General features: G+C 37.3%; 65 protein-coding genes and 2 riboswitches (2 of these 67 cut by a window edge). Of the genes, 26 read left to right on the top strand and 39 right to left on the bottom strand.

All coding sequences use genetic code 11. From position 1 onward, the window contains the following. The 7 genes from MKY09_RS01225 to MKY09_RS01195 form a co-directional block, all read right to left on the bottom strand. On the bottom strand, positions 1 to 253 hold the 5' portion of the coding sequence (locus tag MKY09_RS01225) for a DUF4260 domain-containing protein (protein WP_342568190.1). 92 nt of this gene lie to the left of the window's left edge; 253 of the gene's 345 nt are visible here — the first part of the coding sequence; the start codon lies at positions 251 to 253; the stop codon falls past the left edge of the window. 49 nt (positions 254 to 302) lie between these two features. Next, the gene (gene lepB / locus MKY09_RS01220) at positions 303 to 770 is read right to left on the bottom strand and encodes a signal peptidase I (RefSeq protein ID WP_342567375.1); all 468 of its coding nucleotides are present in this window, start codon (positions 768 to 770) and stop codon (positions 303 to 305) included. Between the two features lie 224 nt (positions 771 to 994). Beyond that, positions 995 to 1,435 (bottom strand): hypothetical protein, encoded by a 441-nt coding sequence (locus tag MKY09_RS01215; RefSeq protein WP_251555122.1) that lies wholly within the window; start codon positions 1,433 to 1,435, stop codon positions 995 to 997. A gap of 24 nt (positions 1,436 to 1,459) precedes the next feature. Further along, on the bottom strand, positions 1,460 to 1,993 hold the full coding sequence (locus MKY09_RS01210) for a dihydrofolate reductase family protein (RefSeq protein WP_342567374.1): 534 nt from the start codon (positions 1,991 to 1,993) through the stop codon (positions 1,460 to 1,462). Between the two features lie 203 nt (positions 1,994 to 2,196). Then, a complete protein-coding gene (locus tag MKY09_RS01205) occupies positions 2,197 to 3,228 on the bottom strand; it encodes a ribonucleotide-diphosphate reductase subunit beta (RefSeq protein ID WP_251555124.1) in 1,032 nt (343 codons plus the stop codon). Then, the gene (locus MKY09_RS01200) at positions 3,170 to 3,643 is read right to left on the bottom strand and encodes a flavodoxin (RefSeq protein WP_251555133.1); all 474 of its coding nucleotides are present in this window, start codon (positions 3,641 to 3,643) and stop codon (positions 3,170 to 3,172) included. Before MKY09_RS01200 ends, MKY09_RS01205 begins: the two co-directional genes overlap by 59 nt. Next, a complete protein-coding gene (locus tag MKY09_RS01195; RefSeq protein WP_342568189.1) occupies positions 3,643 to 5,862 on the bottom strand; it encodes a ribonucleoside-diphosphate reductase subunit alpha in 2,220 nt (739 codons plus the stop codon). Before MKY09_RS01195 ends, MKY09_RS01200 begins: the two co-directional genes overlap by 1 nt. 163 nt (positions 5,863 to 6,025) lie before the next feature. Further along, positions 6,026 to 6,205, bottom strand: a riboswitch (cobalamin riboswitch). Between the two features lie 202 nt (positions 6,206 to 6,407). Here MKY09_RS01195 and MKY09_RS01190 point away from each other — a divergent pair. Further along, entirely contained in the window at positions 6,408 to 6,932 is a 525-nt protein-coding gene (locus MKY09_RS01190) for a DUF2569 family protein (protein ID WP_169360890.1), read from the top strand. A 24-nt stretch (positions 6,933 to 6,956) separates the two neighbouring features. Continuing rightward, on the top strand, positions 6,957 to 7,469 hold the full coding sequence (locus MKY09_RS01185) for a DUF2569 domain-containing protein (protein ID WP_169360889.1): 513 nt from the start codon (positions 6,957 to 6,959) through the stop codon (positions 7,467 to 7,469). A gap of 73 nt (positions 7,470 to 7,542) precedes the next feature. On the opposite strand, the gene nhaC is transcribed toward MKY09_RS01185, so the two are convergent. The 4 genes from nhaC to MKY09_RS01165 all read right to left on the bottom strand — a co-directional run bounded on the left by nhaC (position 7,543) and on the right by MKY09_RS01165 (position 11,894). Further along, positions 7,543 to 8,928, bottom strand: a complete 1,386-nt coding sequence (gene nhaC / locus MKY09_RS01180) for a Na+/H+ antiporter NhaC (protein ID WP_342567373.1) — start codon at positions 8,926 to 8,928, stop codon at positions 7,543 to 7,545. 438 nt (positions 8,929 to 9,366) lie between these two features. Continuing rightward, the gene (locus MKY09_RS01175; protein WP_169360884.1) at positions 9,367 to 10,194 is read right to left on the bottom strand and encodes an undecaprenyl-diphosphate phosphatase; all 828 of its coding nucleotides are present in this window, start codon (positions 10,192 to 10,194) and stop codon (positions 9,367 to 9,369) included. 9 nt (positions 10,195 to 10,203) lie between these two features. Further along, on the bottom strand, positions 10,204 to 10,806 hold the full coding sequence (locus MKY09_RS01170; RefSeq protein ID WP_169360883.1) for a DedA family protein: 603 nt from the start codon (positions 10,804 to 10,806) through the stop codon (positions 10,204 to 10,206). Positions 10,807 to 10,811: 5 nt separating this feature from the next. Beyond that, positions 10,812 to 11,894: a metallophosphoesterase gene (locus MKY09_RS01165; protein WP_169360882.1), complete on the bottom strand. Its 1,083-nt coding sequence runs from the start codon at positions 11,892 to 11,894 to the stop codon at positions 10,812 to 10,814. Positions 11,895 to 12,052: 158 nt separating this feature from the next. On the opposite strand from MKY09_RS01165, the gene MKY09_RS01160 reads away from it, so the two are divergent. The 6 genes from MKY09_RS01160 (at position 12,053) to MKY09_RS01135 (ending at position 15,879) form a co-directional block, all read left to right on the top strand. Then, positions 12,053 to 12,400, top strand: a complete 348-nt coding sequence (locus MKY09_RS01160; protein ID WP_251555141.1) for an ABC transporter permease — start codon at positions 12,053 to 12,055, stop codon at positions 12,398 to 12,400. 13 nt (positions 12,401 to 12,413) lie between these two features. Beyond that, positions 12,414 to 13,052: a PspA/IM30 family protein gene (locus MKY09_RS01155; RefSeq protein ID WP_251555144.1), complete on the top strand. Its 639-nt coding sequence runs from the start codon at positions 12,414 to 12,416 to the stop codon at positions 13,050 to 13,052. 99 nt (positions 13,053 to 13,151) lie between these two features. Then, positions 13,152 to 13,853 carry a cell wall-active antibiotics response protein LiaF gene (gene liaF / locus MKY09_RS01150; protein WP_251555167.1) on the top strand — a complete coding sequence of 234 codons (702 nt, stop codon included), beginning with the start codon at positions 13,152 to 13,154 and terminating at the stop codon, positions 13,851 to 13,853. Beyond that, positions 13,850 to 14,917 (top strand): sensor histidine kinase, encoded by a 1,068-nt coding sequence (locus MKY09_RS01145; RefSeq protein ID WP_251555169.1) that lies wholly within the window; start codon positions 13,850 to 13,852, stop codon positions 14,915 to 14,917. The genes liaF and MKY09_RS01145 overlap by 4 nt, the downstream gene beginning before the upstream one ends. Positions 14,918 to 14,922: 5 nt before the next feature. Further along, on the top strand, positions 14,923 to 15,564 hold the full coding sequence (locus MKY09_RS01140) for a response regulator transcription factor (RefSeq protein WP_169360877.1): 642 nt from the start codon (positions 14,923 to 14,925) through the stop codon (positions 15,562 to 15,564). Positions 15,565 to 15,624: 60 nt separating this feature from the next. Next, on the top strand, positions 15,625 to 15,879 hold the full coding sequence (locus tag MKY09_RS01135) for a hypothetical protein (RefSeq protein WP_169360876.1): 255 nt from the start codon (positions 15,625 to 15,627) through the stop codon (positions 15,877 to 15,879). 44 nt (positions 15,880 to 15,923) lie between these two features. Here the strand turns inward: MKY09_RS01135 and MKY09_RS01130 are convergent, their stop codons facing one another. Both MKY09_RS01130 and MKY09_RS01125 read right to left on the bottom strand, forming a co-directional pair. Further along, a complete protein-coding gene (locus tag MKY09_RS01130; protein WP_342567372.1) occupies positions 15,924 to 16,421 on the bottom strand; it encodes an AAA family ATPase in 498 nt (165 codons plus the stop codon). 3 nt (positions 16,422 to 16,424) lie between these two features. Then, positions 16,425 to 16,889 (bottom strand): DinB family protein, encoded by a 465-nt coding sequence (locus tag MKY09_RS01125; protein WP_298469752.1) that lies wholly within the window; start codon positions 16,887 to 16,889, stop codon positions 16,425 to 16,427. 106 nt (positions 16,890 to 16,995) lie between these two features. Between MKY09_RS01125 and MKY09_RS01120 the strand changes: the two genes are divergently transcribed. Beyond that, entirely contained in the window at positions 16,996 to 17,934 is a 939-nt protein-coding gene (locus MKY09_RS01120; protein WP_342568188.1) for a nuclease-related domain-containing protein, read from the top strand. Positions 17,935 to 18,528: 594 nt separating this feature from the next. Here MKY09_RS01120 and MKY09_RS01115 read toward each other — a convergent pair. The 6 genes from MKY09_RS01115 to MKY09_RS01090 form a co-directional block, all read right to left on the bottom strand. After that, positions 18,529 to 20,733 (bottom strand): MFS domain-containing histidine kinase, encoded by a 2,205-nt coding sequence (locus MKY09_RS01115; RefSeq protein WP_298469717.1) that lies wholly within the window; start codon positions 20,731 to 20,733, stop codon positions 18,529 to 18,531. A gap of 138 nt (positions 20,734 to 20,871) precedes the next feature. Continuing rightward, entirely contained in the window at positions 20,872 to 21,564 is a 693-nt protein-coding gene (locus tag MKY09_RS01110; protein WP_169359225.1) for a response regulator transcription factor, read from the bottom strand. Between the two features lie 239 nt (positions 21,565 to 21,803). Continuing rightward, the gene (locus tag MKY09_RS01105; protein ID WP_169359226.1) at positions 21,804 to 21,983 is read right to left on the bottom strand and encodes a hypothetical protein; all 180 of its coding nucleotides are present in this window, start codon (positions 21,981 to 21,983) and stop codon (positions 21,804 to 21,806) included. A 13-nt stretch (positions 21,984 to 21,996) separates the two neighbouring features. Then, positions 21,997 to 22,377 carry a YolD-like family protein gene (locus MKY09_RS01100; protein WP_169359227.1) on the bottom strand — a complete coding sequence of 127 codons (381 nt, stop codon included), beginning with the start codon at positions 22,375 to 22,377 and terminating at the stop codon, positions 21,997 to 21,999. Further along, positions 22,374 to 22,595 carry a transcriptional regulator gene (locus MKY09_RS01095; protein WP_169359228.1) on the bottom strand — a complete coding sequence of 74 codons (222 nt, stop codon included), beginning with the start codon at positions 22,593 to 22,595 and terminating at the stop codon, positions 22,374 to 22,376. Before MKY09_RS01095 ends, MKY09_RS01100 begins: the two co-directional genes overlap by 4 nt. 145 nt (positions 22,596 to 22,740) lie before the next feature. Continuing rightward, positions 22,741 to 23,640, bottom strand: a complete 900-nt coding sequence (locus MKY09_RS01090) for a S16 family serine protease (protein WP_342567371.1) — start codon at positions 23,638 to 23,640, stop codon at positions 22,741 to 22,743. 418 nt (positions 23,641 to 24,058) lie between these two features. Between MKY09_RS01090 and MKY09_RS01085 the strand changes: the two genes are divergently transcribed. Continuing rightward, positions 24,059 to 24,934: a BsuPI-related putative proteinase inhibitor gene (locus MKY09_RS01085; protein WP_342567370.1), complete on the top strand. Its 876-nt coding sequence runs from the start codon at positions 24,059 to 24,061 to the stop codon at positions 24,932 to 24,934. Positions 24,935 to 25,509: 575 nt separating this feature from the next. Here MKY09_RS01085 and aceB read toward each other — a convergent pair. Both aceB and aceA read right to left on the bottom strand, forming a co-directional pair. After that, entirely contained in the window at positions 25,510 to 27,105 is a 1,596-nt protein-coding gene (gene aceB, locus MKY09_RS01080) for a malate synthase A (protein ID WP_342567369.1), read from the bottom strand. A 27-nt stretch (positions 27,106 to 27,132) separates the two neighbouring features. Next, positions 27,133 to 28,416 carry an isocitrate lyase gene (aceA, locus tag MKY09_RS01075; protein ID WP_169359232.1) on the bottom strand — a complete coding sequence of 428 codons (1,284 nt, stop codon included), beginning with the start codon at positions 28,414 to 28,416 and terminating at the stop codon, positions 27,133 to 27,135. Positions 28,417 to 28,615: 199 nt separating this feature from the next. On the opposite strand from aceA, the gene MKY09_RS01070 reads away from it, so the two are divergent. The 3 genes from MKY09_RS01070 (at position 28,616) to MKY09_RS01060 (ending at position 29,963) form a co-directional block, all read left to right on the top strand. Next, the gene (locus MKY09_RS01070) at positions 28,616 to 29,272 is read left to right on the top strand and encodes a LytTR family DNA-binding domain-containing protein (protein ID WP_169359233.1); all 657 of its coding nucleotides are present in this window, start codon (positions 28,616 to 28,618) and stop codon (positions 29,270 to 29,272) included. Positions 29,273 to 29,416: 144 nt separating this feature from the next. Continuing rightward, the gene (locus MKY09_RS01065; RefSeq protein WP_342567368.1) at positions 29,417 to 29,773 is read left to right on the top strand and encodes a nuclear transport factor 2 family protein; all 357 of its coding nucleotides are present in this window, start codon (positions 29,417 to 29,419) and stop codon (positions 29,771 to 29,773) included. A gap of 19 nt (positions 29,774 to 29,792) precedes the next feature. Continuing rightward, positions 29,793 to 29,963: a hypothetical protein gene (locus MKY09_RS01060; RefSeq protein ID WP_298469496.1), complete on the top strand. Its 171-nt coding sequence runs from the start codon at positions 29,793 to 29,795 to the stop codon at positions 29,961 to 29,963. A 14-nt stretch (positions 29,964 to 29,977) separates the two neighbouring features. On the opposite strand, the gene MKY09_RS01055 is transcribed toward MKY09_RS01060, so the two are convergent. The 5 genes from MKY09_RS01055 to MKY09_RS01035 all read right to left on the bottom strand — a co-directional run bounded on the left by MKY09_RS01055 (position 29,978) and on the right by MKY09_RS01035 (position 34,201). Then, complete coding sequence (locus MKY09_RS01055; RefSeq protein ID WP_342567367.1) at positions 29,978 to 31,336, bottom strand: DUF4652 domain-containing protein; 1,359 nt, start codon at positions 31,334 to 31,336, stop codon at positions 29,978 to 29,980. Then, positions 31,329 to 31,853 (bottom strand): sigma-70 family RNA polymerase sigma factor, encoded by a 525-nt coding sequence (locus MKY09_RS01050; protein ID WP_342567366.1) that lies wholly within the window; start codon positions 31,851 to 31,853, stop codon positions 31,329 to 31,331. Before MKY09_RS01050 ends, MKY09_RS01055 begins: the two co-directional genes overlap by 8 nt. 111 nt (positions 31,854 to 31,964) lie before the next feature. Further along, a complete protein-coding gene (locus MKY09_RS01045; RefSeq protein ID WP_169359237.1) occupies positions 31,965 to 32,414 on the bottom strand; it encodes a PepSY domain-containing protein in 450 nt (149 codons plus the stop codon). 312 nt (positions 32,415 to 32,726) lie between these two features. Next, positions 32,727 to 33,293 carry a type II CAAX endopeptidase family protein gene (locus MKY09_RS01040; RefSeq protein ID WP_342567365.1) on the bottom strand — a complete coding sequence of 189 codons (567 nt, stop codon included), beginning with the start codon at positions 33,291 to 33,293 and terminating at the stop codon, positions 32,727 to 32,729. A gap of 20 nt (positions 33,294 to 33,313) precedes the next feature. Further along, positions 33,314 to 34,201, bottom strand: a complete 888-nt coding sequence (locus tag MKY09_RS01035; RefSeq protein WP_342567364.1) for an EamA family transporter — start codon at positions 34,199 to 34,201, stop codon at positions 33,314 to 33,316. A 90-nt stretch (positions 34,202 to 34,291) separates the two neighbouring features. On the opposite strand from MKY09_RS01035, the gene MKY09_RS01030 reads away from it, so the two are divergent. Next, positions 34,292 to 34,522, top strand: a complete 231-nt coding sequence (locus MKY09_RS01030; RefSeq protein WP_169359239.1) for an excisionase family DNA-binding protein — start codon at positions 34,292 to 34,294, stop codon at positions 34,520 to 34,522. Between the two features lie 65 nt (positions 34,523 to 34,587). On the opposite strand, the gene MKY09_RS01025 is transcribed toward MKY09_RS01030, so the two are convergent. Together MKY09_RS01025 and MKY09_RS01020 are read right to left on the bottom strand one after the other, a co-directional pair. Continuing rightward, positions 34,588 to 35,574, bottom strand: a complete 987-nt coding sequence (locus MKY09_RS01025; RefSeq protein WP_169359240.1) for a homoserine dehydrogenase — start codon at positions 35,572 to 35,574, stop codon at positions 34,588 to 34,590. A gap of 124 nt (positions 35,575 to 35,698) precedes the next feature. Further along, entirely contained in the window at positions 35,699 to 36,991 is a 1,293-nt protein-coding gene (locus MKY09_RS01020) for a PLP-dependent transferase (RefSeq protein WP_342567363.1), read from the bottom strand. 121 nt (positions 36,992 to 37,112) lie between these two features. Further along, positions 37,113 to 37,229: riboswitch (SAM riboswitch) on the bottom strand. 144 nt (positions 37,230 to 37,373) lie between these two features. Between MKY09_RS01020 and MKY09_RS01015 the strand changes: the two genes are divergently transcribed. Then, entirely contained in the window at positions 37,374 to 38,015 is a 642-nt protein-coding gene (locus tag MKY09_RS01015) for a glycerol-3-phosphate acyltransferase (RefSeq protein WP_169359242.1), read from the top strand. Between the two features lie 18 nt (positions 38,016 to 38,033). Continuing rightward, positions 38,034 to 38,621 (top strand): YdcF family protein, encoded by a 588-nt coding sequence (locus MKY09_RS01010; protein WP_251555227.1) that lies wholly within the window; start codon positions 38,034 to 38,036, stop codon positions 38,619 to 38,621. A 90-nt stretch (positions 38,622 to 38,711) separates the two neighbouring features. Here the strand turns inward: MKY09_RS01010 and MKY09_RS01005 are convergent, their stop codons facing one another. Beyond that, the gene (locus tag MKY09_RS01005; RefSeq protein ID WP_298469348.1) at positions 38,712 to 39,113 is read right to left on the bottom strand and encodes a hypothetical protein; all 402 of its coding nucleotides are present in this window, start codon (positions 39,111 to 39,113) and stop codon (positions 38,712 to 38,714) included. 116 nt (positions 39,114 to 39,229) lie between these two features. Beyond that, positions 39,230 to 39,985, bottom strand: coding sequence for a DUF2087 domain-containing protein (locus MKY09_RS01000; RefSeq protein WP_298469345.1), 756 nt, complete (start codon positions 39,983 to 39,985; stop codon positions 39,230 to 39,232). A gap of 147 nt (positions 39,986 to 40,132) precedes the next feature. Between MKY09_RS01000 and MKY09_RS00995 the strand changes: the two genes are divergently transcribed. The 3 genes from MKY09_RS00995 to pepT all read left to right on the top strand — a co-directional run bounded on the left by MKY09_RS00995 (position 40,133) and on the right by pepT (position 43,928). Beyond that, entirely contained in the window at positions 40,133 to 41,830 is a 1,698-nt protein-coding gene (locus tag MKY09_RS00995; RefSeq protein ID WP_342567362.1) for a M3 family oligoendopeptidase, read from the top strand. A gap of 184 nt (positions 41,831 to 42,014) precedes the next feature. After that, positions 42,015 to 42,668, top strand: a complete 654-nt coding sequence (locus tag MKY09_RS00990; protein WP_298469339.1) for a lysoplasmalogenase — start codon at positions 42,015 to 42,017, stop codon at positions 42,666 to 42,668. A 33-nt stretch (positions 42,669 to 42,701) separates the two neighbouring features. Then, positions 42,702 to 43,928: a peptidase T gene (gene pepT / locus MKY09_RS00985; protein ID WP_342567361.1), complete on the top strand. Its 1,227-nt coding sequence runs from the start codon at positions 42,702 to 42,704 to the stop codon at positions 43,926 to 43,928. Positions 43,929 to 43,998: 70 nt separating this feature from the next. Here the strand turns inward: pepT and MKY09_RS00980 are convergent, their stop codons facing one another. Together MKY09_RS00980 and MKY09_RS00975 are read right to left on the bottom strand one after the other, a co-directional pair. Then, positions 43,999 to 46,155, bottom strand: a complete 2,157-nt coding sequence (locus MKY09_RS00980; protein WP_342567360.1) for a YhgE/Pip domain-containing protein — start codon at positions 46,153 to 46,155, stop codon at positions 43,999 to 44,001. A 147-nt stretch (positions 46,156 to 46,302) separates the two neighbouring features. Then, positions 46,303 to 46,650, bottom strand: coding sequence for a DUF6054 family protein (locus MKY09_RS00975; RefSeq protein WP_169359251.1), 348 nt, complete (start codon positions 46,648 to 46,650; stop codon positions 46,303 to 46,305). Positions 46,651 to 47,576: 926 nt separating this feature from the next. On the opposite strand from MKY09_RS00975, the gene MKY09_RS00970 reads away from it, so the two are divergent. Both MKY09_RS00970 and MKY09_RS00965 read left to right on the top strand, forming a co-directional pair. Further along, positions 47,577 to 47,891, top strand: a complete 315-nt coding sequence (locus MKY09_RS00970; protein ID WP_169359253.1) for a DUF3243 domain-containing protein — start codon at positions 47,577 to 47,579, stop codon at positions 47,889 to 47,891. Further along, entirely contained in the window at positions 47,881 to 48,093 is a 213-nt protein-coding gene (locus tag MKY09_RS00965) for a hypothetical protein (protein ID WP_169359254.1), read from the top strand. The genes MKY09_RS00970 and MKY09_RS00965 overlap by 11 nt, the downstream gene beginning before the upstream one ends. Before the next feature lie 63 nt (positions 48,094 to 48,156). On the opposite strand, the gene MKY09_RS00960 is transcribed toward MKY09_RS00965, so the two are convergent. From MKY09_RS00960 to MKY09_RS00945, 4 genes are all read right to left on the bottom strand, one after another. Further along, a complete protein-coding gene (locus tag MKY09_RS00960; protein WP_169359255.1) occupies positions 48,157 to 48,711 on the bottom strand; it encodes a biotin transporter BioY in 555 nt (184 codons plus the stop codon). 144 nt (positions 48,712 to 48,855) lie between these two features. Next, entirely contained in the window at positions 48,856 to 49,248 is a 393-nt protein-coding gene (locus MKY09_RS00955) for a DUF1992 domain-containing protein (RefSeq protein ID WP_342567359.1), read from the bottom strand. Positions 49,249 to 49,254: 6 nt separating this feature from the next. Next, a complete protein-coding gene (locus tag MKY09_RS00950; RefSeq protein ID WP_342567358.1) occupies positions 49,255 to 49,701 on the bottom strand; it encodes a PH domain-containing protein in 447 nt (148 codons plus the stop codon). A gap of 11 nt (positions 49,702 to 49,712) precedes the next feature. Continuing rightward, positions 49,713 to 50,801 carry an AI-2E family transporter gene (locus tag MKY09_RS00945; protein WP_169359258.1) on the bottom strand — a complete coding sequence of 363 codons (1,089 nt, stop codon included), beginning with the start codon at positions 50,799 to 50,801 and terminating at the stop codon, positions 49,713 to 49,715. 137 nt (positions 50,802 to 50,938) lie between these two features. Between MKY09_RS00945 and MKY09_RS00940 the strand changes: the two genes are divergently transcribed. The 3 genes from MKY09_RS00940 to MKY09_RS00930 all read left to right on the top strand — a co-directional run bounded on the left by MKY09_RS00940 (position 50,939) and on the right by MKY09_RS00930 (position 52,910). Then, positions 50,939 to 51,382, top strand: a complete 444-nt coding sequence (locus MKY09_RS00940) for an NUDIX hydrolase (RefSeq protein WP_342567357.1) — start codon at positions 50,939 to 50,941, stop codon at positions 51,380 to 51,382. Positions 51,383 to 52,111: 729 nt separating this feature from the next. Beyond that, the gene (locus tag MKY09_RS00935; protein ID WP_342567356.1) at positions 52,112 to 52,291 is read left to right on the top strand and encodes a hypothetical protein; all 180 of its coding nucleotides are present in this window, start codon (positions 52,112 to 52,114) and stop codon (positions 52,289 to 52,291) included. Positions 52,292 to 52,412: 121 nt separating this feature from the next. Then, on the top strand, positions 52,413 to 52,910 hold the full coding sequence (locus tag MKY09_RS00930) for a hypothetical protein (protein WP_342567355.1): 498 nt from the start codon (positions 52,413 to 52,415) through the stop codon (positions 52,908 to 52,910). Between the two features lie 165 nt (positions 52,911 to 53,075). Here the strand turns inward: MKY09_RS00930 and MKY09_RS00925 are convergent, their stop codons facing one another. Continuing rightward, entirely contained in the window at positions 53,076 to 54,512 is a 1,437-nt protein-coding gene (locus MKY09_RS00925) for a DEAD/DEAH box helicase (protein WP_342567354.1), read from the bottom strand. 248 nt (positions 54,513 to 54,760) lie between these two features. Here MKY09_RS00925 and MKY09_RS00920 point away from each other — a divergent pair, with 248 nt between their 5' ends. Continuing rightward, entirely contained in the window at positions 54,761 to 54,982 is a 222-nt protein-coding gene (locus MKY09_RS00920; protein WP_169359263.1) for a DUF2187 family protein, read from the top strand. Here MKY09_RS00920 and recQ read toward each other — a convergent pair. Further along, the gene (recQ, locus tag MKY09_RS00915; protein ID WP_340886378.1) at positions 54,967 to 56,733 is read right to left on the bottom strand and encodes a DNA helicase RecQ; all 1,767 of its coding nucleotides are present in this window, start codon (positions 56,731 to 56,733) and stop codon (positions 54,967 to 54,969) included. The genes MKY09_RS00920 and recQ overlap by 16 nt on opposite strands. Positions 56,734 to 56,773: 40 nt before the next feature. Continuing rightward, positions 56,774 to 57,013 (bottom strand): hypothetical protein, encoded by a 240-nt coding sequence (locus MKY09_RS00910; protein WP_251555282.1) that lies wholly within the window; start codon positions 57,011 to 57,013, stop codon positions 56,774 to 56,776. 252 nt (positions 57,014 to 57,265) lie between these two features. Here MKY09_RS00910 and MKY09_RS00905 point away from each other — a divergent pair, with 252 nt between their 5' ends. Further along, positions 57,266 to 57,292, top strand: partial view of a class I SAM-dependent rRNA methyltransferase gene (locus MKY09_RS00905; protein ID WP_342560124.1) — the beginning only. The gene runs 1,167 nt beyond the window's last position; the window shows 27 of its 1,194 coding nt (coding positions 1–27); the start codon lies at positions 57,266 to 57,268; its stop codon lies beyond the right edge, outside the window.

The raw sequence follows: 57,292 nt of genomic DNA, 5'->3' as shown, positions 1-57,292 counted from the left end.
TAATAGAAATTATAAGCAAATAATCTTTTAAAAAGTAGAAGTAACCTAATGTTAAAAGTATAGGAAAAATAAAACTGTGACCAACATTATAAATGGTTGCACCAATTTTATTATTAATTGTATAACCGATCATCGTAATATCAGGAACGAATAATAGTAAAAAAAACAACCAGATTGGAAAGTCCAGCTGCATATAAATAAAAAAGGAAATCCCGAAAGCTAATCCGTTTTCGAGGCGAATTATATGATTGATCTTCACTTCAACACCCTTTCTAGACAGATTTCATTGAGTTTTACCCAAGCTATTTAATCTCTACCACTTTCCCCAAAATATCTTCTTTCGCTATTGGACCGACCGATCTGCTATCCTTACTTGTTAAAGGAACTAGGCTATCTCCAATTACAAAATACTCGTCATTCTTTAATTGAATACCATCTATAGGGATTTCTCCTTCCCATACGTCTGTATAGCTATATTCACTTTCTAATGGTTTGCTATCTATATAAATGGTACCATCTTGAATTTGGATTAATTCATTAGGCAAGCCTATTACTCTTTTAAAATGCTCATTTTCTTCGAGATTAAAAAGCACGATATCGTCACGATTAATTTCATTTTCTTTATAGTAACCCTTATCAACTAATACCTTTTGCTCGTCTTTTATAGTAGGCGACATAGATATTCCATCAAATTCATAAACGGTTTCTTTTGCACCTACACATCCAACTAAAAATGAAATGCAAAATACCATTAACATTATCTTCTTCATCCTCTTCCCACCTCATATACCTATTATTAACAGTTTATCTTTATAATTTTATCATAAAAATTCTTCGCTACCTGCTTTTGAGGGAGACAGAAATTAGACTGTTACTACTATTCCAAGGTGTTTATCTATCGTTTCAGTAGAATTTCTCTTTCACTCAACGACATTTATCACCCGTTCTCTACGATTAATCAAGGATAGTACAAGCATCAAGGGATTGGACAACGTTAATCCCAACAATTAAAAATAACCTCTCCATTAGTATTCGGACGCCAGTGCTTTACATTTTTTAATTCAACCTCTGATAAATCATGGGCGTTAGGATTAAACTGCTCATTTAAAAAACCTGCTTCTAAAACTGTATAATATGGACTCAGCTCAGTGAACAAATTATCATACTCTATAAATTGTAGCTGGAGTTCATTTTCATATAATACAATGGCCGCATATGGAAAATATTGATGCAGTAGAATCGACACCACTTTTTTATCTACCTCAATGTCCATACGAAAATAATTCAATGGGTAGCTAGGTGAAAAAAAACCAATTATTTTACCATTAATCTTTCTAGCAATTTCGTATCCTAACTTTTTAAATAGGTTTCCATCCATCTCATTCATTTCAATCATACTATTTGCTAAGCCTGTAATATTCATGGGGAGTCGCATTTCATTCACACCTTATACATGCATTTACTTTTTAACTTCATAATGTAGTTCTACAAACTGGTTGAAGGTTCTAGTTCCTTTCAATATAAGGTCTAACTGATAATCTCCTTTATTGAATAACGGAATTCCTTTTCCGATGATAGTTGGCGCTACTGTTAAAATAATTTCATCTACTAGCTTTTCTTTTAAAAATGATTGTAATAATTCGCCTCCGCCTACAAGCCATATATTACTTCCTTCTTGACTCTTCAGTTCGTTGGTTAAACCCACGACGTTTTTATTAGTAAATTTAACATCTTCGGTATCTTCCATAGTGGATCTTGTAAATACGTAACATTCTTTATTTTTATATGGGAATTCTCCTGATTCATGTTTTACTATCCAGTCATATGTTTTTTTACCCATTAAAACGGTATCTACCGTCTCATAAAACTCTGATATTCCATTATCACCCTCGCCCTCTACATTAAATAGCCAATCTAAAGAATCATCTTCCGTAGCTATATATCCGTCTAAGCTAGCCGCAATATATAATACTAAATCTCGTTTATTGTTCATCTTATCCCCCCTAAAATTAATTGACTTCATTACTTTCTATCATAACAATATTAATCCTTTAATATTCAACTGACTTAGGTGCATTGGATCCTTCCTATTTTAATGTATATAATAAAATACCATGAACACTTGGTCCATGGTATTTACCTAAGATTTTAAGCTAATAACTTACATTACTCTAACAGGTTTGTATTTCTTCTATATTATAGATCATCAAAACCGTTGTCGATTGCATTCACCTTTACATACTGTCGAGACTTTTGTTCGAAGAAATCTGTTTTAGTGCCGTCTATGTTGTCTGCGTATGCTCGAATCCATTTCATTGGATTTTCTACATACTCAGGATAAATCTCGTTTAGCCCAATTAGTCGTAGCATTTTATTGGCGCGGTATTTAATATAACCTTGCATATCTTCTATATCGATTCCATCGATATCATGTAGTACATAATTGGACCATTCTATTTCTAGTTGGACAGATTCTTTAAATTGCTCATAGACCCACCCTATAAATTCATCGTTATTTAGCTCTGGATTTTCAGCTAGCGTTGCTCTGAATAACTCTGATATAAACCGGCCATGCTCTAGCTCATCTCGGTTGATGTAGCTAATCATCGTAGAAGTACCTACCATTTTGTTATGACGAGCAAGATTATAAAAGAAGGCAAAGCCAGAATAGAAAAATAGCCCTTCCAATAATGTTGTATAAGTAAGCGTCTTTAATATGTTTTCCGTCGTTGGGTTCTCTACAAATTCATTGTAGTACTTGGCAATGTTTTGATTGCGCTTAATTAGCACTTCATCGGTTCTGCCAAAATCAAATGCCTTGTTTTGCTTATCCAGCGATACAATGGATGATAAAACATAGGAATAGCTTTCATTATGTACGGCTTCTTGCTGTGCAATGACCGCCATAATGGATTGTACCGATGGGTCTGTTGCATATAGGGAAAGCAATAAAGCTGTACGTGTTTGAGGTGCATCTAATGTCGCTAGCAGGCCAATGATTTTTAAGTACGCATCCTGCTCCGAATCACTCAAGCTACCAAATTGCTTTATGTCATTAGACATATTAACTTCATCTGCTTGCCAGTAATTTCCGAGTAGACGCTTATACATCTTATGCCAATGTGGATACGCAATATCATTCCAATTCAGTATACCGCTTGATTGCCCATTAAATATTCCTGTTGATTTGTTTGGATTTCTTGGTTCTAATGTTTTTGCCTTTTGCATGATTTAAAACTCCCTCTAGCCATTTAGTGACAATTTTCTCTTGACTTCCTCTTGGTGACTGTTCAATTTTTAAGCCTTGGAATGGACTGTTACAATAGCAAACTAATTTGTCCACCGCCCCGCAAAATAGCTCGTCTCCTCCAAATTGGGTATCCCCAGATCCGAATATATAACTGTTTTCTGGTCGATATCCTATTTCTCTTAAAAATTCCTTCATTTCATCTGGAATACTTCCCTGATCCCAAGTAAAAGTCCCTAGAAATACTAGGTCATATAGTTGTAAATCTGGTAGGACTCCGATACCAATACAATATATCTCTACCTGATACTCGGAATTCTCCAGCTGATTTTGTAAAAGCTCTGCTATTTCTTCCGTATTTCCGCTATAGCTCAAATAACATATAATTGCCTTCATCAGCTCGAACAGGACTCACATTCGATAAGTTCTATCGAGGTGGAACGTACGTAATAAGTCGTTTTTAGCCCACTTTTCCAAGCTTCTAAATGTAACGAAAGTAATTCCTTTGCCTTTATCGTGTTTTGTACATATAAATTTAAGGAGACCCCCTGGTCAATATGTCGCTGGCGTGCAGCGTTTTGCTTCACCGTCCAATGCTGATCAATGAAATAAGCAGACTTATAAAACCACGTAGTCTCTGAATTTAAATCTGGAACTGTAACAGGAATTTTATAATCCTTCTTCTCCTCTGCGTAAGTCTTTTGAAAAATTGGGTCAATACTAGCGGTACTTCCCGCCAAAATTGACGTAGATGAATTAGGAGCAACTGCCATTAAATAGCCATTTCGAAGGCCTACTTCTGCGACCTTCCTGCGAAGCTTATTCCATTCGTCTCCTTCATACTGACGCTTTTCAAAATAAGCACCCGTTTGCCATTCCGAACCTTCGAATAAAGGATAAGCACCCTTTTCCTTAGCAAGACTTGCGGATGCCTGAATAGTTAAAAAGGCAATTTTTTCATATAGTTTATCCGCAAGTTTAACCGCTTCCTCTGACTCCCAACGAATCTGCTTAAGTGCGAGTAAATGATGCCATCCGAATGTTCCAAGGCCAATACCTCGATACCTTGCATTTGTGCGCTCTGCCTGTGGTACAGGTATCATATTTAAATCGATGACATTATCTAGCATGCGTACTTGAATATTTATCAGTCTTTCTAATACATTTGCTGGTACTGCCTTCCCCAAGTTAATAGAGGATAAGTTACAAACAACAAAGTCCCCAGGTTTTCTACGAGTGACAATGACATCATCCTCTAACTGAATCGATTCAAACGTTGTTGCGCTCTGATTTTGAAAAATTTCTGTACAGAGGTTACTACTATAGACCATTCCCTCATGCTTATTTGGGTTGCTACGATTTACTTCATCTCGGTAAAACATATATGGTACCCCTGTCTCTAACTGAGAACGCATAATTCTTTTCATCAAGTCGATTGCTTGTACAGTTTCTCGCGATAGGCGTTGGTCATTCACACATTCCTCGTATTTTTCCCGGAATGATCCTTCTCCTCTTTTTTCATCATAGAAATCCTCCAAAGAATAACCCATTACCTGACGGACCTCATGCGGATCAAATAAATGCCATTCCTCCCTTGCATCTACCTTCTCCATAAATAAATCCGGCAAGCATATACCTGTGAAAATATCATGCGCTCGAAGGCGATCATCTCCATTGTTTAGGCGTAGATCTAAAAACGTAAAAATGTCCTTATGCCAAGCATCCAAATAAACAGCTACGGCCCCTTGTCGTTGTCCAAGCTGATCGACGCTGACTGCCGTATTATTCAACTGTTTAATCCAAGGGAGAACTCCACTAGATGCTCCCACGAATCCTCGTATAGAAGAGCCACGGCTACGCACCTTCCCCATGTATACACCGATACCCCCTCCAAATTTAGATAGAGTGGCTACGTCTGTATTACTGTCGTAAATACCTTGCAGACTATCATCTACCGTGTCAATAAAGCAGCTAGAGAGCTGTCCATGTGGCTTTCCAGCATTAGATAAAGTTGGAGTTGCAACCGTCATATATAAATTGCTCATTGCCCAATAAGCTTCTTTTATTTTTTCAAGACGGTTTTCTTTTTCGTCCTTCATAAGTGTCATAGCTATAACAAGCCAGCGCTCTTGTGGCAGCTCTACAATATCCTTATTAAAATCCTTCGCTACATAGCGATCTAAAAGGGTTTTTAAGGCTATGTAGGTAAATAGGGAATCTCTTTTGGCGACAAGGAGATTTCCTAGCTGCTCTAACTCCTCATTCGAATAGCTTTCCATAATAGAGGGATTATATATTCCCTTTTTAGAAAGGATCCGTACGTTCTCTGCAAATTTTGTATAGACGGCATCAGCAGTGGTACCTCTCCGTTCTGCTTGCTGCGAATATACTTCTGCTAAATAAATACGTGCTGCCACAAATGTCCAAAATGGCTCCTGTTCATCTAAAAAGCTCAATGCCTCTAGTGACATAGCCTTAGACCATGTCGATATCATACCTTCTGAATGTTTTTGTAGCCACTTGTGATGTGACTTAACTAAGGGTGCTAACTTTTCTTCCCCAAATTCTACTATTAATTGCTGTAATACCTGCTGTTTTTCTGTATTCGTAATTATTGCCAATTTAAATTCCTCCCTATTTTTTATATACAAAAAAGCGATGCCTCTAGCCTCTTAGGCTGAGTCATCGCTCATGATTTTAAAGTAGGAAACAACAAGACATATCGTTCGTTTTAAGATAGAGTCTCTCGCCCCCACCTCTCAACCCCCGAAGAAAGTGTTGCTTCATCGACAAAAAGGCAGGTCTACTGGCTCGTGCATCTTCCTCCCATTGGCCTTCCCACGAAACTTCGCAGTGGCATAATCAACAGTTGTCCGCACTTACAGTTGCGGGGACAGCTTCGGTCTTAAACCGAATTCCCTTTTAAACCATAATGGTACCTTTTCATCGTTTATATACTATATATTGTGTTTTGTTTACTTATATACCCTAACATATTGTGTTTAAACTTGTACATAGGTAAAAAGACTTTGTGTTAGGTCTTACATCTCATTTTCAGAATAACCCAATTATAAAATTGCGAATCCAATATTTTCTGTATATTATAATTATAGCGACCTATAAAATTGGTAAAATATCTTAAAATTAGGAGGTTATAAATATGATTACAAGCAATTCCACTAGGTTGACATCTAAGGACTTATTACCACACGGACCTGTTGGTATAGGGGGCTGGCTAATACTTCCACTTATCGGGCTAATTACCTCACCGTTTGTTATTATTGCCTATCTCATGATAGATGTTTTCCCTTTTTTGACGGCTGAAGGTTGGGAGAGTATAGCTAGTAAGAGTGGAGAATATTATCATCCTTTATTTGGACCATTTGTAATAACAGACCTCATCATTTGTATTGCTCAAATATCTACAGTAATAGTATTACTCATACTTTTCTTTAAAAAGAAAACGTTTTTCCCTAAGGTAATGATTACCTGCCTTACCATCATGCTAATAATAGATATTCTCATTGGCTATATAAATTTGCAAATCATAGAGAATGTGTTTGGATCTGATCCTTTAACATCCCAATACTATATGTTTAATGTAATACGGGCTATGATAAGTACCTCGATTTGGATTACTTATTTTAGTAAATCCAAGAGAGTAAAGAATACATTTGTAAAGTAAACATACGATAGGAGGTAGTTCTCAATGACTGTTACTAATGTATCTGTCCAACCACATAATGGACCCTCAGGAATCAATGGTTGGCTCATTCTGCCCTTGATTGGTCTGCTATATGCACCGTTTCACTATTTACTTAGATTTTTCAGCCACATAATAACCTACCTTACGAATAACATTTGGGTGACGATGATTGAATTAGATGTATCTAAAGGACAGCAAATCTTCATAAGTGTAACCATAGTAGTCTACTCCCTTATTTTACTTTTAACAATAGTCATCTCAACAATCCTTATTTTTCACTTTTTCAAGAAAAAAAGGTCATTACCAAAGCATATGATCCTTTATTATATTGCCACTGCTGCGTGTAAATTTGTTTTCGGCTTTGCATTTGTTTACATATCAAATCTATTATATGGAGTGAATCATGAGGAACGGTTTGAATTCGCTGCAGTGTCTATGATGTCATTTATTTTGACATTTATATGGGCGAATTATTTCAATGAATCTCAAAGAGTTCATAATACATTTATTCATTAAAAAACAAGTCAGCCCGTAACTACAGTAAATCCCCATTACTAAATAAAAGTAGTAATGGGGATTTACTGTAAAACTATTTTTCTTCGATATAAGTCAATGTTTTTCCAGTAAACCCAAATAATATAGTCAGGATCGGGCTAAGCAAGCAGAAAAATGCAAATGGTAGGTACTCGAGTGTTGTAACAGCTAATACATTCGTAATGAAAATCCCACATACACTCCATGGTACAAGGGGGTTTACAACCGTACCAGCATCTTCCATTACGCGTGCTAAGTTTTTATTGGCCAAGCCAACTTTTTTAAATTGTGCTTGGAATGCTTCTCCAGTCAATAAAATCGATAAGTACTGCTCTCCGATAAGTGTATTAACCCCAATTGCGGTAAATGCAGTTGCTGCAACAACAGAACTCACCTTCCTTAGCGAGCTTTCCACTTTCATCAGTAAGCTTTGCACGATCCCCAGCGTAAACAAAAGCCCACCCATACTTAGCGCAAGTAGAACAAGCCCAATCGTAAACATCATGCTATTAATGCCTCCCCTAGAAAGTAAGGAGTCAATCGCTTCCATACCCGTGCTAGAAGTAAAACCGTAAAATAGTATATTTAATACTTCCCCAAAACTAAAAGAGTGATGGAAATAGGAAATAAGTATAGCAACAACTGATGTGAAAGCCAGAGATAATATAGCAGGCACTTTCTTAATGGAAAGTATAACGAGTAAAACAAGAGGAATCAGTGTATACCAATGAATCATCCCTGTTTGGAGTAGTCCAGCTTGAAATTCATTTACTTGCTCGAGCTGTTGAAATTCTTTGTTTGGCGATAAAATCCCATATCCAATTAGCGAAATAATGAATGCTGGTATCGTTGTCCATCCCATATTTCGAATATGTTCAAATAAATCTACCTGAACGATAGCAGATGCGAGATTTGTAGTATCTGACAGTGGAGACATTTTATCTCCGAAAAAAGCTCCTGAAACAATTGCACCAGCTGTAATAGCCAAAGAAATATCCATAGCGCTAGCCATTCCAATAAATGCAACACCAATTGTAGCTATCGTTGTTAGGGAACTTCCTATAGATAAACCAACGATACAAGTAACTAGAAATACAATAGCATAAAAAAAGTGTGGCGTAATAAATTGAAAGCCTAAGTGAATAAGTGTTGGAATCGTCCCGCTCATCATTAAGCTACTAACTAATATACCAATAAAGAAAAAGATGAAAATTGCGCCAAGACCTGCTTTGGCACCATCTGTTAGTCCTTCTTCTAGTTTTTTGTAAGGTACTTTCTTCATAAGACCATAAGTTATGAGTAATAGAATTGCCAGTAAGATAGGCATATGAGGAACTGCATTAAATTTTATGATACAAAGCGCCATTATAGCGATAATCATAGTACTAAGTAGTGCTGCCTCCGAAAATGAGGGGGAGATCGTGGAACGAATACGAAACATTGTTAATCCTCCTAATAATAGTTTTTAGGAATGAAAAAAAACCTTCCAATCCCTATAGCTAGGGACGAAGGAAATCTCCGCGGTACCACCCTATTTGTCGAACATTGTGTATGTTCAACCACTTCATTAAAACCGAGTTTACTTGATTGTTGTAATTCATCTATCATGTTTACCTGAACTTTCACCAACCGTTCAGTCTCTTTTTGCTGGGTACATGCAGATTACTAGGACAATCACTCGTATAAATTTTACTTTCGCGATTCAACGCTTTCAATCGCTAAAGTTACTAGAATTTTAACATGTTTACCCGTACTGTCAAGATGTATTATTTTAAATGCATTATTAACGGGTATCTTTAATGAAAAAGACAGAAAACCATTAATTTTAACGTAGCCCAAAACAAAAGGATGACCCCTGTGAAAGAAGTCATCCTTTAACTTACAAAAATATAATAACCGCTAGTACTGCTGCTAAAACTATTCGATAAATAGCGAACGGTGTTAGTTTAACTTTATCAATTAGTTTCAAGAAGAAGCGAATCGATATTAAAGCAAATACAAATGCGCTGACAAAGCCTACTGCATAAAAGCCAAAATGATTCATCTCCACGTACTCCCAGTTTTTCAAAAGGGATAGAAAGCTTGCCCCTGCCATAATCGGCACAGCCATGATAAAAGTAAAATCTGCTGCAGTTTTATGATTCATCCCTAATATTACGCCACCAGAAATCGTTGAACCAGAACGAGAAAATCCTGGCCACAATGATAGACATTGTATAAGACCTACAAGAATAGCTTGCTTATATGTAATCTTGTCTAGTGTGTTCGTTTTTGGATGTTTAGGTCCAAGTTTATCAGCAACAATCATAAGGATCGCACCTAGCACTAATCCTATTAATACAGTCTCTGTTGTAAATAAATGCTCATCGATGTAATCCTCAAACAATACACCTAGCACACCAGCAGGTATAAGCCCAACAATTACATGAGTTAGCTTTAACTGTCCGCCTTTAGGCGCATCCTTTATTTTATATAAGCCTATTAAACTCAATAATCTTTTCCAAAAGACAACGACTACAGCGAGGATTGACCCAAGCTGAATAACAATTTTGAATGTATTAGCTGAGTATTCTCCTAAAAAGTCTTTTGTTTGCAGCCACATATCATCCACGATAATCATATGACCAGTTGATGAAACCGGAGCAAACTCCGTCATACCTTCTACAAAACCTAATATTAATGCTTTAAATAATTCTAGAATTTCCATAAGATCTCCTTAGTCACGTTTTTTAAAATACCATACTAAAAATGCAATCCCTACTATTGCTATAAGAACATACACTATGTTCGAGTAGATATCCATATACCCTACGATATCCTCCCAGTTTTCACCTACTGCAGAACCTACAGAAACTAAAACCGTGTTCCAAATAAGTGTACCTAGTGTAGTAAATAGAAGGAACAGCCAAAATTTCATATTTGACATCCCTGCTGGAATAGAAATAAGGCTTCTCACCAATGGAATTAGTCGACCAAAAAATACAGCCCAAACGCCATATTTGTCAAACCAGGCATCCGCCTTATGAATATCTTTTATAGTAAGTCTCAAGAATTTACCGTACTTGTTCACAATCTTTTCTAAACGCTCTACATCTAGTAATAGACCAATCCCATAAAGAATTGCCGCGCCAATTACCGACCCCGCAGTAGCTGCTAGAATAACACCTACCTTGGTCATCGAAGTTGTAGTTGTCATAAATCCTCCAAGCGTTAAAATAACCTCTGAAGGTATCGGCGGGAATACGTTCTCTAACAATATTAATAAAAATACGCCAAAATATCCAAACTGATTCATCCAGTCTGTAACCCATGCTTCCATTATACTTACACATCCTCTAACTTAATCTCTACCGACCATAACTCTGATTGACTACCTAGTCGAATCGGTGGTCCCCAAAATCCAAATCCGGAAGATACAATCGCATGCATATTTCCTTTTTTCCTATACCCGTAATCTAGTTCAAAAATTCTTTGGGTAAACATATGATTTGGCCACATTTGACCACGATGGGTATGACCCGACACGTGAAAGTCTACCTTCGCCCTCTCAGGGATGAGTAAATTAGACGGTGTATGATCCATTACAAACCATGGCAAATTGTTTTGTTTTGGTGCCAATTCGGATAGTTCTTTTCTGTTTCTATTCGTTAAGTCCTCACGTCCTGTCAAATAGAACGTGTCTGCCACCATGATTGTTTCATCTAATAGCATCTTTACATTGGAAGCTTCCATTTCCTCTACAAGTAATGGAATTTTCTTCCCATAGTATTCATGGTTTCCTAGCACCCCATAATTACCATACGTAGATTGAAGCTGCTTCATCACCTCGGACATGCCCTTTTTTACAAACCATATTGGGTCATCGTCCACTAAATCTCCAACTAGTAATACCAAATCTGGATTTTGTTCATTTGATTTTTTTACAAATCTTTGTAAATGCACTTTATTGGATAACAGACCAAGGTGAAAGTCAGATGCAACCACCACTTTCAACTTGTCCACTGCCGCTCCCTTTTTAGGTATGGTAATAGTAAGTTTTCGGACTACTGGCGAGAAGGCATTATATGTTCCGAGCAACATGATCAAAACAAAGATTAGCAAAACGATTCCACCAATCAGCTTTAAATACTCTGGGAAAATCCACACGAGTATACTTGCAATCGGGAATAAAAGAATTCCATACTGCATGATTATAAGCCAATAAGAACCTATTATACTAAAAGTTCTTAGTCTGTGGTCAAGTCTTGCAATAATAATTGCATAAGCAACTAAAAACCAAATCCCCATGAAAATCCCAAGATTAATTGAGAAGAAAGCTTCTAACCATGTCCACACACTCCAACCAAAATAAAAAACAATTGCGGAATAAATAAGGATCGCTAACGTTATAAAGCCAATTTTTTTCATTTGAGTTCTCCATTTTGTCTTTTCCCATTAGTATAGCAGATTTGCGTAATTTACTCCTTCTCAGCCTTAAGACCGAGGAGAAAATCATGTTTAAGCCCGTTTAGCAAAACATAAGGAGTTGGTAAGCTATAGATACAGACGAGAGGAGGAACAAATATATGAAAAAATTTGGTTTAGTTACACTTGGGATAATTGCAGGAATTGTAGCATTGGTGAATCTTGGTCCGTTATTAGGATTAGGAATATCCGCATTGTTCGTCATTGCAGGTGTACATTTCTACTTAAAAAGCGATTCAAGCCTACTAAAAATCTTTTGGGCAACAGTCGGTATTATCGGTTTATTGACAGCGATTTCTAATATACCAGGATTCGTTGGTATCTTATCAATCGTAGCTTTATACTTCATCTGGAAAACTTGGAATAAGGAAGAGCTTTCACTATCAATACAAAAAAAAGATGATCCATTCGTTAATTTTGAAACACAGTGGAACGAACTTAATAAATAAGGAGGAAACAAACATGACATCATTACTACAACGACTAAAGTATTCAGTTAAGGCTGATCTACATCAACTATTTGATAAAAAAGAAGAAAAGAATCCAATCGCTATGCTCAATCAATACATTCGAGAAGCCGAGAAGCAAACAGAGCAAACCGGTAAATGGTTAGAGCGCCAAGGGAAATTAAAGCAAGAGCTGGAAAAAGAATTGGCTGAGACATTACAGATGGCTGAAAAACGCAAAAACCAAGTAGAACTAGCTACTGCTTCAGGCGAAGAAGATTTAATTTCCTTTGCACAGGCAGAGGTTGATGCCTACAACGAACGTGCAACAACTTTACAGACTAGCATTCACCAAACGATGGAGGAGCTTTTCGGGTTAGAGCGCAAATATGAAGAGATGAAGCACAAAGTGAAGGATATGAAGGTCCGCCAACTGCAGCTCATGGGCAAAGAAAATGTTACACGTGCCCACCACCAAATGGATCAATTGTTAAAGCCTGAAGAAAAGCAGAAAGGATTCGGTAATTTTCAAGACATGGAACAATATATCGAACGCCTTGGACAAAAAATTGAAAAAGAGCATGAAATCACTTCCATGGAGCAACGTTTAGAACAATTAGAAAAAAATGAACAACCAAAGGCTGAAATTGTGTAATATATAGTAAAAGGTTGTCCATTTTATAGGACCAATGAGGGGAAGGCAAACGCCTTCTCCTTCTCATGCATTACTATGCGAAGAAGGGAGAATACAAGCATGAAAGAAAACCAAACAAACAAGCTAGCTTTTTTTCTTATTTGTTTTGTTTTTCTCATTTTTATAGAAGCTACTATATTTGGGAACGGCAATATTATATTAGTCCTTCTTGGCATAGGAATGATGTACTTTAGCTTACGGAAGCAATCGAAATATATGTTCTGGTTAGGCTTTATATTTCTGATTTTAGCTATCTTTTCTATGTGGAGCCTACGATTGTTTTTAGTAGCTATCCTTGTCTATTCCCTTTATAAGCTTTGGAAAAACGAACCTATTAGCCAAGTGATTAAACCGTTTGGCAAGGTATATGAAGAAACACCAAATAGTATTATTCAAAACAAGCTATTTTCATCACAATCAACGCCATTTCAAGCCTATGAGTGGCAGGATGTTCACGTGCAAAGCTTTTACGGAGACTATGTAATTGATGTTACGGAGACAGTGCTACCAAAAGGCACTTCCCTTATTTCCATTCGACAATCTTTAGGAAAGGTTACAATACATGTTCCATACGAGATTCCAGTCCGCATACATTACACTACCGTAATTGGTGAAGCACGAATTCTTTCCCGCGGAGTTCAGCGTCTATGGAACCAGACTGTCCTTGTAAAGGACGGTTACCTAGATGAGGTTTCTCATCCAGCAGAGCTACTCATAACTGTATCCACGTGGATTGGTGATGTTGAGGTGATTCGAAAATGAAAATACTTCTAGGGCAAGGAATCTCCCTCTTTTTCTATCTAGTTAGTATTATTGTGTTACTTTTATATGTTGTCTGGGGCTGGCCAAATGACGAAGCTTGGTGGTCATTGTTAAACCAGACATATGCACAAATACCTCTAGGCGTATGGATAATAATTGTGCTAGCTTTTATAAGCTTCGGATTTTCATTGAACACACTTCAAAAGGTACGCGGTCAAGAAAAGAAAATAGAAACGAGCTTACGACCATTACTTGCAGAAACGTTTGAAACGAGCAAGAAAAAATATACACAGACCAAAAGAATGCAGGCAACTGTTACTCAACTAGAACAGTTAATCCTGACCCAACGAAAAACATTACAGCGTATAACAAATGAAAAGGCTGAAACACAGGACAGAATTATTCAGGAAAGACTAGTCCAAGAAAGACAAAGATTGGCTAGAGAGCTCCATGATTCCGTATCCCAGCAGCTTTTTGCAGCGTCCATGCTTCTATCTACCATGGTAGAAATAGAAGAATCTAAAAATGGAGAAGTCCCAAAAACCTTAATGCAAACAGAAAAAATCGTACAGCAGGCTCAATTAGAAATGCGCGCGCTACTTCTCCACCTACGCCCTGCAGCTTTACACAATAAAACCTTAAAGGAAGGCTTAGAGGAGTTACTTCAGGAGCTTCAAGAGAAAGTGTTTTTTACCATACACTACCGATTAGAAGAGGTTTCCTTGTCTAAGGGCGCCGAGGATCATTTATTCCGAATCGCACAGGAAACCTTATCAAATACACTAAGACATGCTAAAGCAACTGAAGTAGACATTCTCTTCGTTGAAAGAGACAATCTCGCTATTTTCCGTGTCCAGGATAATGGTGTTGGGTTTGAAGTAGGAGAAGGTAAAAATGGCTCTTATGGAATTCAAAGTGTTCGAGAACGAGCCGTCGAGATTGGTGCTACATGCAAAGTCGTATCCGTTCCCTCTCAAGGAACAATTGTAGAAGTGAAGCTGCCTATTGAAAGACCAGTAGTCCAGCCTGTAAATATAGATATTAAAAAGGCCACGGAGGAGTGAATAGAATGATTCGCATTTTGCTAGCCGATGACCATGAGATGGTCCGTATCGGCGTTTCAGCTTACTTACAAGCTCAACCAGATATGGAGGTTGTAGCTGAGGCAGTAAATGGACTAGAGGCAGTCGAATTGGCTCTCAAGCATCGACCTGACATTATTTTAATGGATATGGTCATGCCTATTATGAACGGGGCAGAGGCTACTCGGGAAATTATTAAAAAATGGCCTGAAGCCAAAGTGATGGTAGTCACTAGCTTTATCGATGACGACAAGGTGTATCCTGCTTTGGAAGCAGGAGCGATCAGCTATCTCTTGAAAACGTCCAAAGCCTCACATATTGCTGATTCAATTCGTAAAACTTTAAATGGTAATGCTGTTTTAGAGCCAGAGGTCACTAACAAGATGATGTTACGCATGCGACAAGGATCTGGTCGTTCATTACATGAAGATTTGACTGATCGTGAACTAGAGGTACTTCTTCTCATAGCCGAAGGCAAAACAAATCAGGATATTGCCGATACTTTATTTATTGCGCTCAAAACAGCAAAAACCCATGTCAGCAACATTTTGTCCAAGCTGGAGGTAAATGATCGTACTCAAGCTGTCATTTATGCCTACGAACATAAGTTAGTCTCTACAAAAAAATAACCAAACCTCCTCGGCTATCATATGCTAATGAAAAGACAGCCAAAGGATGATAGACAACATATGACTCCCAATAACAACGACAAACCTAGTGAGCAACCTAACCTTGGCGCTACCGTGGACTTCTTGGGCTCTGTCGTCATCACATTAGGTTTCCTCATTGGTACTATTGGAGAAGGTATCACCCTCCAAGAATCCTTAGAAGAAAAGAAATCTGAAAAAAACTCTAAGAACAATCAGAAACTGCAGCTCTCTCAAATAGAAAAAAAATTAGACCAAGTGATTAAAGAGCTAGAAGCATTAAAGAAAAGGAGATGATCCTAACCATCTAAGGGTCATCTCTTTTTGATGTTTTAGCGTATTTAAAACAATGCTATTATTTTTCGGAAATCACTCGTTGATAGTAGCGCTACTTTCTTATCATACGTATTAAACTTCTTAAGAAATTCAGGTTTCATTTGTTTTTCAAAGTATCTCGTCCATTGAAACATTTTTAGAAATATAGAAAAGGTTGGCTGGTAGTTAGCCTTTTCCAATCCAAGTGCCTGACGAGTAAACCTCTTTATAATTCGCCAATGTCTTATAGCTACTGGTACATCTAGAAATAAAATATGATCGGCTGCCTCTAATGCGGAATCCGTCCACTGAATATGGACTCCTTCGATTATCCACTGTTCCAATCGAATTGCATCTTTTAGCAAATCGTCTCGTTTCTCTTCAGAATTTCTAATATCCCCCTCAGGGCGTCTGGTCCAAACAAAGTTATCCGTTTCAAAGTGAGGAATATTATAGTGATTCGCTAAATGTCGAGCAAGGGTCGTTTTCCCACTTCCTACTGATCCCACAATATATATTTTCATCTGTTACTCCATATTTGCTTGATTGATCGAATGAATGATTCCTGCATGAACGCCTTCATGCCAGACAATAAATTGCACAATTGCCTCTACAGTTTCCATGCTATGTAGATTCCCTATCTCTAACGTATCTATTAAATAATCTTGAAGATTTGGTGCTAAAAGTGCTAACACACGGTCTAACTGGTCTTTTAAACTAACTACTAGTTCTTCTTTTGAAGCGGGTATCTCCTGCCAATCATCCGGGCCTGTCCCTGGGGCAAAAAAAGGTATCCATTCAGGATGTACAATACTGTAAGTTGGAATAGCTTTTTGAACCAAAATTTCCATTTGTACATAAACGTGCCCAACATTCCAACGAACGGTGTTAGAGAATCCTTTAGGCTTTATATCCCATTCATCTTCTCGGCATTGTTTGATTCTGCCTAGTGTATAGATTCTTGCAAAGTTTAGCTGGTATAAAGATTCTATTGTTCTCCACCCCTTTTTAATTTGAGTATATCATTTATGGGAAAATTCTGTCTCCTGATACTTGTTTTCTATTTTAGTAGATGATATGTTTTAAGAAAAAGGAGAGATTACTATAGACCAACCCCGTGTCATTCCCAAGCCGATTGAAGTATACAAACGATTCATTCACCGACTACCTACTCAACATCCGTTCATACCTCATTTAGAAGACCGCATATACAATCTGGAAGCGGGTTATGCTGGTGAGAATTTTGTCGACAATTTTTTAAAGCAAATTGCCTTTTCTAAGCATTACGCTATTTTAAAGGATCTTCACCTTCCCATTTCCGACTCTGGTTATCTTCAATTAGATACGATAATCCTTACCCCGAAATACCTTGCCATTCTCGAAATCAAAAATATTCGAGGAAAAATCTCTTTCCAAAGAAATCCGGACCAACTTATACGTGAAGTCGACGGTGAAATCACTGCCTTTAAATGTCCAGAGCAGCAGATCATACGCCACGCACAAAAGCTAACACTCCTATTAAATTCCCTCAACCTTCAGCTTCCAGTGAAAAGCTTCATTGTCTTTGCTTCCACTAAAACTATTGTGGCACAACCTCCCAAGCGAGTAAGAGCAGTCATGGGCTGCGACATTGCAACTCATATCAATTCACTGAACGTTCTCCCGGACGTCCTACCCGTAAACAAGTTTAAACATCTTCTAAATTATTTCACAGTGAACGCCACCGGGTTTATACCAAAACCACTATCTCACATCTATCCCTTAAATTTGAAGGAGATAAAAAGAGGACTGCTATGCGCAAAATGCTTTCAATTTGTAGAAGGGAGCTGCTCCTCATTCGGTACCTTAAAAAAGACAATGCAACAGCAAGCATTAGAGGACTGGTTTTATCTGTATAAGGAAACGATCTCCAACAAAGAGTGCATGGAATTTTTAAATCTCAAAGACAAGCATGCTGCTTCCTACTTATTAAGGAACTCTAGATTATATCCCATCAATAATACGAAAAGTCGCTACTACGTCATCCAAAAGAAATAAAGATTCACGAACGGGTAGTAGTATGAGCGAAGATTAGGTAGACTGTTCAGAGGGTTTGACATAGCAAGTCACAGTTTTAAACCATTCCCGGCCTGAGTCTCCTCCTGGAGATGGATTACGACAATCCTTCGCTCGTTTACTACAATCCAGCTCTACTTTACGACAATCAACTAGTTTTTTACTACAATCAATGACAAAACACTATCCCTGACTATCGATTACGACAATCCGCGTCTCGTTTACTACAATCATGCTCTACTTTACGACAATCAACTAGTTTTTTACTACAATCAATGATCAAACACTATCCCTGGCTATGGATTACGACAATCACCTGCTCGTTTACTACAATCCAGCTCTACTTTACGACAATCAACTAGTTTTTTACTACAATCAATGGCCAAACACTATCCCCGACTATGGATTACAACAATGACCTGCTCGTTTACTACAATCAAGCTCTACTTTACGACAATCACTCTCTTTTTTACTACACTCCCTGCTCCAAGCTTACTCCCGAGTAAAATTTACTCCCATCCCATGCGTACACAACAAAAAACCCCTTCCACAAGGGAAGGGGTTTCGATTATCTTATTAGATTACTGGTATTTTGACAGTTACTTTAAACAGATCTCCGTCTACTTCGGTTACCAGGCTTCCCCCATGTAAGTCTACAATAGATTGAGCAATGGCAAGGCCTAGTCCAGAGCCTTCTGTGTGACGGGATGTGTCTGCACGCTTAAATCTCTCCGTAAGCTCTGCCACATCATCGCCCAGCTCATATTTCGCGATATTTTTAAACACAAATACTGCATGGTCATCTAATTGGTCTAAATTTACATAGACTCGTGTATTTGGTAGCGAATACTTTAACGTATTGATAATTAAATTATCTAGAACTCTCCACCACTTTTGCCCATCTACATAGGACATGATTGGCTTGGAGCCTATAGTCACTCGATAATCTAGTCCTGATTTATCAATATCCTCCTGGTGCTCTGCAACTGCCTGCTGCAACAGCTGAGTTAAATCTACTTTACGTTTGTCTAACTCAATATTTCCCGAGGCCATTTTAGATACCTCAAACAAATCTTCAATTAATGTTTTTAACCGTAATGATTTCTTATCTAAAATCGCTATATACGAAGCTCGCTCTTCCTCCGTAATATCGGGATTTTTCAAAAGATCAGTGTACGTAATGATGGAGGTCAGTGGTGTTCTTAAATCATGGCTTACATTAGTAATTAGCTCTGTTTTTAGACGCTCGCTTTTCACCTGCTCGATTTGAGAAGTTTGTACCCGCCCTCTTAACTCATTCACATTCGATGCAAGCTTAGCAATCGGTGATCTTCCCTTTACCTTAATTTCAGACCCATCATTGCCTCTAATCATTTCTTCCGTTTTTCCAATAATTCGATTCAAATAAGCCATTCTAGATAATAAAATAAATAGGACAGGAATGCCTATAAACAACGTGCAAGGAATCCATAAGATGATTAGTTCTGGAATACTTGCCATTAAGACCGTACCTACTCCCCAGAAAAATACTACAATTAGCATAATAATTGTTTGTACCCCAATGGAGCGATTTAGGAAAAAACCTTCCAATGATTTAATCCCATGAACTGTGAGACTGTTTTTCCAGTCTGCTGTACTTAACGATTCTTTTAGCCATGGAATTTGATAGAGAGTTGCTGCTGTTAATATAACCGCAATAATAAATCCACCGATTGGTATATCATATCCTCCATAATGGAAAACAGAGAGCATTGCTTCTTCAGTAAATAAAATTGCTAGGAATCCACTAACAAAAATTAATACTATCTGAACATCAATTGGCAAGCTTTCATATTTTGCTCTTCCTTTTTCAAAAATGAAAGATTTACGATTCTTTCTCCATTGAAACACAAACAATACTGCTGAAAGAATCCCTACTACAATGACACTATAAAAAATTAGCTGTCGTGTTTTAAAGTAATTGTACTCATACGATCTATTTCCACTAAGCATACTTGCTTCTGATATGGCAATGGTACCTTCAAAGCGAGTATATCGACTTCCAAGAGTGTCACTTAGATCCCTATAAGCGCCGTCGTAATAATCTTCATTAATTGCTGGTGAATACGTGTTAGGTTCCTTTAAATAGCCATTATCACTAGAGTACACTTTCTTAAACGCCATTTTCTTTCCGATTGTTCCGTTTGTAAATACCTCTCCGGTTTCTACATTTTTTAATTCGTAGTTAAAATCATCTTTCTCATTTAATAAATGGTTTTTTGCTTTAGCTACACTTTGGAAATAAGCATCCACTTCTTCTTCTTTTTCTTTTCGGATTTTATCCTCTACGTACTCGTCGCTTTCAAAATTCTTCTTAATATCGGCTATCTTAGCATCCCGTTCTGCTATGAGGCTAGCTCTAACCGTGTTTTCTACATCCTTCTCCTGTGCTGCATCACCCTCGGCAGATGTCTCCTCTGTAGTTGTAGAGTTTATTCTATCCTCGTAGTTACGCTCTATAGAATAGATTTGATCTTCCAAATTTCCATAACGATTACGATGCTCTTCAATTTCACTAGAGGTAACTACTATATTTTTCTTTACTGCTTCTATATCTGGGACAGCCAACGCTAACGGAACAAGTGCAGATTCGAACTCGTCTAATTCTTGTTGAAAGCTAGAGCTATCGAAATAGTTTTTCCCTATATACTCTCTACCTAAATTTGTAAGAGTAATGAACGCACCAACGGCTATCACTACCAACACACTCAATACAATTACTTTTCCTAGAGGGCGCTTCATCTCGCTCCTCCTTTCATTAATTCAACAATGTCTGTAAAGGTTCTGCTAATCTCCATGATTGGAATGAGCTGTGATGTACAATAAAATAAACATATTGCTCCGCAAAGAATAGCCCCTATTGAAAATAGAAAACTCCATTTACTTGTCGATTTTATAGCCAACTCCCCACACCACCTTTAGGTATCTCGGATTTTTAGGGTCTGCCTCAATTTTTTCGCGTATTTTACGGATATGAACAGCCACTATATTCTCCGCGTTGTAGGCTGGTTCATTCCATACTCGTTCATAAATATCATGAATAGAAAAAACTCGACCTGCATTGGTCATTAATAGTTCCGTTATTTTATATTCGATTGGAGTGAGCTTTACCGCTTCTCCTTCTACAGAAAGCTCCTTTGCCTCCTGATTTAAAATGAGACCATCCACTTCTATCACCGCTTGCCTGCCCTGATACGTCCCTAGCTTTGTGTATCTTCTGAGCTGTGACTTAACTCTGGCTACAAGTTCCATAGGATGAAATGGCTTCGTTACGTAATCATCTGCACCTACAGACAATCCGTGAATTTTATCTGAATCCTCTGCTTTAGCACTTAACATAATAATTGGTATATTTCTTTGCTCTCGAATTTTAAAAGTAGCAGAAATTCCATCCATTTGAGGCATCATGATATCTAATACAATGACATGAACCTCGTTTTCCTCTAGCAACTCCAGTGCCTCTATCCCATTTCCTGCCTTCAACACACGGTAGCCTTCATTTTTTAAATAGATTTCTATTCCATCTCGAATGTCTTGATCATCATCGGTCACTAGTACAGTAAACTCAGGCATCTCTTGCTACCTCCTCACGTTTGCTTTCTTATGATTCTTATTGTAACCTTCATTTCTTAACATTCCAGCAGTATAATTCTGAAGAAAATCTTAAGAAATTATTTGGTTTATTTATATATTGTTGCACTATAAGGTTTTTGTAAGCTTAACTAAATTATCGGCATAATAAAGTACATTCAAAATAAAATGAAAATTTTCTTTTCACTCCCTCTAATGAATCAAAAAATCCACCTACCTTTTTACAGGTTGGTGGATTCATTACATGTTTCTTCTATAGTAGTGCAAAGCTCTAGGTCAATGTCCTGGTAACTTATATCGCTAATCCGTTCTATATAAGAATTCACTACTTCACCAGAATATTTTTCAAATAATTCATTTACTAATTGATCTAGCTCTAATTGTTCCTTCGTTTTGCTCATGATTAGCAACTCCTTAGTCCATAATTGTTATATCTACAATTTCTTCTAGCTTAATAGGTATTAAATAAAATGGATCGTGAAGATGAATTGTCCTATGCTTTACATCTATTTCTTCAATGGTACCCCTGTTATAAATATAGTGACCATTTTTCCAGCGTTTGATCTTCGTATCACCTTTAGACGTATAGGCTAACTCAAGCGTCTCTGAGATCATGACATAATCGTATTCGGTTAATACTGGCTTAGGCTCTTTCTTTACCTCTTCATAATACTCACGAAGTAGTGAGACATGTTCTGGAAGCATCATAGATGTCCCCCATTTAATATTTCGACGAGGATCTAAAGGATATTTAGATTTTTTAATCCCTTCAAAAAATTTATCATGAATATTCATATAACCTCACGTTCCTTTTGGAGAACGGGAACAAATGCTAACACATTTTCTATTTTAAAGATCCTTTTCGTACCTCTTAAAAAGCAATAAGCCTGGAAGGAGTCCTTAGAGACACTTAGCACCTTAACTCGTCTCTTACTGATTTCCCCATTGTGTTTCATGTAAATCATTTCAGATAACTGATTGGCTTTCATTGACTTCAAAATTATTATGCGCACATTTGTTCCCTCCTATTACTTTTTATTATACGAACATTTGTTTGTTTTTACAACTTGAAATTTCAGGAAAATGAAATTTTAGTAAACAAAAAAACGCCACTATGGGCGTTCTAAATATTTCAAGTCACTCTGTTTAGTTATCCATCTACTTTTTATATTTTTCGTTCAAATCATTAATTACTTCAATGGCTTCGTCAACATGCTCGACATCAATAACTTCAATATTTAACTTTAACTCTCTTTGAAGGGTCTCTGCTTCTTTTGCATTTTCGCTCGGTATAATCATAAAAGGAAAATCATATTTTTTAACATTTTGTAGTTTTTCTCTCAAGCCTCCAACAGCTAAAACATTTCCCTCTGCATCAATGGCACCTGTAATAGCCAAACGTAGACCATTTTGTAATTCACCTTTTATAATGAGTTCAGTTAACAGCAAGCTTAGCCCTGCACTGTCTCCTATCCCTTTATCATGCTTGAAATATTCTGTAAGCCTTGCTTCTTCTTTACCAAAGTACAGTTTTAAGTTCTCTCTCATCTCTTCCTTCGGCGTTTTTTTAAGTTGTAGCCACTCAAATATTGTCCTGTTCTTATTTTCGTAAAGAATCTCATTCCTTACTTTATTAATTGTTATGACCTCTTGATCAGGGTACTTCCTTAAATACTCCTGAGCCTCCTGTTTGCTTTCCATGTTATCTAAAGCTTTGTAAGAAATAGCTACTATAAAGATTCCTGAACCTTCTACTGTCTGTCTTGGTTCTACATATAAGTTTGCTACGTATGTTTTTGTAACGAACCCTAGAAGCGGAAGCTCATAACAAAATAGAAGCAATAGGATCGCTAGAGAAATAGTAAGTTGTTGTTTGGTCTTCTGTTTTCTTCGAAATATGAAGATAGAGATAGTTAGCATAAATAAACTAAGGAGCAGTAAAACTAAAAACGAGATACCATCTATAGCGTCTCGAAGGAATACACCTAGTACTAGAAGATAAAAAACGATTGTTATAATGATGGGGATGACATTTAGTGATTGAGCCTTATCTTTCAATATAGTAGTTCAGCTCCTTTTTAAAAGACAATACTAGTCAAGATAAAGATATCTTTGTTAAGTTATGCATGAGATTATGAAATAATGTAGGTAGTGATATTTCGAAAATATGATAGAAGTATATTCACAATATAATGACTCAATTCATAAATTTGATTTGCAATGACAGGTAATGTCATACTGCTCAACCCAAGAAAAATCTGCCAGAGTGGAAATAAATCCCGTTTATTATTGAGGGAAATACTTACTTCAATAAGGCATCACACAATTTGTGAATCCAGTATATAGTAAAAATTAAGGTGATATAACATTTTTTAGTTCCAGTATAATCCACTTAAAGGAACTTATCTATTACTTTTCCATAAATCTGAAACTTTCTCAGATAAAAACTGTCTAATACCTTAAAGGAGTGAACAAAATGAAAAAAATGTTTTGGAGTATGTTAACTATTTTTACAATCTTATTCCTTGCTAGCTGCGGAACTAATAATGATAATGACCCAACAACAGGCAGTGAAGAGCAAGAAAAAGAAGCAAAGGTCTCTACCCAATTAAATGTTGATGCTAATGGAGAAGCAATGCTCCTTATTAAAAACCCTGCGGATAATGAAATGACACTAACCTTTCCAAGCGGACAGGAGGTAGAGTATCAGCTACTAGATCAAGACAAAAATGTCGTGTATACGTATTCTGCCAATAAAAACTTTACACAAGCAATTCAGGAAAAGAAACTAAAGCCTAATGAAGAGATTTCCGTTAAGCTTGATTTGGAAAATGAACTAGCAGAAGTACCTGCCGGAAAGTACAAACTGGTTGTTTGGTCTATGGCATCTGAATTGAGCGATCAAAAGGTTGAATCTGATTATGAATGGGCTGGAACTGAACAAGCAGAAGAGAGTGCACCTCCTGCCGGTGAAAATGATAAAATTACTTTATACAAAGAAGATGCTAATGCAGAATTTGTAGAGCCTTACGAGGTGGAAATTGATCCATCTGGAGATAAAGTGAAGCAAATATTTGAAGAAATTGACGCAACAAATGTAGGATTACTAGAATATCGTTTTGAGAATGACGAGAAAAAACTAGTTTTAGTAATGGATAAGGCTACTGAAAATGTTCAAGGAACTGCTGGAGAATACCTATTTTTAGGCAAAGTCCTCCATTCTTACTTTGAAAACTACCCTAAATTAGAAGAAATTGATTTTGTTAAAGAAGATGGTACACCTGTTGAACTATCACATATGGGAGCTGTATCCACCTTCACACGCGATGAGCAATATACAAAACCGAATTAAAAATAATACGCTTTGTTAAAGTTATTGGTTGATTTTGACTAACAATTCTTTTTTTATAGTGACTGTAAACATAAACAAAGGAATTTCAAATGGCTATTAAGAACATAAATAGATGATGAAATTGGGGTTGGTGACAGTTTTTAGCTTTGTTTATGCGAGTAAATTTATTAGCGCTTTATCGATGCTAAAGCTGTTCCCATTTATTGATTGGAGCGCCAGACGGCGACTCCTACGGGATGAGTGAGACAGATAAGACATCACAACCACGCGCGTAAGCGATGGGGGATGGCTTATCGCTCACTCCGAGGAAAGCGTCCGGCTGGGGCGGAAATCAATTCTACTCTCTGATTTAAGATTTCTTTGCATCATAAATCAACCCTACCCTTTAACATAGCCAAATAATAAAAGAGCTTGGATAGCCTCCAAGCTCTTTTTCTAGTTTATTCACTTCTATCATTCAGACAACGTTCACATTCAAATAATGGAGATTCGACTTGCTCTTGGATGACGCATCCACATTCGCGACAAATCTTTGGATTTTTTTCACTCGTTGGCTTATTCATTCCAATCACCTCCTATAATTTTGCATAGCCTGGAATAGTTAAAAATTCAATGAAGTTATCCTCTTTCACTAATGTCAAAAACAGCTCTGCTGCTTCCATATATCTACCGGTCAAATAGATGTCATTACCGAAGTCAGCTTTTAACTTTCCAAGCTCCTCAGTTAGTACCTGCTCTACAAGTGGCATTGTAATTTTTCGCCCGTCCTCTAGCTTTCCTTCTGGATGTCGAACCCATTGCCATACTTGTGTACGAGAAATTTCTGCAGTCGCTGCATCCTCCATCAGGTTGTTAATAGGTGCAGCCCCGTTGCCTCGTAGCCATGAAGCAATGTATTGAACTCCAACGCTACAGTTTAGACGGAGTCCTTCTTCGGTGATTGTTCCAGTTGGTACTTCGAGTAGGTTGTCTGCAGTTACCTGAACGTCCTCTCGTTTACGGTGGATTTGGTTAGGCGTTGGCATATACTCGTCGAATTGCTCCCAAGCAACTGGTACAAGTCCAGGGTGTGCTATCCAAGTACCATCGTGTCCATCCGAAGCTTCTCTTCTTTTGTCTTCTCGAACCTTTGCAAATGCCGCCTCGTTTGCTTCCTCATCATTCTTAATAGGAATTTGAGCTGCCATTCCCCCGATAGCTGAAGCATTACGTTTATGACAGGTTTGAATACAAAGCTGTGTATACGCTCTCATAAATGGTGACGTCATGGTCACTTGGCCACGGTCAGGTAAAATAACCTCTGGTTGGTTGCGAAGACGTTTGATATAGCTAAAAATATAATCCCAGCGTCCACAATTTAAGCCTGCAGAATGATCTTTTAATTCGTATAAAATCTCATCCATTTCAAATGCAGCCATGATTGTTTCTATAAGCACCGTGGCTTTAATCGTTCCTTGTGGAATCCCTAGCTTCTCCTGCGCAAAGATAAAGATATCATTCCACATTCTTGCCTCTAGATGACTTTCTAGCTTTGGCAGATAAAAATATGGTCCTGTTCCGCGCCCGATCGCCTCTTTCGCGTTATGGAAAAAATATAATCCAAAGTCAAAGAAGCTACCAGAAATCGGCTTACCATCTATATGAATATTCTTCTCCATCAGATGGAGGCCACGAGGACGAACTAATAACACTGCTGTTTCATCCTTTAAGTGATAGCTTTTACCAGTTTCAGGCTGCGTATAAGAAATCGTCTTTCTTACTGCGTCTCTCATATTGATCTGGCCTTCAATCATATTCTCCCATGTAGGAGATGTTGCATCCTCGAAGCAGGCCATGAATGCTTTTGCTCCAGAATTTAGGGCATTGATCACCATTTTTCGATTGACTGGTCCTGTAATCTCTACTCTTCTATCCTGTAGATCCTCAGGGAGCGGAGCTATTGTCCAATCCCCTTCTCGAATATGTTTTGTTTCTGTAAGAAAATCTAATTTTTCTCCATTGTCTAGCCTTTCCTGGCGGTCTCGCCGAGCAATGAGTAACTCCTTTCGTCGGTCATCAAATGTCTGATGAAGAGAAGCAACGAATTCCAAAGCTTCCGGTGTTAGAATCTCATGCATTCCTTCCACGTCTTTACCAACAATTTCAATCTTTTTTTCAGTTGTTTGTTCCATTCCTTTACCCTCCCATTTCTTCAATGATCAAGCAAATTGTGCTGTTTCAGTTGAACCTTTCATGGCAGTCGTAGAGGAAGTACCACCGGAAACGACTTGAGAAACCTCATCAAAGTATCCAGTACCAACCTCACGCTGATGTTTGGTAGCAGTATACCCCTTTGATTCGTTCGCAAACTCTGCCTGCTGCAATTTGGAGTATGCAGCCATCCCTTTCGTTTTGTACTCATGAGCAAGCTCAAACATACTGTGGTTCAATGAATGGAATCCAGCAAGTGTAACGAATTGGAACTTGTAGCCCATCTTACCTAGCTCTACTTGGTACTTAGCAATCGTCTCTTCATCTAAGTTTGCCTTCCAGTTAAACGATGGAGAACAGTTGTATGCAAGCATTTTATCTGGATATTGAGCATGAATTGCATCCGCAAATTGCTTTGCTTCCTCTAGGCTCGGGTGGGAGGTTTCGCACCATACTAGATCTGCATATGGAGCATAAGCCAATCCACGAGCGATTGCTTGTTCTATACCAGCCTTCGTACGATAGAAGCCTTCTGGAGTTCTTTCTCCTGTAATAAATTCATGGTCACGAGGGTCAATATCGCTTGTCACCATATCTGCAGCGTCTGCATCTGTACGTGCGATTAAAACAGTAGGAACACCAGATACGTCAGCTGCTAAACGAGCTGCCACTAGGTTACGGATAGCATTTTGTGTTGGAAGAAGTACTTTACCTCCAAGATGTCCGCACTTCTTTTCTGATGCCAGCTGGTCTTCTAAGTGAACGCCAGCTGCTCCTGCTTCAATCATTCCTTTTATTAGCTCAAATACGTTCAGTGGGCCACCAAAACCCGCTTCAGCATCTGCGACAATTGGTGCGAACCAGTCAAACTCATCCTCACGACCTTCAGCCTGGTCAATTTGGTCTGCTCGCTGAAGCGCTTGGTTTATACGCTTCACTACTGCTGGAACGCTGTTTGCCGGGTAAAGACTTTGGTCTGGATACATTTGACCGGAAAGGTTAGCATCAGCTGCTACCTGCCAGCCACTCAAGTAAATCGCTTGTAGTCCTGCTTTTACCTGCTGTACTGCCTGGTTTCCAGTTAAAGCTCCTAAAGCATTTATAAAATCTTCTTTATGAAGGGAATTCCATAGACGTTCTGCTCCCTTGCGCGCTAATGTATGCTCGATTTGTAGTGATCCACGTAGCTTAATAACCTCTTCTGGAGTGTAAGGACGTTCTATTCCCTTCCAACGGTTATCCTCTTCCCATTGCTTTCTAAGCTCTTCTACTTGCTGTTGTCTTTTTGTCATTAATGAACACACCTCTCTACAATTTTTTGATAATTAAAAATATGTCTTTTTTACTGTATCATAACAGCACCTTTTCTTGTAATCTAATATATAACAGAATGGTTTATTCTGTATCGGTTTTTGGATAAGATACTTTTTTTCAAGGACGAAAAAGAAATAAGGCAGACGAATGGTAAAAAAAGAACTTGGAGGTGTATGAATGGAAATAACGAAAGACCAATTAAAGAGATATAGCAATCTTTTAGAAGAATGGATTCCTAAAGAGGCTTCCATTGCCATTGCCGTTAAAGACCAGTACATCTATTATTATGCCGGCGAGCATGACCTACAATTGCAGGAAGGACAGAAGGTACAGCCAGGAAGCATTGCTGATTTAGTTTTTAAAAATGGCTGTCGAACAGAAGCTGTATTAGACGATAATTTGTTTCAAATTCCTTACTACGGAGTAGGCTATCCTATCGAGATTAATGGCGAAAATGCTGTATTAGTTGTTATACTCCCACCCAAGCATGCTGTTACAAAGCAATCCCTGGTTCGATTTCTTACAGGAAAAAAAGAAGAAGAGTGGAAGCCTGTACCTATTGAAAAAATAGAATACCTGGAAAGCTTGCAAAAAAAGATTTGGTTTTATGCAGAGGGTGAGGCTTATAAAACGACTATCCCTTTAAAGGAACTTCAAAGAAAATTGCCTGATGATTTCATAAGAATACATCGTTCTTATATCGTTAATATCTCATTTATCGATCGAATCATTCGAGACTTTTCCTCCAATTTATTAGTTGTATTGACCGATGATACGGAATTACCGATTAGCCAATCTTATATGGCTGAGGTGAGGGCTGTTTTAGGATTTTAAAAGAAGAGGTCATAAGCCTCTATCAATAGACATAAATAAAAGAGCTACCATTTTAGGGAAGCTCTTTTTAGGTTGCCAAATACCATTTGTTTTCTACAAACAACTTCTTTATTATAAAAATAAGTAAACTGTCGGAGGATAATCATGGAAATTCTAAATACGTATATAGCAGCCACGAACACGCATGACTTTGAACAGGTCCGTAAAGTATTGCACAACAATGCCGTTTACTTTTTCTCCGATCAAACCTGTACTACTCATCAAGAGATACAGAATTACTTTGAAAACGCTTGGACGGTTGTAAAAGATGAAAACTATGAGGCTCGGAATGTCCATTGGCTCCATCAAGATGAAGACTCAGCGACATGTATCTATACCTATTTTTATGAAGGGTACGTGAATGGTGAGTATGTTAATGGAGAAGGCAGAGCTACAAATGTATTCGTAAAGAATGAAGGAGATTGGAAACTCATTCATGAGCATTTAAGTGACAAATTATAATAAGAAAGGAGAAATTTGATTGATGAACACGTTTATTGCAATTATCCCTTTAATTCTTTTCTTTGCATTCTGGTGTTTTGTTATTTGGTTTATCATTACATTAGTACTTTCGAATAAAGAGCGTAATGAATTATTAAGAGAGATTTCTAGAAAGCTCGATAACCTCCCCCATTCTAACAAGGCAGAATAAAAAAGAGAGGGTAATTAATCCCTCTCTCCAGGCTTTGGTAATGGTAGTGTATTTTCTTCCACATGGCTTTCTGAGCCTTCCATTGCATCTGTATCATATACATGTAATTGATATGTGAAAGTATCATCGTTGTTCACCTTTATAGACATAACTTCTTCTTTGTTAGTTAAATCTGTAATAATTGGCTTCATTTCATTCCTCTCTATGTCTAACACATACAGCTTGCCACCAGCAGTTACCATCCCGTAGGCATAGCCGATTATAACAAATAGTCGACTTTCATCAATCCAAGCCACTTCTTTCGGTGTGTATTGCCTGTAAGGTTCTTCCTCTAGTAATTTAAAGATAAATGAATCCTTTGCATTCATGTTTTCGATAACTAAAGTACCGATGCCCTCTTCTCCAGCCTGTTCTCCACGTCCTTCTATTGTGGCACGATATGTACCATTGGGTGAAGGAATCCATGGAGAATGGAAACTTGGTTTGTAATTGGATACTTTAGTTTTCTCAAATGTTTCGGGAGTTACTTTATCTCTAACATCTTTAGACTCTGTTGCATACGTATATTCTTTTATTTCCTCTGTTACTCCAATAATATAATCGCCTTTTTCTTCATCCCAGTATTCAGATACCCCTTTTATATATCCATATCCAGGAGCATAATAGCTTCTAGCTCGATACGCATCCGCACTTGTCTCTACAACCATCACATTGTTCAAGGTACCTAAAGGAGTTGCAATCTCTTCTTCTAAGGAAACAATAACCCCTTCACCAAGGGTACCTCCATACCCATATGGATCTCCCACTTCAAATGGAGCTTCTAGTATCAGCTCTATGGTAGGCAAGGACTCTAACTCTTTGAATGTCATATTCGTTGGCGAGACGCCCTCCAGCATTTCTCTGTAAACGAGCACTACCTTATTGTCCTTAATCCGATAAATGTTTTCGAACGCTGCCCCTGTATTACTCACTATTTGCTGAACATAATCTACGTTGAGCCAAGTTGTTTCAATAGTAGAACCGCTATCCTCATAACCACCATCAAAAGTAGACTTGCTATTGGCCGGAAAATATTCTTTTAATAGCAATGTAAGATCTTCTTCATGATTTGGTTCTTCCAAGGGAGGGACCACAGTGGTTGGCGGTTCCTCTGCAGGTTGGAACGGCTTTTCTTGGAGAAGGTTTGGGACTAGTAGGAAGCAAGCAACAGCTATCAAACCTATAAAAGCTGCTATAGCTGTATAGCTAGCCAAACGCTCCGACTTTCTTTTTATGTGGGTCCCTTTTTTCTTTTGAATCTGCTCCTTCACTCTATCACCACGTTCGGAGGTGTTCCCTATTTTCAACAGCAGCTGTTGTTTAATATCATTCATTTACAAGCACCTCCCATTCCCCATCCTTTAGTTTTTCCTTCAATAGTGACCTAGCTTTTCTGAGCCTTGTCTTTACGGTACTATCTGAAATGATTAACAGCTGAGAAATCTCCAGGACTGATAACTCTTCAAAATAATAGTGTATGATCACTTCACGATATTTCAATGGGAGCTCTAGCACTGCTTCTGCCAGTTCTAATTTTTCATCACTTTCTATCATGACATTTCGAGACCTTTTAGTTGGTGATTTAAATGAATTAGTTAATGTATGAGTTCGATATCGCCAGCTCTTCAAATAATCCTTACATCTGTTAATGGTTATTCGTGCAAGGTATGTCTTCAAAGATGCTCGTTCTTCAAACTGCTCGAATTTCTGATAGAAGGTCAAAAAAACCTCTTGAACAATATCCTCTGCTGCAGGCCACTCCTTTACATATAAGTAAGCAAGCTTAAGCAGATAATCCATATTCTCCTGCATTACCTGCTGAAACCTCTGTTCTTCTAAATAACTGTCCAAATTCTATCCCCCTTCCTATTCCTTTTAATAATAGACGAGGCACCTGTACTGCACGTTTTAAAAACAGACATATTAATAAAAGCTGCTTCGACTCTTGCTCGAAACAGCGTGTTAATTTAAAAACAGTATTTCCTTTGTATATGGGTTAAAGATTACAACAATTTCATTGGAATCCTGAATAACATTCATACGATAATTCTCTTTACCTGTCTCCGCTTGAGGTATAGTAGTTAGAAAACTATCTTGGACCTCTACGTCATACTCCCTCGCTACTATTTGCTTTGCTTCTTCATACGTATAATTAGGCTTAACTATTTCATACATCAAAGTAATACAAACAATACCTAATAAGCACAATCCTGTCGTTTTAAAGAATTTTTCTCTTTCATCCATCCAAATAATATAAATTTGAACATACGATAATAAAATTAACGGAATGTAAATGGATAAAAAGTGTAGAGTTGGATCAATCCTTAAATATTTGCTGGAATCATAAAAGAAGTAAAGAAAGAAAGCAATGGACGCTATAAAATAAATAATAGACACAATTATTTCCTTCATCTTTTCAACTCCTCTTCCAGATTTCTATTTAGCAGAATTAGCATTACTTTTTTATATTATTCAACAAGTTGTTCTCTTTTACCTTTCAACCAAATTTGGAAAGCTTCACAAGAAAAGCGCAAGCGCCTGTCACTGCCCCGACAGGCAAATGGGAAAATGCGAGGAGGCAGTTCCTCAGCCACCGTAGTATTTTTCCATTTGACCCCGAGGGGCAAGGCGGTGGAGCTAGACATCAATTTATCCACAGGTTCAGAATTTTTAATTTCCTAAACTAAAATAAAAACAGCCTCTAAAAGAGACTGTCTTTCTAAATTATGCCTTTAGCGTAATCTTATTAAATTTAAACAATAAGGTCATACTAACATTCAATATAAAATGGACAATAATAGGCACCAATAAATTATCTGTATAAAAATAACACCAGCCAAAAACTAGGCTCGGAACTGTGATATTAAGGAGCATCAACGGTTTTTTATAGTACTGGACGTGAAATGCCAAAAATAAAAAAGAAGTTAGTAAAATGGCGAGCCATCGATGATCGACGATTATAAATAAAACATTTTGTATAATTCCTCGAAAAAGTAATTCTTCAAAAAGAGCAGCCAGCAACATAAACGAGATAATTTCTAAAACTGAACTATCTTGATAACTTTTATTCATTTCATCTATGTACTTTTCCGGGGTTAGATAAGTCAGTAGGACTCCGAATAGAGTTAAACTAATCGAAGCCAAGATGATGACCAATATTATTTTTGAAGCTTCGTTAAAGGCTAAGACAGCGCCATATGCCAAATAGCCTTCTAGTAGCATAAAAAAGAGAATAGCACTACAAAATAAATTTAAGCCGATATAAGCTGGAATCATACTCTTTAAATTCATTTTATTTATTTGTCCTTTCCTCACTTGAGCTTGTTTGGTTTGGTTGCTTTACTACCCAAAGTTAAAATGACGATACTTCCAAGCAACAAACCAATTCCTATCCACGATGTAAACCCTAAAATTTCTCCCACTACCACTACACCAAGCAGTGCAGCTGTAGTTGGCTCTGCTAGCGATAGTGTCAATGCAGAGGATGCTGGTATCTTCCGAAGACCCCACCCATACAAAACATATGCCACACTCGTTGTAGCCAAGCCTAAATAGACGATGATTCCCACGTTACCTGGATCAGCTAGCCAGCTTATGTCATAGATAAAGAAAAATGGCGTTAACAGCAACGCACTTAGTGAGAATGTCACTGCCACTACAGGGATGGCTTCTTCTTTTTGTAAAAGGGACTTGCTCGTAAGCGTATAAAAAGCAAATATAAGCCCGGCAACTAGTGAATATAAAATACCTACCGGATCGATTGTTACTTCACCCTTCGTCAAAAATAAAAACAGACAGCCAACAATTGCTAGCCCAGTAGAGAGCCCCCACACTTTTGTAGGTTTCATTTTTAAGAAAATCCATTCAACCACGCCAGAAAAAACAGGCGCGCTTCCGATAGCAACTACACTGGCAATGGCAACACCGGTTAATCGAACGGATGAAAAAAACAAAAGCTGAAACAAGGATATGCAAATAGCAGCATATAATGTCTGTTTCCAAGGCCAAGTATGAAGCTTTATTTTTTTTAGTAAAATCATAATGATTAATAGGGGAATGCCTCCGGTTGCCGATCGTCCAGCGCTAATAATAAAGGGATGGGCATTATCTGGTAAAAATGTTTGAGCCGTTCCTGTCGTTCCCCAAAGCATCGCTCCCAGTAATACGAATATGTATGGTATAACAGCCACTCTTTTCATCCTTTCTACTACAACTATTTTCTATGTGAGGACATTGAGTTACCTCCTTGTCTCCATTATACTAATAAATACGTAGGAGGGATTTGTACCATGTACATGACAGTAGAAGAAACAGCTGACTTCTTGTCGATGCCACTTGAACAAGTCAAAAGGTATATCGCCGATAAAAAGATACGTGCTGTCTTTGACGGAGAGCAGTATGTTGTCAATAGTGCACAGTTCGAAACCCATTTAGAGCAAGTGGAAGAATTAAAACGTCAAATTGATGAGTGGCGCAATACTCCAATTCCAGAGGACATTGATGTAAAGGACGAGGACTAGCCAATCCAATTTATGCATATCAAACAAAAAGGACTTTTTCCGAAGGGAAATTGTCCTTTTTGATTTTATATTGTAATAAAAAAGCCTGCTCTCTTACCGATAATCTCTGCGTAGTCCTCAACCATCACGCTAGCAGTAGGATACATCCCCGCTCCAGGACCTACTAGTGTAAGTGTCCCAATATAGTTAGTATCAAGAGAAACAGCATTATTTACTCCTTCGATTGCATACAACGGATGATCTGCTCCTACCAGCTGAGGCCCTACTGATGCATATAACTCTCCATTTTCATCCTGTTCAATTTCTGCTACATGACGATAACGAAGACCTTTGTCCTTAGCTTCACGTACATCCTCTAATGTAATTTCATCGATTCCTACTACACGTACATCGTCCCAATCTGGCTGTTTTCCAAATGCCAATGCGCTTAAGATCATTAGCTTGCGAAATGCATCCTGACCAGATATATCGTTGTAAGGATCAGCCTCTGCATATCCAAGCAGCTGTGCTTCTTTTAAGGCACTCTCAAATGGCGAATCCTCTATACGCATTTGCGTCAAAATATAGTTGGATGTTCCATTCAATATTCCTTGAATTTTCTTTACAGAGTTCACTTGAAGCAGGTTTTTTAGAGTCTTGATAATTGGCACCCCACCAGCTGTAGTAGCCTCATAGCCTACAAATACACCTCGTGATTTTGCGCGCTCCTGTAAGGGAATACTATATTTAGAGAACATGACTTTATTTGCAGTAATCACGTGACAACCTTTGTCAATCGCTCTGCATAAATAGCTATATGCGGGCTCTTCGTTGACAATTGCCTCAAAAACTACCTGGAGTCCAGGAATATTCTCAATATCCTCAAAGTCGTCTGTTACCAAAACTCCTGGAGTTTCAGGTCTTTCTTTTGCTAAATTATTTATCAGGATTGCACAAATCTCAATATCCAACCCTAATGATTTTTTTAAGTCTTCTCTTTTTTCATTTACGATGTGATAAATCCCTTGGCCGACTGTTCCAAACCCTAAAATCGCTGCTTTTATTTTTGCCATGCTGTCTCCTCCAAAATGAATCTGTACAATTGAATATAAATAATCGCACTTGTGTAATATTTCAATAAATTTATTGACTATTTTACATATTGTAGACTATTTTTATTCATTATACAATAGGATTCTATCTAGAGAGGACATTTGTTTTTCTCAAAAGTACTTTTTCGAGTGCATTTTGTAAGTCTTCAACTGCCTCCAAGCCAACAGACAAGCGGATTAGATCCTCTGTAACACCTGATTTTACTAAATCCTCGGGAGTAAGCTGTTGGTGAGTAGTAGAAGCTGGGTGGATAATTAAGGATTTTGCGTCTCCTACATTAGCAACATGAGACCAAATTTCAATATTATCAATAATTTGTCTACCTGCTTCTCTGCCTCCCTTCACTCCAAATGTCAGAATAGAACCGAAGCCATTTTTTAAATACTTTTTAGCCAGCTCGTGCGTTGGATGGTTTTCAAGCCCTAAGTAGTTAACCCATGACACTTCCTCATTTGCATTTAAGTACTCTGCAATCTTCTGTGCATTTTCGTTATGTTTTGGCACTCTTAAGTGAAGTGTTTCTAGTCCTTGAAGAAAGGAAAATGCTGCCTCTGGGCTAAGAGTAGGACCAAAATCCCGAAGCAACTGAACTCTTAGCTTAATTGCAAATGCCACATTTGGTACGTCGATTCCATAACGTAGCCCATGATAAGTAACATCAGGCTCTGTAAATCCCGGAAATTTATCGGAGTTCCAATTGAAATTCCCTCCATCTACTACTACACCACCAATTGTTGTCCCATGTCCTCCAATCCACTTCGTTGCAGAATGTATAACAATGTTAGCTCCATACTCTATAGGATTTGAACCAAAAGGTGTAGCAAATGTGTTATCTACTAATAATGGAACTCCTACTTCATTGGAAATTTTTGAAACAGCTTCTACGTCTAGAACATTTAAGCTTGGATTTCCAATGATTTCTGCAAAGAAGCCTTTCGTTTTCTCTGTAACAGCTTTACGGAAATTTTCTGGGTCAGAGGAATCTACGAATTTTACTGTAATCCCATAACGTGGGAGTGTATGTGCAAATAGATTAAAAGTTCCTCCGTATAAATTTTCAGCAGCTATAATTTCATCTCCAGCTCCAGCAATGTTCAAAATAGAAAATGCTATAGCTGCTGCTCCTGAGGAAAGTGCTACTGCTGCTGTTCCTCCTTCCAGTAATGCAATTCTTTGTTCAAAAACATCTACTGTTGGGTTTGTGATTCTGGAATAGATATTACCAGTCTCTTTCAAGGCAAATAGATTTTGTGCATGCTCTGTGCTTTGAAATACATATGAGGTTGTTTTGTAAATAGGTACTGCTCTAGATCCTGTCACTGGATCAGGCGTTTGTCCACCGTGTAATAGAAGTGTTTCTTTTTGAAGATTAGTCATTTGAATTCCTCCGATTTAGTAGATTAGATGGATGCTGGAGGCCAGAGAGGATTATAGAACTGACAACTATAAAAACCCCTCTTCAATTAAGAAGAGGGGTCAAATTGATGACATGTTCCTCCTCTTATCTTCCAAATTCTATTAAAGAATTTGTAGGATTTAGCACCTTTCCAAGTTATAGAACTTGGTGGTTGCCGGACTTCTTAGGGCCTATTCCCTCAGTCACTCTTGATAAGAGTATTTGATTAGTATTCCATCTTGTTACACAGTATAAGTCTCCATATATTTAGATGTCAAGTCATTTTATAAAAATTCTGAAACTTCTTCTTTTTTTAATCGTTTAATATAATAGATAGAATAATTTTATAAGGGGTGTCATAGAATGGTTGTTTGGATTGTTAGCATTCTCCTAACTGGCTACATTATTGGTTCGCTACATGGATCTAAACTCGCTCAATGGATGAGTGGAGTTAATATAAAAAAAGAAGGTCTAAATAATTCCGGAGCATCCAATGCTACTGTCGTACTTGGCTGGAAGTATGGTGTTTTAGTGGGAGTCATAGATATATTAAAGGGTGCCATTATGATTATTGGCGTACGTGTACTTTCTGAGCAGTGGAGCTTGTTTAGTTCATCAGAGCTGGATCTACTTCTTTATCTAGCTGGTGCCGCGGTTATTTTAGGACACAACTTTCCAGTTTTCACAAAATTTAAAGGTGGGAAAGGCACAGCCTCCATTATCGGGGTTTTACTTGCATTACATTGGCCGGTCGGACTGGCTGGATTGCTTATATTAATCTGCGTTACACTTTTAACAGATTATTTGTTGATTGGGGTTTTGTTTTTTTACCTCATATTTTTAGGAGCCTCTGTCTGGACAGCAGATGGAACAGGGCCAATCTTAATAGCAGGCTTCCTATTTTTAATGGCTTCCTTCTTACACATAGAGAATGTCCAACGATTAATACGGAACGAAGAAACAAAAATTTCCTCTGTTATAAAGAAAAAGAAGCCTTCGGTTTAAAGGAAAAGAGTGAGTTAAATGAGCAAAAAAAAGAGGTGGATTGTGGTCATTCCATTCATAATAATCGCATCGAGCGGATTAGGTATGTGGATGCTTACAAGTAAATGGCTCGAGGATGGGTTAAAGCCTAAGGCCGACGGTTCCAATGAGTATGCCATTGTGTTAGGGGCCAAGGTCAAAAAAGGGCACATCCCTTCTCTAGCACTTCTTTATCGTTTGGAAGCAGCACTAGATTATGCTGAAAAATACCCATCTGTAAAACTTGTTGTTACTGGAGGACAGGGACAAGATGAGGATATAGAAGAAGCTATAGTCATGAAGAACTATCTCGTAGAGAATGGAATTATGGAGAGTCGAATTATAGTAGAAGATCAATCTACCTCTACGTATGAAAACCTTTTATACTCTCAACAGCTTCTCCCTGACAGCGTTACCTCTGTCACAATTATTACGAGTGATTTCCATTTACAGCGAGCAAAAATTATAGCTGAGGGAATAGGATGGGACGCAGACGTGGTAGCAGCTAGGACACCACAAATTTCAGAGGCAAAACTACGTTTGCGCGAAAGAGCGGCCTTGCTAAAAACCTTTGTCTCCGGAGAATAACAAGGGAGGGATAAAAAAAGAAGAGTAGCTTTGCTACCCCCTTCTTTCTCCCTCCCCCAGCTCGCTCATTTGCGAATTATAGGAAAGTTATTAACCCTCGACCAGTGCATAATATTTCAGAAGTTTACCTTCTAATTCAACGAGTAAAATAGGGCCTTCTTTTTCTATAGTAGAAAAAATATTTGAACCCACAGGGAGCTTATTCGACATTTCATCTTCAAAGTCTGTGTCTGAATCATTTCTTATTTTTATTTCCCCTACTTGCTCGCCTTTTGTTAAAGTTAGTTCCTCAACCCAGTCAATTTTAGTCTTATAAATCACACCATCGAGTTGAAAAATATCGGCTTCAGGGTCTAATGTTAAAACCTCTTCCGCATCAGGATTTTTAGTTTCATGAACTTCTATTTTTTCTGTGTTCAATGAATTAGAACATCCAACAGCAGTTAATAAAACGAAAATGATCAAACCCCAAAATAATGCAAGTTGTCTCACGTTATCCCCTCCTTACATTGTTAGACGGACAAGGGTGGAATAAGTTACCTTTCAATACTTTTATATATGGTCTTTATACTTTTCTAATTATGAATTGGATTCAATTCCCTTCTTCCTCATCCTTTTAACCAATAAGCACTACCATCATCTTCTCTATCTAAAAACCCGTACTCTACTAAATAGCGTCTGAGGGTTACATAGTCATCGTATATGCTTTTTAGAATTTCATTTATTTCTTTCTCGCTATACTGCTTTTCCTTGTCAAATTGCTTAATAATTACTCGTAGTGTTGCAAGCTTTTGTTTTTCCTTTTTCGGAAACTTAATCATCCGACCACTTATTCCCTCTGGGAAGAATTTTTTCTCTACTTCTGCTTGTTCATCAGCTGTTATATTATAACGATCGTCTACCATCGTAGCGTTTTTATGAATTGGCAGGAAATTAGGGGCATGTCTGTCCTTTTCCTTCAACAGCTCCATCATTGTCAAAAATATCTTTGCTTGGCGTTCCTTTTCCTTCAAGACAAATCGATGATTTCGAATAGTCGAGGCACTCCCTATCTCTAACTCCTTTTGAATTTCTAAGTCACTTCTCCCTTCATAAAACAGTTGCAATAAGCTATTTTGATGGTCCGTCAAGCCAGTTAGCTTTTTGTTTAAGCCAATTAAATGATCAAATACAGAGTTATGTTGTTTCTCTATATGAAGCTTCATAAATCGCTCCGATTCATACAAAACATTATTTTCAGGATATATTAAGCCCTTTTCAACTTTCTCCCCACATAATAAACATTGATAGCATTCCTTTTCCTCCACATACCCTTTTTTCATCTCTTCCATAGATGCGTCCAAAAAGTTTTCAATTACTCTCATAACAAACATAACTCCTTTTCGTTTGTAAATATACAAACATTTTATATTAATATCTATTTTAAATCAAATTAAATAATACTGTTGCAATTTTTCTGAAAATAATAAACAATTAAAAGGAAGGATTACAAGAAAATAGGGGGAAATACATTGGTTACATTCAAAGAATACGAATACAAAAGACCAGATTTGCAAGAAATGAAGACAGCTTTTCATAGTTTATTAGATAAAATGAAGGAAGCTACTTCTGTAGAGGAGCAAAATTCAATAATTGAAGAGATTAACTCGATTCGCAACAACTTCTCTACTCAAGCAAACCTTGTTTATATCCGAGCTTCTATCGATACAAACGATGAATTTTATCAAAAGGAACGCGATTTTTTAGATGAAATCAGTCCCGAGGTAGATGAGCTTGTCACAGAATACTACAAGGTTCTTGTAGCTTCCCCATACCGCAATGAGCTAGAAAAAAAGTGGGGCAACCAATTATTTGATTTGGCAGACTTTCAGATTAAAGGATTCTCTTCAGAGTTGATCGGCTTAATGCAAAAGGAAAACAAACTAACCTCTGACTACTCTAAGCTTGTTGCATCTGCAGAAGTAGAGTTCGAGGGAGAAAAATATACACTAGCACAGCTTGGAAAGTTTACAGAGTCTACAGACCGCGAAATAAGAAAGAAAGCTAGAGAAGCTTCTATTGGGTTTTTCCAAGAAAATGAAGCCAAATTTGATGACATCTATGACCAACTTGTTAAGCTACGTCATGAGATGGCAACTACTCTTGGCTACAAAAACTTTGTAGAGCTTGGTTATATTCGGATGAACAGAATCGACTATAATGCGGAGATGGTAAAAAAATTCCGTGACCAGGTTCGTGATTATATAGTTCCTCTTGCCAATAAGCTACACGAAAGACAGGCTAAACGCATTGGTGTAGAGAAGCTTAAATTTTATGATGAACCACTTAACTTTTTAACTGGAAATGCAACTCCACAAGGTTCTCCTCAATGGATTATCGACAATGGAAAGAAAATGTATGAGGAGCTTTCTCCAGAAACAGCGGAATTCTTCCAGTTTATGATTGACCGGGACCTAATGGATTTAGAAGCTAAAAAAGGAAAAGAAGCTGGAGGATATTGTACATTTATCGATGACTATGAATCTCCTTATATTTTCTCTAATTTCAATGGAACATCTGGAGATATTGATGTGTTAACTCATGAAGCAGGTCATGCTTTTCAGGTTTATACAAGTAGAAATATCGGGATACCGGAATATATCTGGCCAACGTTTGAATCCTGCGAGATCCACTCGATGAGTATGGAATTTTTCACTTGGCCATGGATGGAGCTTTTCTTCAAGGACCAAACAGAGAAATATAAATTTGCCCATCTAAGTAGTGGTCTTCTGTTCCTTCCTTACGGCGTGGCAGTAGACGAATTCCAGCACATTGTATATGAAAATCCAGAAATGACACCAGCAGAAAGAAAAGCAGCATGGAGAAAAATTGAGCAAGCGTACCTCCCTCATCGTGATTATGATGGAAACAGTTATTATGAGGCTGGTGGCTTCTGGCAGCGCCAAGGACATATATATGCAAGTCCTTTCTATTACATCGATTATACGTTGGCACAGATTTGTGCATTCCAATTTTGGAAGCGTTCAAGAGAGGATCGTGACTCTGCATGGAAGGATTACTTACACCTTTGTAAACTTGGGGGCTCTATGTCCTTCACTAAGCTTGTAAAAGAAGCTAACCTCATTTCTCCTTTTGAGGAAGGATGCGTCGAGTCTGTCATAGGTACAATTGAGGATTACTTAAACAGCGTAGATGATGCGGCTCTTTAAAAAGGCAAGCTGAGTTACGCTAACTATACAAACATTTATAGAGGATGGTCGTGATTTTCGTCACGGCCATCCTCATTTTGGGTATTAGCCTTTTTGTGTTTGTTAGAATCTTTTAGATAATGCGCTCATACAATAGCAGGTAATTCATAGAAGATAACGAATGTAAGTATAAAGGGGTGTTATTATGTCAAGTAAAATATTAGCAATTACAATTGCGATTATGGGAATTATTTATATATTTTTGATACCTCATGATCCGGTTGGTATTAAAATAATGTTCAAACTTATTCCTATGCTGCTTATTATTCTTTTTGCAAGTGTTCAACCACCTGGTTTACCCAAGAGCTACAAGACACTTATCATATTAGGATTATTTATATGTATGCTAGCAGACGGACTAATTTATTGGTTTATTATTGGTCTCATCACATTTTTAATAGGACATATCGTTTATATTTTTGCGTTCAGAAGAATAAAGAAAAACACAATCCCTAAGTGGGCAGCAGCTTTGTTACTTCTTTATGGGCTTATTATGATTATTTGGATTGCAGGCACCTTATGGACTGAAGGAGAATTTGTTTTAGTAGTTGCTGTTGTTCTGTATATAGGTGTTATTTTAACTATGGGCTGGCATGCATTACAGACAGGTAATAGGTTCGCCATAATTGGTGCCATCTTATTTATATTCTCTGATTCCATCCTAGCGATTAATAAGTTTATAGTAGCTATCCCTTATGAGCATGCACTTGTAATGCTCTCCTACTATGGTGCACAATTTCTCTTCTCATACAGTATATTTTCGCATTATTCCTCAACACGGAATAATCTGTTAAAATAAATATATGCTTTGCATATTGGAGGAGATTTTATCATGAAAGAAATTCTTATTGATCGATTAACTAGATACGCTAAAATAGATACACAATCCAATGCCGCTAGCTCTTCTTGTCCTTCTACTGAAGGTCAGTGGGACTTACTTCATTTATTGGAGAAGGAATTAGCAGAACTTGGGATGGAAGAGATCACATTAGATGATAATGGATACTTGTTTGCCTCTCTACCAGCTAACACAAATAAGGATGTGCCTACAATCGGCTTTTTGGCACATGTGGATACAGCAACAGATTACACAGGAAAAAATGTAAATCCTCAGCTAATTGAAAGCTATGACGGACGAGACATTCAACTGAATAAGAATACTGTTATGTCAATTGCAGACTTCCCTGAATTAACAAAGTACGTTGGTCAAACACTAATGACTACAGATGGATCGACCTTATTAGGAGCTGACAACAAAGCAGGTATAGCTATTATCATGACTGCTATGGAATACTTCCTTCAAAACCCCGAAGTAAAACACGGGAAAATACGTGTGGCCTTTACGCCTGACGAGGAAATAGGTCGCGGACCACATAAATTTGATGTAGAAACATTCGGAGCTAAATACGCGTACACAATGGACGGAGGTCCACTTGGGGAACTGCAATATGAGAGCTTTAACGCTGCTAGTGTTAAAGTCACTACCCATGGGAAAAGTGTACATCCTGGCTCTGCTAAAGGAAAAATGGTGAACTCCATTACGATGGCAACTAAATTCCAATCCCATATGCCTGTGGATGAAGTTCCAGAAAAAACTAGTGGGGACGAAGGTTTTATTCACTTGATGTCCTTTAACGGGGATGTAGAAAAATCAGAGCTAGGCTACATTATTCGTGATCACGACCGCCAAAAATTCGAAGCTAAAAAACAACTGTTTCTAGATGTTGCAGAAAAATTTAAAGCTGAATACGGAGAACACGCAATCGTGGTGGATGTAAGAGATCAATATTATAATATGGGTGAAAAAATTACACCTGTTATGGAAATTGTAGATATTGCTAAGGATGTTATGATTTCCTTAGACATAGAACCATTAATTATCCCTATCCGTGGCGGGACAGATGGCTCTCAGCTTTCCTTCATGGGTATGCCAACACCAAACATCTTTACAGGTGGAGAAAACTATCATGGGAAATATGAGTATATCTCTATAAATGCAATGGAAAAAGCTACAGAAGTAATGAAAGGGATTATTCAAACCTTTGAAAATAAAGCATAACTAAGCTATAGATAAAAGAGACACTTGCCATATTTAGCGAGTGTCTCTTTTACCGTTTTAGCATATCTTATTACACTGTAGCTTCTGTTACTGGATTTCTTTCTGCAATGTAGCGAGATACATGCTTGTAGCTGACAGCAAATACGATAAATGTCAGTACAAGGAATGCCACTAAGCAAATTAGAAGTACAAAACCATTTGCCAGCATAAACCCTGGATCTCCTAAAGAAATAACGGATTTAAGCCCTGCATTAGAATACGTTAGCGGTAAGAATTTACTAAGCGCTTGTAAGTTCTCCGGTAACATAGGTATTGGTAGGTTCGAGCCTGTTGTAGATAATTGAAGAACGATGAATGCAAGAGCAATAAATCGACCAATATTACCTCCTAATGCTATCAAGAAGAATACAATAGACATAAACGCTAGACTTACAAAAACAGTAAACAGTATAAATAATCCCGCATTAGTAACCTGAAGTTTCAAGAAGAATAATGAAAATAAAGATACTAATAAACCTTGAGCAACTGCAAATAATGAAAGCTGCATAAGTTTACTTGCATACCAGCTAAATAATGAACCTGGCAAAGTAACTGGTCTTTTGAAATCAACGATAAAAGATAAGATTAAAATTCCAACAAATAAAGCTAAAGAAATAATATATGGGGCTGTAGAATCACGGTAATAATTATAGCTGTTCACCGTCTCCCCCTTAAAACTAACCGGATTAGAGAATTTAGCTATATTAGCTTCACTCACCTGAATACCATTTACTTGTTCCGCTCCACCTGCTAAGCCAGTTTGAAGCTCTTGGCTTCCAGATTGCAATTGATTTGCACCATCGTTTAGTGATGTTACCCCTAAAGTCATTGTCTCCCAACCAACTGCAACAGTTTGGTTACCATCACTAATTTGTGTAAGCCCTGCCTTTAAATCAGTAACTGCATTGCCAATCTTCGTCCAAGAACTTGCAACAGTGGCATTCCCATTAGCCACTTGATTTGCCCCTGTTTTAAGTCGATTGATCCCAGCATTAGCTGCCGTTTGTCCTTCTACAAGTTGATTGATCCCAGCATTCAGCTGCTTAGACCCTGTGGTAAGCTGAGTCGCTCCAGCAACTAAAGCGTCAGCACCCTGCTTTAATGGTTGAACTTGCTGATCAAATTGAGTGAGACCTTTTGAAATTGCATCACTTGTTCCTACAAGCGTCATAAATTCCACATCTTTTGCAAGCTCAGGATGTTTTGCTAAATAACCCTTCAAGCCTTCCGTAAGATTTTGAGATCCTCCTGAAAGCGTTTTCGTAGATTCTGTCACTTTAGCAATTCCACCTGCTAACTGCTCTGCCCCTGGTTTCAACTGTTTTTCTAAGCCTGTAGATAATGTGGAACTACCTGTGTTAACAGTCTTTAAACCATTCAATACCTGGTCAGATCCAGCTTTTAGAGAATCTAAGCCTTGCACAACCTCTTTTGATCCTGCAGCCAGCTTTTTAATGTCATTCTCTCCGCTTTTAATCGAGCTAAGTAATTGGCTAGCTCCATCCTCAGCAGTTTTAGCTCCAACTGCAAGCTTCTGAACATCTCCTGATTTTTCGTTTAAAGATTGTAGCAGTTGACTTGTACCTGCCGAAAGACTTGTTGTACCCTCATACAATTTGTTAGAACCATCAGCACCGGAAGCAAATCCATTAGAAATATCACCAAATCGTGCAAATAATGTTTTGGTGTAGGTTTCCGTAATTTTGTTTCCTAGCTGTTCACGAATTTTTTCTGTAGCACTTTTCGTCACCTGTGAAGCCATGAAGTTCAAGCCTTCATTTTGTGTATAAATTATTTCTGCTACCTGTGGATTAGCATCTAGCACGGTTGTTACCTTGCTAGAAAAGTCCTCTGGAATCTCAATCGTCATATAATACTTCTGACTCTTGAGTCCTTTTTCGGCTTCCTCTTTCGAAACAAAATCCCATCCTAAGGCTGGATTTTGCTTCAAATCTGCCACTAAATCATTCCCCACATTTATTGGGGCTCCCCCTGATTCAGCACCTGCATCATTATTAACAAACGCTACAGGTAAATTATCTAGATTGTCATACGGATCCCATGTAGCAGATAACAAAACTGCTGCATAGACAATTGGAATTAGCAAAACTCCAATTAGTGAAAATAATACCCCTTTTTTCTCTGTTAGCTTGGATAATTCCACGCCCAACAATTTGAACGCACCCATACATAACCCCCTATTTTAAATTAAAAAAATGCAGAAACAAAAAATGAATGAGTATTCATTTTTATTCCTACATTAATTATATTTTAAATTTTTAGATTTTTCATTATTTTTGTTAAATAGTAATATTAGACAAAAATTATCAAAATTTCACTGTTCAACAATATACTGATCCAAAGCACGGCTTACACTCTCTACAAAATTACCGCCAGCTCCCCAATCAAAACGCATAAATGCTCCTGCCCCACCACCAGAGGCTACTGCATGAACCTTGGTAAATTCCTCTAAATTGTCTAATGTGATAGTTAAAGATGCTCTATTACTTGTTCGATAATAGAATTTTTCTATTACACAAACAACTATCTCTTGGTCTCCTACAGAGCGCTTATATACGTCTAACACCTTACCAGATATAGATCCTGTGACAATTGATTGTTCTATTACCCTTAATGCCTCAATAGGTGTAATATCCACATAAAAATCTCGCACGTCTTTCATAATAACCGCCCCCTTTCTAACTTCTACGGTGCGGAAGTTAAAAAGTTCCATGTCACAAGGCATTATTACATGATTAATAATTGGTACAACGCAAGATTCTTAAACGATTTTACCTTATGCTATATGCTCTTTTTTTGCATGCGAGCACATCTGATGCATGTCCCAATTGATTGGATGTACAGAGAAGATATTTCCCATTTAGAATGGCCGCCGAAGTCTGAATAAATACATGTGATAAATTTGTAAATCCTTATTTTTGTATATTATTAATAATGCTTGATAAATTACACATAATAATTTCATACTATTAATTATTTAATTTTTTCTATTTTAAATTTTCCACGATTATTTCTTTTTAAACTTATATAAAAATATAGGTTCGTCCACCAAATATTCCTATTCCAATACCTGTAGGCTGTTCTCCGTTACAGCGGACGCTCTCTATTTATTGATAGTTACCTCGTAGCCTTGTTTTATCTCATAAAAAAGCGGCATCCATGCGGATGCCGCTATACAAGGGACGAACTTAACGTTGAGGGGGTTAAGTCGTAATAAATACTCAGCTGTACTTTGGAGAAAAGTTGCTGGTAAGAACCTTCTCTATTGAGTAAGCTCTATACGATAATGATAATCATTTTCAATTAGTATGTCAACCATTTTTATTAATGTAATTTTTTACTTACCCAAGTTAAGTTTTACTTACTAATTGTTTTGGCAGTCGATTAATGGGGTGAATGCTTCTTTCTTTCCCATAGAAAGCGTTCGCCAGTGAGGAAATCGAAGTTACACACCTTTGAATAGAGGTTTGTTCGTTGTACTCCCCTTCTACTCGTTTGCTAATAACTTTATTGTAAAACTAAAATGCATATTCCTTTTAGCTTCGGGAATAGCTAATAACAATCCCCAAAAAAAAGGAGTGAGAAAGAATGGATCGAAAAATAGACAAACAAGTGGAAGTAGCATTAGAAAGCTTCAGTACAGACGAAAAAAATAATATCCTAAAAAGCTTTACTACATTTAAGGATTATCTAGCTGACAAAGTTAAAATGGGTGAAAAAATGGGTCTAAGTGATGAGACCCTTGCAAAAGCAACCGAGAAAGTCGCAGGTTATCTTGCAGCGCACGAAGAACCTAGAAACCGTGAAGAACATCTTTTACAGCAACTATGGAAAACTGCTGACAAAGATGAGAAGCAAGCACTTAGCCAAATGCTTTTAAAACTTACGAAACATGAAGGATAAACGAGAAGAGGCAGATGGTCGTTTGTTAGACAATCCTGATAGGGTTAAGACGACTAAAGTCAGCCTGTTCGATATGCATGAGGATATGCAAACTGTTGATGCAATCTCTGTAGAGGATTTGAACATTCAAGTTCAAGACGAAAGAGATCATACCCACACGAAAAACCGTTCTTCTAGCGAAGAACGATTTCCTCCTAGATAATGTTTCTCCAACCTAGAAATAAAAAAAAGAATGCTCCTTTCCCCTTGGAGCATTCTTTTTATATTAAAGAGGGGTAGCCCTAATCAATTTAGCTTGAACCAAACGACGTCTAATAACCACTCCTACTAATGCTGCAACTATTGATTTTACTAAATCGGGAATAAGAAAAATTAACATTCCACCCTTGAAGGCTCCCTCCCATGAAATACCGGAAACCATTTTTAGCCAAACCATACCGATAGATAGAATAATGACTACACTGAGCATATTGGCTCCAATAGCTACAAATTTGTTATGACCAAACATGTCTAACAAAAAACTTATACATATCACAGCTGGTAGCGTAGCTAAAATATATCCTCCTGTTGGACCGAGTAATATGCCTGGTCCTCCCGTCATACCAGCAAAAACAGGTATCCCACCGAGGCCAAGTAATATATAGATGATAATGGCAAGACACGCATACTCTTTAGGTAAAATAGTAGCCGTTAACATAACAGCAATCGTTAAGAGTGAAAATGGTACAGGTGGTATAGCGATCATTACTTGAGCCGCTACGGCAATAATGCCAGCAAACATAGCAGCAGTAATCATCATTTTCAAACGTTCATTTCTCATAATTTTTTCCCCTTTTATTTGTGTTAACCTCTTATAAATATAAGTTAACACAAATACGGTTAAAAGAGAACAAAATAAAAAAAGAAACCGAAGGATGATTCTCGGTTTCTTATAATAATTTGAAGCAAGTTTATCTAGCAATGCTTACAACCAACGACTAACTGCATTTTCTACTGAGTCTAAACGTACTGTACTCTTTTGCATAGGGGGCGGACATGACTTGTTATAGGCCATAATTTTTTCATTTACTTTAGTAATTCGAAAATGGAGACCTTCTTTAAGACCATGTGTATAGGTAGACGCTATGTCCTGTAACTCATCACGAATTTCATGCTGTAGCTTAAGCCAGTGTGGTTTGTACCCCGCATCCTTGGCTATCTTTTGAAAGTGCTGAAAAATGTCTCCTGAGAAATATTCATCCGAGATCGGTTGACCCATTCCCTTGATACGATCCATGCCTCCAGACTTTTCATAGTTCCTAAGAATATCACCCATTAAATCGTTAACCGGTGGGGTATAATCGTCCTTATCCATCATCAAACCTCATTTCATAGAGATGTGTGGTGCTTTTTCAGACAAAATCCTTAAAAATTTCTGCTGTTCGCAAGGTGAGATAATTACACTTCCAAGCACTGCTTTTTTATAATGAATTTCTAACGCATCCTTAGAAGATAGAATTCGATAACCAGCTAAAATTTGAGATGTTTTATTGACTTTCGTTATATCCTCATAAGGAATTTTACTTTTAAACGGACCTCCTTTAATAAATAAGTACTTCTCCCTGAAAGAATACTCAATATCAAAGGTTATCCACAAAATAAATCCAACACACATGATAAATAAAATACTGATAATAGCCACTGCTTTTACATCTACATCATCTGAAAAGATTTCATATAAGGCAGGTACAAGAGTAGCAAGTGCTATTATAAAAATTGCTCCCCCTATAAAATAAGCAAAGGTTTTATCAATCTTAGATTTAAAGGTCATTCCATCCCCTCCTAGACAGATTTCGTGGCTGTATCCTTAATCCCTTCCCTATGTGCGTATATATTCTTTAAAATGGCTTTAATAACTGCATAGGTTGGAACCCCTAAAATGATTCCCATTAAACCTGCTATATTTCCAGCTGCTAAAATAATCGTAATAACCGTTAATGGATGAATATCCAAGGATTTCCCCATCACGTTTGGAGTAATGAAGTTACTTTCAATTTGCTGAGCTACAAGCATTATAATCGCTACATAGATAGCTAGTTTAGGCTCTTGAATTAAAGCAATAATAACTGCAGGAACTAGGGATATATATGGCCCTAAGAATGGAATAACATTCATAATCATCCCAAATAGCGCTAGTAGTAAGGCATATTCTAGACCAATTGCTGTATATCCGATGAATAACATTACTCCCACTAAAAAACTCACGAATAATTGTCCTTGAACGTATGAGCGAAGAGTATCATCTATATCAGATAAGGTTTTACGTATAAACTTTTTCTTTTCCCCCTTAAAAAACTGTGTAATGAAAGGGACAAATTTTTCATGATCCTTCAGCATATAGACCAGGAAGAATGGTACAAGCACCAATAAAAATACTCCTTGGAATACATTCTGGACGAACTTAACTATCAAACCGCCAGCAGATACTGCTATCGTTTCTATTTTTCCACTTGCACTATCTATCGTAGTTTGAATTGCCTCTGGCAGTTCACCAAATTTTTTTCTTTGGGAAATGGAATAATTAACGAATTCCTCTACCTCTTCTACCATCTCAGGTGTATTATCTACCAACGCATTCACCTGTTTTGTTAGGACAGGACTTAATAATGCAATGAATCCCCAAATAAGGAGACCAATTACAACAAATACTGATATAATACTAGCCCATCGTGGAAATTTTTTCGATTCTAGCCATTTTTGAAGTGGTCTGGATAAATAGAATAATACCCCACCCAATAACAGCGGCATAAAAATAGCCTGGGCAATTGTTAGAAAAGGGGAAAAGATCGATTTAACCTGCATAAACATAAAAATAATTAATAAAGTAAATAATATTGCGGTTCCAACCTGGAACCAAAGCTTTTTAGTCAACTAACTTTCACATCCTCCATGTAGGTTTAACATAATCTTATATACGAATTATCATAAGGTAAGTTTCATCATTATACGTATCGTACCATTTTTATAGTAAACTGTTAATAATTCTTAACTTGAATAGGGGGAGACTCTTGGAATACTATAAAAAATTGCGCCAATATGTTGGGCATCAGCCACTCATACTGCCTGGTTCAGTTGTGCTAATACTAAATGAACAAAACGAAGTGTTACTTCAAGAAAGAGCACCTGGCATTTATGGTCTGCCTGGAGGATTAATGGAGCTTGGCGAAAGCCTGGAAGTCACTGCATATCGAGAGGTTTTGGAGGAGACCGGCTTGCGCATTGGAAAACTGACACTTTGCCAAGTTTACTCAGGTCCTGATTATTATATAGAAAATCCAAATGGTGATACCTTTTATTCGGTTACTATCGTTTACAAAACCAATGAATATGAAGGCCTACTTACACCGGATGAATTAGAATCTATCTCACTTCAATTTTTCCCACCGAATAACTTACCGAACGGTATCCTAGCATCTTATCGCACCTTTATAGAGGACGAGTTATTGGATTAACGTCTCCATAACATAATTCAATGCAAATACTACGCTTAATATGTATGAAACTTCTATAATTTTAGTATTTCTAAAAAAATAGATTGTCATTCAATTATCTCCAATTATTTTATAGATGAAAAATTGGATAGGAATTATAAAAGAGAAATAAAGGTCAGCGACTAGGAGATGCTGACCTTTTTGTTACTTTTCTTTTTATTCCTATCCAGGAAACCTTACCACTTCCCATTTTGTTTTGCGAAGAGATGAAATAACAATAAAGTTAACGTATAGCCCCTGGGATTATTTCATCTAATGCTGCTGAAATAAGCTGTGAAACAGGAAAATTTCTTAAATCTAATACTCTTACCGAGCCACCTGGCGAAGTTTTTGTCACAAGAACGGAGCTCACTCATTACCTAAACATGGAATATAGACCAGCAAGGCAAATACGATTGCTCTTTGATTGTTCAAAAACAATTTGATAACCTTTTAAATTGGATATTTATGTTAAAATATTTAAAAGTATGTTGCTGGGGGAATTGATTATTAAAATTAATACTTACTTTATTCAATTATCGCTAACAATGATTGTTATTTTCGGTGGAACTTTGGTCATTCGTTATTTTAGAACGAATGAAATTCTAGTAGACCAACTTATTGGAGCGTCAGTGGGAGTTCTACTTCTTATAGCATCATTGATTTGGAGGAGAATAAAAAAGTAATTACAGTATTTAGGGGGTTTAATTAATGACTTTGAATCTGGATGATGTTATAGCGACTTTAATATTTTTGATTTTTATTGTTCTAGTTATTGCTATTATTTTTATCGCTATTAAAGGTTTGAGAAATTCAACTAAAGAAAAACAGCTAATTAACCAAAAGTTAGATACCGTATTGAAAAAGTTAGATGAGCTAAATAAAAATTGATTTCTCTCTACATAATAGCTATAGACCATTCTAATATTTAATCAATTTCATCCTTAAGATTTTTACAGGTGTTTAATAGTTAAGATTAGGAATTTGACTCACTTATAAAAAGAAATGAGGTGTGATAAAAATTAAGATAGTTATTTCTTTGCTTATAACACTTACAATAATTATGGGATGTTCGAGTAAGGAAGAAAGGATCGTCAACGTTAATAATGACGAAATACCGACGGAAAATAAAAATACATCTAAACTTCCACCAGGCTTATCTATATCAATAGGAGAAGAGACCATCCGTCCATTTTTAATCGGCTACAGTTGGAGTTATTACGATGAATATGAAGATTCAATGGCTACCATTGAGACAGAATCTATTCCACCGCCTAGCTTAGAAAATATTGATAAGTTAACAACTGTAAGCTCAAATTCAGAGGTTGTACTAAAATTTGAAAAAGCTCCAACTGATTATCAGGTCATAATATGGGAATCGGAAAGTAATGTCACAGGGACCTTTGATGAATTAGACCTTTCACAACTTAAAGGTAAATTTATATTCAGAGTCACAGGGCACTGGGAGGAAGGAAAAGCTAGTTATTTTCTCTACTTAAATATCCAGTAACTTATTTAACACACGAGAGCTTTAGTAAAAAAAGTACATAAAAATGAGTTTGGACATTTCCCAGCTTATTTTTTGTACATCTTTAATCAACATTTATCTTTAAAATAGACGAAAAAACACCTCTAGATCACTCTTTAGAGGTGTTTTTTTCTTCTATTAAATATCTTATTTATGAGCAATATGGACTTTTAAAAGCTTACCCTTAATCGTTGTGTTTCTCATTTTTTTCAATACTAGAGGTCCTTTACCATTTAGAATTTCAACGTATGAAACGTTATCTTGAATAGTAATAATACCTATATCGTCAGCAGAAACTCCCTCGATTTTGGCAATTGTCCCTACGAAGTCTACCGCTCTGATTTTCTTTTTCTTACCACCATTGAAATATAGCTTAGTAATATTAACATTCAGCTGCTCGCCTTTTGATTTCTTAGCTTCTGGCTGCTCCTGCATCTTAAGATCAAACGCTGCTCTGTTTTGAGCAACCATTTCTGCCGTAATTTCACGTCCAGTTGGAATTTCAAAGCCAATAAATGCTTCAATCTCTTTTACAAATTTGTCTTCATGAGGAGTCGCAAGCATAATCGACTTTCCGCTTCTGCCAGCTCTTCCTGTTCTACCTGTACGATGTACATAGCTTTCTTGCTCTAACGGCACATCATAATGGATTACGTGCGTAATATCTTCAATATCAATACCACGTGCTGCGACATCCGTAGCGATCAAATAACGGAATTCTCCTTTTCTGAAATCATCCATTACCTCAAAGCGATCTTCCTGCATCATACCACCGTGAATCTTATCTGCCGTATAGCCTTTATTGTCTAATGCGTCTACTAATTGATCTACACGCTCTTTTGTCCGGCAAAATACAATACAGCTATCCGGATTTTCTGTAATCGTCAGCTTTTCTATGAAGGCTAGCTTCTGGTCATCTTTCACTATATATTTTAAATGCTCAATTTTAGGCGCATCTTCTTCAGCTGCGTCTATTTCTATTGATACCGCATCATTCATATATCTGCCGCTTAACGTTTTTATCTCCTGTGACAAGGTTGCAGAGAATAGCATAGTCGTACGTTTTTTAGGAAGCAGTTTTATAATAGATTCTACTTGTTCAAGAAAACCCATGTTTAACATTTCATCTGCTTCATCAATTACTAAGTATTCTATTTTGGATACGTCCAATGTTCCTTTTTCTATATGATCTAACACACGACCTGGAGTTCCAACTACAATATGTGTTTTTTGCTTTAATGCCAGCTTTTGCTTTGCAAATGGAGATTTTCCATACAACGCTAATCCTTTAATTCGTTTATAGCGACCGATATTTGTGATGTCTTCCTGAACCTGCACTGCAAGCTCTCTTGTTGGGGTTAAAACTAAAGCTTGTGGCTTATTTTCTTCCCAATCTACTAGCTCACATAAAGGAGTGGCAAATGCGGCAGTCTTCCCACTACCTGTTTTCGATTTCACCAGAATGTCTTTCTTTGATAAGGCTACTGGGATAACCTTTTGTTGGACTTCTGTTGGCTCTGTGTAACCTAGTTGTTCAATTGCTTGCAATATTTTATCATCTAATTTAAATTCGTTAAAATGCATTCTGCATAATCTCCTCTTAGTTAAAGCCTAATTTATCTTCCGCGTTCTTTTTCTTGCCTTACTTCTATCATGTGCAAATGGGGTCATCTCAAACATAAAATGTGCTAGTGTCATTGGCCAAACTACAATTCGACAATATTCGTAGGGAATCTCTTTTTAATAATCTTAAACTACAATTTTCAACCCAATTTTGTGGTATAATTACTATATCGCTCTGTGAGTGAATATATTAGAAAAGAGGCAGATACATGAGTTTCCAACGACAACCTAAGGATGTTTCACCTTTCGTGGCAGCACGGAAAATTGATGAGAAGATCTCTTTTACACGCAATGATGTTGAAGTACAAGGTACTATTTTTAAAATCCTAGAGCAATCTGTTATTGTCGAAATATCTATGGAGGATGCGAAGAAAATTAATGTTCCTTCGAATCTTACAGTAGTATCACATAAAAACTATACGGTGATATAACGGAGTATTTCTTCTAGAAAAGCTTGACCATATTTGTCACGCTTATTAGCACCAACTCCATGTACATCTAGTAACTCATCTTCGGTTTGCGGACGCTTTACGCACATGTCTTGTAATGTTTTATCAGAAAATATAACAAACGGTGGAACACCAGCTTCGTCCGCAATTTTTTTCCGAAGCACTCTTAACCCTTCAAATAACGGGTCATTCTTAGCAATCTGCTTTGTGACTGCTACTCCCTTACGCATGATCTTTCTCTTCCCTAACAATACTTCTTTTCCTGCATCCGAAATATAAATCGTCGGCATACTTCCCTGGTTCACTAGAAGTAATCCTTCTGCAATCATAAACTCCATAAGCCCTAACACTTCTTTTAAGGATTGAGCCTTTAATATCCCATAAGTAGATAGTTTTTGAAATCCAAACTCTATTACCTTTTTGTTTTCTGAACCTGTTAGCACCTGAGCGGTAATCGTCTTACCAAATCTTTGTCCCATTCTAACCACGCAAGACAAAACCATTTGTACTTCCTTTGTAACGTCCTGCATTTCTCTAGAATCTGTACAATTTCCACATTGACCACAAATATCTCCATTGGGCTCTCCAAAATATTGCACAATATATTGCTGTAAGCAGTTTTCTGTATGGCAATAATCTACCATCCCTTGTAGTTTTTCTAATTCTTGAGGAATTCTATCTCGGTCTAATGCCTGATCGATTAAGAATCGCTGTGTTTGTACATCCTGCGATGCATAGAGAACCACACATTCACTCGGTAGTCCATCTCGGCCAGCTCTTCCAGCCTCTTGATAATAACTTTCCATGTTTTTAGGAAGCTGATAGTGAATGACATATCGGACATTCGATTTATCAATTCCCATTCCGAAGGCATTTGTAGCAACCATCACCTGTGCCTCATCTGTAAGAAACCGCTCCTGCTCCTTGTTTCTAAAGGCCTCAGGTAATCCGGCATGGTATTTAGCCGCTTTGACTCCTGCCTTGTTTAATAAATCATATAACAAATCTACTGTTTTTCTCGTTGCTGCATATATAATGCCGACTTCCTGTGCATTCTTTTTAATAAATTCTTTTAAGAATTTATTCTTATCTTGGCCGAGCACAACAGAGAACGATAGATTTGAGCGAGCAAATCCAGTTATAACCGTATTTTCATCTCGAATTTGTAATAAACGACAAATATCGTCTCGTACAGCTGGTGTCGCTGTTGCTGTTAATGCAAGAACAACAGGCTGTTCCGTGAATACATCCTTTAATCGATGAATCGCACGGTAGCTGGGACGAAAATCATGACCCCACTGAGAGATACAGTGTGCCTCATCGACTGCAATTAACGGTACCTTCACTTTTTTTAATTGGTTCAAAAAGGCTTGTGATTCCAAACGCTCTGGAGCTATATAAAGCATTCGATATTGGCCATTTAGAACCTCTTCCATCGTTTCTCGTACTTCTTCAGAAGATAATGTACTATTTATGAATGTTGCGGGTATACCTGCCTGCAATAAGGTATCCACCTGATCCTTCATCAAGGAAATCAATGGTGAAATTACTATAGTCGTCCCATCTAATAATAGAGAGGGAATTTGATAGCAAAGAGATTTACCACCTCCAGTAGGCATAACACACAGGCTCGATTTGCCATTCATTACATAATTGATTACTTTCTCTTGCCCTTCTCTGAAAGAGTCATAGCCATAATATTCCTGTAGTAACTGTGTTGCATTTTCTAGCATGCTAGTCGCTCCTATCTAGTGAAGTAAAAAGGGAAACAGATTATTTTCCGCTTCCCTTCTTTTTATTCTCTGTATGATTAGCTGATGGTTTTGGATCTACCTTGTCGATGTCTGGTTTTAAGAGGATATAACCTATGGAAGAGGACACAATAGCTGCACCAAGTGCGATAAGAATCTTATTTATAATAGTGACTTCATTATATTCTTCTTGAGATAAAAGAATGGCTGCCAACACGACCACAATTACCATGATTGGTATGATAACTTTTGATTTTTTCAAAACAAACTTCCTTTCGCGACATATAGAATAGTATATCATAATTCATAGGAAGAATGTGACGAAGAGGGTGTAACGTCGAGTTAATTTAGAAGCTACTTTACATTATAAGTATGGAAAACCATTAGTCTCTATTTTGTGCTTGTAGGTAATATAAGTCATTTATAAGCTACTGAATTAACTGGAACCTCGTTCCTTTTTAAATATAGCTGGTTATGTGATAATAGAGAAAACATAACTAGAAGGATGAAATGTATGCAAAAAGAAATAGATATTAAAGTA

Origin of the sequence: Psychrobacillus sp. FSL K6-4046 (assembly GCF_038624605.1) — a bacterium.
Taxonomy (GTDB): Bacteria; Bacillota; Bacilli; order Bacillales_A; family Planococcaceae; genus Psychrobacillus.
The sequence above is the reverse complement of the archived record's forward strand: the minus strand, read 5'-3'. Positions and strand labels throughout refer to the sequence as shown.

Bases quoted from the DNA above. Each gene is read 5' to 3' on its own strand.
- MKY09_RS01145 (WP_251555169.1), top strand. From the start codon at position 13,850: ATGAAAATACTTCTAGGGCAAGGAATCTCCCTCTTTTTCTATCTAGTT.
- MKY09_RS01160 (WP_251555141.1), top strand. From the start codon at position 12,053: ATGAAAAAATTTGGTTTAGTTACACTTGGGATAATTGCAGGAATTGTA.
- aceA (WP_169359232.1), bottom strand. From the start codon at position 28,416: ATGACAAAAAGACAACAGCAAGTAGAAGAGCTTAGAAAGCAATGGGAA.
- recQ (WP_340886378.1), bottom strand. From the start codon at position 56,733: ATGCTAGAAAATGCAACACAGTTACTACAGGAATATTATGGCTATGAC.
- MKY09_RS01000 (WP_298469345.1), bottom strand. From the start codon at position 39,985: ATGAGAGTAATTGAAAACTTTTTGGACGCATCTATGGAAGAGATGAAA.
- MKY09_RS00925 (WP_342567354.1), bottom strand. From the start codon at position 54,512: ATGCATTTTAACGAATTTAAATTAGATGATAAAATATTGCAAGCAATT.
- MKY09_RS00950 (WP_342567358.1), bottom strand. From the start codon at position 49,701: ATGACCTTTAAATCTAAGATTGATAAAACCTTTGCTTATTTTATAGGG.
- MKY09_RS01010 (WP_251555227.1), top strand. From the start codon at position 38,034: ATGAGCAAAAAAAAGAGGTGGATTGTGGTCATTCCATTCATAATAATC.
- MKY09_RS00970 (WP_169359253.1), top strand. From the start codon at position 47,577: ATGGATCGAAAAATAGACAAACAAGTGGAAGTAGCATTAGAAAGCTTC.
- MKY09_RS01210 (WP_342567374.1), bottom strand. From the start codon at position 1,993: ATGAACAATAAACGAGATTTAGTATTATATATTGCGGCTAGCTTAGAC.
- MKY09_RS00955 (WP_342567359.1), bottom strand. From the start codon at position 49,248: ATGATGGATAAGGACGATTATACCCCACCGGTTAACGATTTAATGGGT.
- MKY09_RS01030 (WP_169359239.1), top strand. From the start codon at position 34,292: ATGTACATGACAGTAGAAGAAACAGCTGACTTCTTGTCGATGCCACTT.
- MKY09_RS01155 (WP_251555144.1), top strand. From the start codon at position 12,414: ATGACATCATTACTACAACGACTAAAGTATTCAGTTAAGGCTGATCTA.
- MKY09_RS01110 (WP_169359225.1), bottom strand. From the start codon at position 21,564: ATGCCTGAGTTTACTGTACTAGTGACCGATGATGATCAAGACATTCGA.
- MKY09_RS01130 (WP_342567372.1), bottom strand. From the start codon at position 16,421: ATGAAAATATATATTGTGGGATCAGTAGGAAGTGGGAAAACGACCCTT.
- MKY09_RS01215 (WP_251555122.1), bottom strand. From the start codon at position 1,435: ATGCGACTCCCCATGAATATTACAGGCTTAGCAAATAGTATGATTGAA.
- MKY09_RS01100 (WP_169359227.1), bottom strand. From the start codon at position 22,377: ATGAATATTCATGATAAATTTTTTGAAGGGATTAAAAAATCTAAATAT.
- MKY09_RS01190 (WP_169360890.1), top strand. From the start codon at position 6,408: ATGATTACAAGCAATTCCACTAGGTTGACATCTAAGGACTTATTACCA.
- MKY09_RS01165 (WP_169360882.1), bottom strand. From the start codon at position 11,894: ATGAAAAAAATTGGCTTTATAACGTTAGCGATCCTTATTTATTCCGCA.
- MKY09_RS01040 (WP_342567365.1), bottom strand. From the start codon at position 33,293: ATGAATTTAAAGAGTATGATTCCAGCTTATATCGGCTTAAATTTATTT.
- MKY09_RS01170 (WP_169360883.1), bottom strand. From the start codon at position 10,806: ATGGAAGCATGGGTTACAGACTGGATGAATCAGTTTGGATATTTTGGC.
- aceB (WP_342567369.1), bottom strand. From the start codon at position 27,105: ATGGAACAAACAACTGAAAAAAAGATTGAAATTGTTGGTAAAGACGTG.
- MKY09_RS01085 (WP_342567370.1), top strand. From the start codon at position 24,059: ATGAAAAAAATGTTTTGGAGTATGTTAACTATTTTTACAATCTTATTC.
- MKY09_RS01070 (WP_169359233.1), top strand. From the start codon at position 28,616: ATGGAAATAACGAAAGACCAATTAAAGAGATATAGCAATCTTTTAGAA.
- MKY09_RS01065 (WP_342567368.1), top strand. From the start codon at position 29,417: ATGGAAATTCTAAATACGTATATAGCAGCCACGAACACGCATGACTTT.
- MKY09_RS00980 (WP_342567360.1), bottom strand. From the start codon at position 46,155: ATGGGTGCGTTCAAATTGTTGGGCGTGGAATTATCCAAGCTAACAGAG.
- MKY09_RS01185 (WP_169360889.1), top strand. From the start codon at position 6,957: ATGACTGTTACTAATGTATCTGTCCAACCACATAATGGACCCTCAGGA.
- nhaC (WP_342567373.1), bottom strand. From the start codon at position 8,928: ATGTTTCGTATTCGTTCCACGATCTCCCCCTCATTTTCGGAGGCAGCA.
- liaF (WP_251555167.1), top strand. From the start codon at position 13,152: ATGAAAGAAAACCAAACAAACAAGCTAGCTTTTTTTCTTATTTGTTTT.
- MKY09_RS01135 (WP_169360876.1), top strand. From the start codon at position 15,625: ATGACTCCCAATAACAACGACAAACCTAGTGAGCAACCTAACCTTGGC.
- MKY09_RS01105 (WP_169359226.1), bottom strand. From the start codon at position 21,983: ATGAGCAAAACGAAGGAACAATTAGAGCTAGATCAATTAGTAAATGAA.
- pepT (WP_342567361.1), top strand. From the start codon at position 42,702: ATGAAAGAAATTCTTATTGATCGATTAACTAGATACGCTAAAATAGAT.
- MKY09_RS00920 (WP_169359263.1), top strand. From the start codon at position 54,761: ATGAGTTTCCAACGACAACCTAAGGATGTTTCACCTTTCGTGGCAGCA.
- MKY09_RS01200 (WP_251555133.1), bottom strand. From the start codon at position 3,643: ATGAAGGCAATTATATGTTATTTGAGCTATAGCGGAAATACGGAAGAA.
- MKY09_RS00960 (WP_169359255.1), bottom strand. From the start codon at position 48,711: ATGAGAAATGAACGTTTGAAAATGATGATTACTGCTGCTATGTTTGCT.
- MKY09_RS00965 (WP_169359254.1), top strand. From the start codon at position 47,881: ATGAAGGATAAACGAGAAGAGGCAGATGGTCGTTTGTTAGACAATCCT.
- MKY09_RS01175 (WP_169360884.1), bottom strand. From the start codon at position 10,194: ATGGAAATTCTAGAATTATTTAAAGCATTAATATTAGGTTTTGTAGAA.
- lepB (WP_342567375.1), bottom strand. From the start codon at position 770: ATGAAGAAGATAATGTTAATGGTATTTTGCATTTCATTTTTAGTTGGA.
- MKY09_RS01055 (WP_342567367.1), bottom strand. From the start codon at position 31,336: ATGAATGATATTAAACAACAGCTGCTGTTGAAAATAGGGAACACCTCC.
- MKY09_RS00990 (WP_298469339.1), top strand. From the start codon at position 42,015: ATGTCAAGTAAAATATTAGCAATTACAATTGCGATTATGGGAATTATT.
- MKY09_RS00935 (WP_342567356.1), top strand. From the start codon at position 52,112: ATGACTTTGAATCTGGATGATGTTATAGCGACTTTAATATTTTTGATT.
- MKY09_RS01015 (WP_169359242.1), top strand. From the start codon at position 37,374: ATGGTTGTTTGGATTGTTAGCATTCTCCTAACTGGCTACATTATTGGT.
- MKY09_RS01115 (WP_298469717.1), bottom strand. From the start codon at position 20,733: ATGAAGCGCCCTCTAGGAAAAGTAATTGTATTGAGTGTGTTGGTAGTG.
- MKY09_RS01045 (WP_169359237.1), bottom strand. From the start codon at position 32,414: ATGAAGGAAATAATTGTGTCTATTATTTATTTTATAGCGTCCATTGCT.
- MKY09_RS01035 (WP_342567364.1), bottom strand. From the start codon at position 34,201: ATGAAAAGAGTGGCTGTTATACCATACATATTCGTATTACTGGGAGCG.
- MKY09_RS00975 (WP_169359251.1), bottom strand. From the start codon at position 46,650: ATGAAAGACGTGCGAGATTTTTATGTGGATATTACACCTATTGAGGCA.
- MKY09_RS01205 (WP_251555124.1), bottom strand. From the start codon at position 3,228: ATGCAAAAGGCAAAAACATTAGAACCAAGAAATCCAAACAAATCAACA.
- MKY09_RS01025 (WP_169359240.1), bottom strand. From the start codon at position 35,574: ATGGCAAAAATAAAAGCAGCGATTTTAGGGTTTGGAACAGTCGGCCAA.
- MKY09_RS01020 (WP_342567363.1), bottom strand. From the start codon at position 36,991: ATGACTAATCTTCAAAAAGAAACACTTCTATTACACGGTGGACAAACG.
- MKY09_RS01140 (WP_169360877.1), top strand. From the start codon at position 14,923: ATGATTCGCATTTTGCTAGCCGATGACCATGAGATGGTCCGTATCGGC.